This window comes from Kitasatospora purpeofusca, from assembly GCF_034043715.1.
Lineage (GTDB): Bacteria > Actinomycetota > Actinomycetes > Streptomycetales > Streptomycetaceae > Kitasatospora > Kitasatospora purpeofusca_A.
This window is the reverse complement of record NZ_JAXCLC010000001.1, coordinates 227,499-281,012: the sequence shown is the minus strand read 5'-3', so window position 1 is coordinate 281,012 and position 53,514 is coordinate 227,499. Positions and strand designations below refer to the sequence as shown.

40 protein-coding genes (1 of these 40 cut by a window edge) are annotated in these 53,514 nt (G+C 73.6%); 22 read left to right on the top strand and 18 right to left on the bottom strand.

Annotated elements, in window-relative coordinates; all coding sequences use genetic code 11:
- Positions 1-1,104: acyltransferase (locus tag SM793_RS01235; protein WP_320436062.1), on the bottom strand; the 1,104-nt coding region annotated here is incomplete at its 3' end.
- A 166-nt stretch (positions 1,105-1,270) separates the two neighbouring features.
- Here SM793_RS01235 and SM793_RS01230 point away from each other — a divergent pair.
- A complete protein-coding gene (locus tag SM793_RS01230; protein WP_320436061.1) occupies positions 1,271-4,294 on the top strand; it encodes a bifunctional [glutamine synthetase] adenylyltransferase/[glutamine synthetase]-adenylyl-L-tyrosine phosphorylase in 3,024 nt (1,007 codons plus the stop codon).
- Between the two features lie 85 nt (positions 4,295-4,379).
- Here SM793_RS01230 and SM793_RS01225 read toward each other — a convergent pair whose 3' ends face one another.
- A complete protein-coding gene (locus SM793_RS01225; protein ID WP_320436060.1) occupies positions 4,380-5,288 on the bottom strand; it encodes a phosphatase PAP2 family protein in 909 nt (302 codons plus the stop codon).
- Positions 5,289-5,614: 326 nt separating this feature from the next.
- Here SM793_RS01225 and pulA point away from each other — a divergent pair, with 326 nt between their 5' ends.
- The 5 genes from pulA to SM793_RS01200 all read left to right on the top strand — a co-directional run bounded on the left by pulA (position 5,615) and on the right by SM793_RS01200 (position 18,140).
- Entirely contained in the window at positions 5,615-11,158 is a 5,544-nt protein-coding gene (gene pulA, locus SM793_RS01220) for a pullulanase-type alpha-1,6-glucosidase (protein ID WP_413815841.1), read from the top strand.
- A 571-nt stretch (positions 11,159-11,729) separates the two neighbouring features.
- Positions 11,730-14,066 (top strand): M4 family metallopeptidase, encoded by a 2,337-nt coding sequence (locus SM793_RS01215; protein ID WP_320436059.1) that lies wholly within the window; start codon positions 11,730-11,732, stop codon positions 14,064-14,066.
- Between the two features lie 340 nt (positions 14,067-14,406).
- On the top strand, positions 14,407-15,801 hold the full coding sequence (locus SM793_RS01210) for an ammonium transporter (protein ID WP_320436058.1): 1,395 nt from the start codon (positions 14,407-14,409) through the stop codon (positions 15,799-15,801).
- The gene (locus SM793_RS01205; RefSeq protein ID WP_030391571.1) at positions 15,798-16,136 is read left to right on the top strand and encodes a P-II family nitrogen regulator; all 339 of its coding nucleotides are present in this window, start codon (positions 15,798-15,800) and stop codon (positions 16,134-16,136) included. The genes SM793_RS01210 and SM793_RS01205 overlap by 4 nt, the downstream gene beginning before the upstream one ends.
- Positions 16,137-16,364: 228 nt before the next feature.
- Positions 16,365-18,140 (top strand): carbohydrate-binding module family 20 domain-containing protein, encoded by a 1,776-nt coding sequence (locus SM793_RS01200; RefSeq protein ID WP_320436057.1) that lies wholly within the window; start codon positions 16,365-16,367, stop codon positions 18,138-18,140.
- Positions 18,141-18,288: 148 nt separating this feature from the next.
- Here the strand turns inward: SM793_RS01200 and SM793_RS01195 are convergent, their stop codons facing one another.
- Positions 18,289-19,038: an SDR family oxidoreductase gene (locus SM793_RS01195; RefSeq protein ID WP_320436056.1), complete on the bottom strand. Its 750-nt coding sequence runs from the start codon at positions 19,036-19,038 to the stop codon at positions 18,289-18,291.
- A gap of 526 nt (positions 19,039-19,564) precedes the next feature.
- Between SM793_RS01195 and SM793_RS01190 the strand changes: the two genes are divergently transcribed.
- Complete coding sequence (locus tag SM793_RS01190) at positions 19,565-20,725, top strand: alpha/beta hydrolase (protein WP_320436055.1); 1,161 nt, start codon at positions 19,565-19,567, stop codon at positions 20,723-20,725.
- A 346-nt stretch (positions 20,726-21,071) separates the two neighbouring features.
- The gene (locus SM793_RS01185; protein ID WP_320436054.1) at positions 21,072-21,836 is read left to right on the top strand and encodes a hemerythrin domain-containing protein; all 765 of its coding nucleotides are present in this window, start codon (positions 21,072-21,074) and stop codon (positions 21,834-21,836) included.
- A gap of 120 nt (positions 21,837-21,956) precedes the next feature.
- On the opposite strand, the gene SM793_RS01180 is transcribed toward SM793_RS01185, so the two are convergent.
- A complete protein-coding gene (locus tag SM793_RS01180; protein WP_320436053.1) occupies positions 21,957-23,513 on the bottom strand; it encodes an FAD-dependent monooxygenase in 1,557 nt (518 codons plus the stop codon).
- Between the two features lie 159 nt (positions 23,514-23,672).
- Here SM793_RS01180 and SM793_RS01175 point away from each other — a divergent pair, with 159 nt between their 5' ends.
- Complete coding sequence (locus SM793_RS01175; protein WP_320436052.1) at positions 23,673-24,332, top strand: TetR/AcrR family transcriptional regulator C-terminal domain-containing protein; 660 nt, start codon at positions 23,673-23,675, stop codon at positions 24,330-24,332.
- Between the two features lie 141 nt (positions 24,333-24,473).
- A complete protein-coding gene (locus SM793_RS01170) occupies positions 24,474-24,926 on the top strand; it encodes a hypothetical protein (RefSeq protein ID WP_320436051.1) in 453 nt (150 codons plus the stop codon).
- Between the two features lie 58 nt (positions 24,927-24,984).
- On the opposite strand, the gene SM793_RS01165 is transcribed toward SM793_RS01170, so the two are convergent.
- The 3 genes from SM793_RS01165 to SM793_RS01155 form a co-directional block, all read right to left on the bottom strand.
- Complete coding sequence (locus SM793_RS01165; RefSeq protein WP_320436050.1) at positions 24,985-25,587, bottom strand: DUF6891 domain-containing protein; 603 nt, start codon at positions 25,585-25,587, stop codon at positions 24,985-24,987.
- Between the two features lie 98 nt (positions 25,588-25,685).
- The gene (locus SM793_RS01160) at positions 25,686-26,231 is read right to left on the bottom strand and encodes a DUF1707 and FHA domain-containing protein (protein ID WP_320436049.1); all 546 of its coding nucleotides are present in this window, start codon (positions 26,229-26,231) and stop codon (positions 25,686-25,688) included.
- 90 nt (positions 26,232-26,321) lie between these two features.
- On the bottom strand, positions 26,322-26,882 hold the full coding sequence (locus SM793_RS01155; protein ID WP_320436048.1) for a DUF1697 domain-containing protein: 561 nt from the start codon (positions 26,880-26,882) through the stop codon (positions 26,322-26,324).
- Between the two features lie 101 nt (positions 26,883-26,983).
- Between SM793_RS01155 and SM793_RS01150 the strand changes: the two genes are divergently transcribed.
- A complete protein-coding gene (locus SM793_RS01150) occupies positions 26,984-27,454 on the top strand; it encodes a pyridoxamine 5'-phosphate oxidase family protein (protein WP_320436047.1) in 471 nt (156 codons plus the stop codon).
- 93 nt (positions 27,455-27,547) lie between these two features.
- On the opposite strand, the gene SM793_RS01145 is transcribed toward SM793_RS01150, so the two are convergent.
- Complete coding sequence (locus SM793_RS01145) at positions 27,548-27,904, bottom strand: arsenate reductase family protein (protein ID WP_320436046.1); 357 nt, start codon at positions 27,902-27,904, stop codon at positions 27,548-27,550.
- A gap of 228 nt (positions 27,905-28,132) precedes the next feature.
- On the opposite strand from SM793_RS01145, the gene SM793_RS01140 reads away from it, so the two are divergent.
- Positions 28,133-29,320 carry a cytochrome P450 gene (locus SM793_RS01140; RefSeq protein ID WP_320436045.1) on the top strand — a complete coding sequence of 396 codons (1,188 nt, stop codon included), beginning with the start codon at positions 28,133-28,135 and terminating at the stop codon, positions 29,318-29,320.
- Between the two features lie 152 nt (positions 29,321-29,472).
- Here the strand turns inward: SM793_RS01140 and SM793_RS01135 are convergent, their stop codons facing one another.
- On the bottom strand, positions 29,473-32,274 hold the full coding sequence (locus tag SM793_RS01135) for an ATP-binding protein (protein ID WP_320436044.1): 2,802 nt from the start codon (positions 32,272-32,274) through the stop codon (positions 29,473-29,475).
- Between the two features lie 117 nt (positions 32,275-32,391).
- On the opposite strand from SM793_RS01135, the gene SM793_RS01130 reads away from it, so the two are divergent.
- Positions 32,392-32,856: a pyridoxamine 5'-phosphate oxidase family protein gene (locus SM793_RS01130; protein ID WP_320436043.1), complete on the top strand. Its 465-nt coding sequence runs from the start codon at positions 32,392-32,394 to the stop codon at positions 32,854-32,856.
- A gap of 71 nt (positions 32,857-32,927) precedes the next feature.
- Positions 32,928-33,401, top strand: a complete 474-nt coding sequence (locus SM793_RS01125) for a DUF1801 domain-containing protein (RefSeq protein WP_320436042.1) — start codon at positions 32,928-32,930, stop codon at positions 33,399-33,401.
- Positions 33,402-33,714: 313 nt separating this feature from the next.
- Here the strand turns inward: SM793_RS01125 and SM793_RS01120 are convergent, their stop codons facing one another.
- Positions 33,715-34,062 (bottom strand): hypothetical protein, encoded by a 348-nt coding sequence (locus tag SM793_RS01120; RefSeq protein ID WP_320436041.1) that lies wholly within the window; start codon positions 34,060-34,062, stop codon positions 33,715-33,717.
- Between the two features lie 1,266 nt (positions 34,063-35,328).
- On the opposite strand from SM793_RS01120, the gene SM793_RS01115 reads away from it, so the two are divergent.
- Positions 35,329-35,610 (top strand): MerR family transcriptional regulator, encoded by a 282-nt coding sequence (locus tag SM793_RS01115; RefSeq protein WP_320436075.1) that lies wholly within the window; start codon positions 35,329-35,331, stop codon positions 35,608-35,610.
- Positions 35,611-35,714: 104 nt separating this feature from the next.
- On the opposite strand, the gene SM793_RS01110 is transcribed toward SM793_RS01115, so the two are convergent.
- Together SM793_RS01110 and SM793_RS01105 are read right to left on the bottom strand one after the other, a co-directional pair.
- Positions 35,715-36,173 carry a DUF6098 family protein gene (locus SM793_RS01110; RefSeq protein ID WP_320436040.1) on the bottom strand — a complete coding sequence of 153 codons (459 nt, stop codon included), beginning with the start codon at positions 36,171-36,173 and terminating at the stop codon, positions 35,715-35,717.
- 75 nt (positions 36,174-36,248) lie between these two features.
- Complete coding sequence (locus SM793_RS01105; RefSeq protein WP_320436039.1) at positions 36,249-36,662, bottom strand: CBS domain-containing protein; 414 nt, start codon at positions 36,660-36,662, stop codon at positions 36,249-36,251.
- 386 nt (positions 36,663-37,048) lie between these two features.
- Between SM793_RS01105 and SM793_RS01100 the strand changes: the two genes are divergently transcribed.
- The 4 genes from SM793_RS01100 (at position 37,049) to SM793_RS36315 (ending at position 42,081) form a co-directional block, all read left to right on the top strand.
- A complete protein-coding gene (locus SM793_RS01100) occupies positions 37,049-39,271 on the top strand; it encodes a catalase (protein ID WP_320436038.1) in 2,223 nt (740 codons plus the stop codon).
- Positions 39,272-39,673: 402 nt separating this feature from the next.
- A complete protein-coding gene (locus SM793_RS01095; RefSeq protein WP_320436037.1) occupies positions 39,674-40,981 on the top strand; it encodes a zinc-dependent alcohol dehydrogenase in 1,308 nt (435 codons plus the stop codon).
- Between the two features lie 11 nt (positions 40,982-40,992).
- A complete protein-coding gene (locus tag SM793_RS01090; RefSeq protein WP_320436036.1) occupies positions 40,993-41,922 on the top strand; it encodes a PfkB family carbohydrate kinase in 930 nt (309 codons plus the stop codon).
- Positions 41,923-41,958: 36 nt separating this feature from the next.
- A complete protein-coding gene (locus SM793_RS36315; RefSeq protein ID WP_413815848.1) occupies positions 41,959-42,081 on the top strand; it encodes a DUF2795 domain-containing protein in 123 nt (40 codons plus the stop codon).
- 90 nt (positions 42,082-42,171) lie between these two features.
- Here the strand turns inward: SM793_RS36315 and SM793_RS01085 are convergent, their stop codons facing one another.
- Positions 42,172-43,674, bottom strand: coding sequence for a SulP family inorganic anion transporter (locus SM793_RS01085; protein ID WP_320436035.1), 1,503 nt, complete (start codon positions 43,672-43,674; stop codon positions 42,172-42,174).
- Between the two features lie 291 nt (positions 43,675-43,965).
- On the opposite strand from SM793_RS01085, the gene SM793_RS01080 reads away from it, so the two are divergent.
- Positions 43,966-44,469 (top strand): CBS domain-containing protein, encoded by a 504-nt coding sequence (locus SM793_RS01080; protein ID WP_320436034.1) that lies wholly within the window; start codon positions 43,966-43,968, stop codon positions 44,467-44,469.
- A 106-nt stretch (positions 44,470-44,575) separates the two neighbouring features.
- Here SM793_RS01080 and SM793_RS01075 read toward each other — a convergent pair whose 3' ends face one another.
- The 4 genes from SM793_RS01075 to SM793_RS01060 form a co-directional block, all read right to left on the bottom strand.
- Positions 44,576-47,641: a tetratricopeptide repeat protein gene (locus SM793_RS01075; RefSeq protein WP_320436033.1), complete on the bottom strand. Its 3,066-nt coding sequence runs from the start codon at positions 47,639-47,641 to the stop codon at positions 44,576-44,578.
- 200 nt (positions 47,642-47,841) lie between these two features.
- The gene (locus SM793_RS01070; protein ID WP_320436032.1) at positions 47,842-48,378 is read right to left on the bottom strand and encodes a hypothetical protein; all 537 of its coding nucleotides are present in this window, start codon (positions 48,376-48,378) and stop codon (positions 47,842-47,844) included.
- Positions 48,379-48,670: 292 nt separating this feature from the next.
- Positions 48,671-49,687, bottom strand: coding sequence for a hypothetical protein (locus tag SM793_RS01065; protein ID WP_320436031.1), 1,017 nt, complete (start codon positions 49,685-49,687; stop codon positions 48,671-48,673).
- Positions 49,684-50,076, bottom strand: a complete 393-nt coding sequence (locus SM793_RS01060) for a PadR family transcriptional regulator (RefSeq protein ID WP_320436030.1) — start codon at positions 50,074-50,076, stop codon at positions 49,684-49,686. Before SM793_RS01060 ends, SM793_RS01065 begins: the two co-directional genes overlap by 4 nt.
- 270 nt (positions 50,077-50,346) lie before the next feature.
- Between SM793_RS01060 and SM793_RS01055 the strand changes: the two genes are divergently transcribed.
- Complete coding sequence (locus tag SM793_RS01055) at positions 50,347-51,075, top strand: MgtC/SapB family protein (protein WP_413815840.1); 729 nt, start codon at positions 50,347-50,349, stop codon at positions 51,073-51,075.
- A gap of 455 nt (positions 51,076-51,530) precedes the next feature.
- Here SM793_RS01055 and glnA read toward each other — a convergent pair whose 3' ends face one another.
- Complete coding sequence (gene glnA, locus SM793_RS01050) at positions 51,531-52,943, bottom strand: type I glutamate--ammonia ligase (RefSeq protein WP_320436029.1); 1,413 nt, start codon at positions 52,941-52,943, stop codon at positions 51,531-51,533.
- A 290-nt stretch (positions 52,944-53,233) separates the two neighbouring features.
- Between glnA and SM793_RS01045 the strand changes: the two genes are divergently transcribed.
- A protein-coding gene (locus SM793_RS01045) for an RDD family protein (protein ID WP_320436028.1) crosses the window boundary here: on the top strand, positions 53,234-53,514 show its 5' portion. The gene runs 190 nt beyond the window's last position; only the first 281 of its 471 coding nucleotides appear in the window; the start codon lies at positions 53,234-53,236; the stop codon falls past the right edge of the window.

The window sequence follows — 53,514 nt, the reverse complement described above, 5'->3', positions numbered from 1 at the left end:
CCCCCCCCCCCCCCCCCGGGGGGGGGGGGGCCGCGGCGTTCCGGCGTTCCGGGGCGCCCCGCGCAGCAGCCGCTCGCAGGGGCGCTCCACCCACCGGTGGAGGGCGCCCGCCACGGCCAGCGTCACCCCGGCGAGCAGCAGGTCGACGGCGAGCAGCGCGAGCGTCCCCGACGGCCGGCCGGCCGTCCACAGCCAGCAGCGGATGCCGATCTCGTGGACCAGGTACCAGGCGTAGGACCACTCGCCGAGGAGCACCGCCGTCCGCCCGGAGAGCAGCCGGGGCGCCGTGCCCGCCGCGTCCCGCCCGGCGGCGGCCACCAGCAGCGCCGCGAACAGCGGGGCCGGGAACAGCTGCGAGGCGCTGTAAGGGCCCCACCACAGGGCGTCGGGGACGGCCGCGTGCCAGGGCACCAGCAGGACGTGCCAGCCGGCCACCGCCGCCGCGGCCGCGCCGAGCCGCACCCGGGGGAGCAGCCCGTGCCGGGCGGCCAGCCCGGTGACCACCCCCAGCACGAACTGCGGGGTGCGGGTCAGCGGCAGGTAGTCCAGCAGCCAGCCGCGCAGGGCTGGATCGGCGGGCAGCAGCGCGCCCGCCGCCCACAGCACCGGGCCGAGCGCGGCGCAGACCGCCGCCAGCGGCAGCCAGCCCCGCCGGCGCGGGGCCAGCAGCCGCAGCAGGGCCGGGAACAGCAGGTAGAACCAGGCCTCGGCGCCCAGCGACCAGGCGGCCGGGTTGCCGCCGAAGACCGTCCCCGGCGCCCAGGCGTGCAGCAGCGGCAGCGACCAGAGCACGGCCGCCAGCGGCACGGCCAGGCCCAGGGCGGCGTTCGCGCCCAGCGACAGCGCGGTGGTCAGCGCGTGCAGCGGCCAGATCCGGGCGAACCGGCGGCGGGCGAAGGACCGGGCGGTGGCCGGCGAGCCCTCGTACGTCCGGGCGAGGACGAAACCGGAGAGGACGAAGAAGAAGGTGACCCCCGAACGCCCGTACCAGGAGAGCGGGCCGAGCAGCGGCAGCTCGCCGAGCTTGCGCGCCAGGTGGTACAGCACCACCAGCAGCGCGGCCCAGAAGCGCAGCCCGGTGAGCGAGGGCAGACGGCCGGGCATCGGACCCTCCGGAGCGGCGACGGGGGAGGTGGGGAGCGGACGCCGGGTGAACGAGCGCGGCGGGCACGGAGTCACGGACGGGTGACACCGGTGTCCGCCCGGTGGTCACACCCGGGCGCGCCGCGCCGGGGACGCGTAGCCTGCTGGGGCGGACGACGGAGGGGCGATGGCGGTGGAGGAACAGCGGGCCGGCAGCCGGGTGAGCCGGCCGGAGACCAGACTGGCGCGACGCGGGTTCACCGACCCCGCCAAGGCGCTGCGGCTGCTCGCCGAACCGGCCCTGGACGGGCTGGCCGCGGACCCGGTGCTGCTCGACGCGCTCGCCGCCACCGCCGACCCCGACCTCGCGCTGCTCGGCCTGGCCCGGCTGCTGGAGGCCGCCGAGGAGGCCGACCGGCACGCCCTGCGCGACACCCTGACCACCTCCAAGCCGCTGCGCGACCGGCTGCTCGGCGTGCTCGGCGCGTCCACCGCGCTCGCCGACCACCTGGCCAGGCACCCGCACGACTGGCACGTCCTGGTCACCTTCGAGCTGCGCGACATGCACCCCGGCCCGGCGGACTTCCGCCGGGCGCTCGCCGAGGCCGTCGCCGCCGACCCCACCGGCCGCCCGGCCGACGCGCTGCGGGTCGGCTACCGCCGCTGCCTGCTGGCGGTCGCCGCCCGCGACCTGACCGGCACCACCGACCTCGCCCAGACCGCCGCCGAACTCGCCGACCTGGCGGGCGCCACCCTCCAGACCGCCCTCGACCTGGCCTCCGCGCAGGACCCGGAGGCCGCCGCCGACTGCCGGCTCGCCGTCATCGGTATGGGCAAGTGCGGCGGTCGAGAGCTCAACTACGTCTCCGACGTCGACGTCATCTTCGTCGCGGAGCCGCGCGAGGGCGTCGAGGAGCACCGGGCGGTCAAGGCCGCCACCCGGCTCGCCGCCGCGCTCACCCGGCTGTGCGCCGACACCACCGGCGAGGGCACCATCTGGCCGGTGGACGCCAACCTGCGCCCCGAGGGCCGCAACGGCCCGCTGGTCCGCACCCTGGCCAGCCATGTCGCCTACTACCGGCGCTGGGCCAAGACCTGGGAGTTCCAGGCGCTGCTCAAGGCCCGCCCGGTGGCCGGCGACGCCGAGCTCGGCGAGGCGTACGTCGCCGAGCTGGCGCCGATGGTCTGGCAGGCCGCCGCCCGGGAGAACTTCGTCGCCGACGTGCAGCAGATGCGCCGCCGGGTGATCGACTCGATCCCCGCCACCGAACTGGACCGCCAGCTCAAGCTGGGCCCCGGCGGGCTGCGCGACGTCGAGTTCTCCGTCCAGCTGCTCCAGCTGGTGCACGGCCGCACCGACGAGGCGCTGCGCAGCGGCAACACCCTGGAGGCGCTGGCCGCGCTCTCCCGCGGCGGGTACGTGGGCCGGGCCGACGCCGCCTCACTGGACACCGCCTACCGGTTCCTGCGCTCGCTGGAGCACCGCATCCAGCTGCACCGGCTGCGCCGCACCCATCTGATGCCCACCGACGAGGAGGACCAGCGCCGGCTGGCCCGCTCGCTCGCGCCGCTGATCAACGACGACACCAGGGCCGACCCGGTCGCCGCGCTGCGCCGGGAGTGGAAGCGGCACGCCGTCGAGGTGCGCCGGCTGCACGAGAAGCTGTTCTACCGGCCGCTGCTGGACGCCGTCGCCGAGCTGCCGCCGGGCGCGGCGGGCCTGCGCCAGGACGCCGCCCGGGCCCGGCTGGAGGCGCTGGGCTACGCCGACCCGGCCGCCGCGCTCCGGCACCTGAGCGCGCTCGCCGCCGGGGTCAGCCGCAAGGCGGCGATCCAGCGCACCCTGCTGCCGGTGCTGCTCGGCTGGTTCGCCGACTCCGCCGACCCGGACGCCGGACTCCTCAACTTCCGCCAGGTCTCGGACGCGCTCGGCCGCACCCCCTGGTACCTGCGGCTGCTGCGCGACGAGAGCGCCGCCGCCGAGCAGCTGGCGCGGGTCCTGTCCGCCGGGCGGCTCGCCCCCGACCTGCTGCTGCGGGCACCGGAGGCGGTCGCCATGCTCGGCGACCCGCAGGGGCTGGTGCCGCGCGGGCGGCCCGCGCTGGAGCGGGAGGTGCTGGCCGCCGTCCGCCGGGCCGAATCGGTGGCCGGCGCGGTGGCCGCGGCGCGCTCGGTGCGCCGCCGGGAGCTGTTCCGCACCGCCGCCGCCGATGTGCTCGGGCGGCTCGGCGAGGACCCGGCGCAGGCGCTGGACACGGCCGGCGAGGCGCTCACCGCACTCAACGCGGCCACGCTGCAGGGCGCGCTGCGGGCCTGTGTGGCCGGCTGGGAGGCTCGCAACGGCGCGCTGCCGACCCGGATCGCGGTGATCGCGATGGGCCGGTTCGGCGGGCACGAGCTGGGCTACGGCTCGGACGCGGACGTGCTCTTCGTCCACGAGCCGCTGCTCGGCTCGCTGGAGGAGGACGCCGCCCGGGCCGCCCAGGCGGTCTGCCACCAGCTGCGCACCCTGCTGGCCGCGCCGTCCACCGAACCGCCGCTGGAGGTGGACGCCGACCTGCGGCCGGAGGGGCGCAACGGCCCGCTGGTGCGCTCGCTCGCCTCGTACGCGGCCTACTACCGGCGCTGGTCGCACGCCTGGGAGAGCCAGGCGCTGCTGCGGGCCGAGCCGGTGGCCGGGGACCCGGAGCTGGGGGAGCGGTTCCGGCAGCTGGTCGACCCGCTGCGCTTCCCCGGCGAGGGGGTGCCCGAGCGGGACGTGCTGGAGATCCGCCGGATCAAGGCCAGGATCGAGGCCGAGCGGCTGCCGCGCGGAGCCGACCCCACCACCCACACCAAGATCGGCCGGGGCGGGCTGGCGGACGTCGAGTGGACCGTCCAGCTGCTCCAGCTGCGGCACGGGCACGAGCTGCCGGGGCTGCGCACCACCCGGACCAGGGCGGCGCTGGCCGCGGCGGTCGGGGCCGGGCTGGTCGGGGCGGAGGACGCGGAGGTGCTGGACGCCGCCTGGGTGCTGGCCTCCCGGGTGCGGTCGGCGGTGATGCTGGTGCGCGGCCGACCGGGCGACTCCTTCCCGGCGGACACCCGGGAGCTGGCCGGGGTGGCCCGCTACCTGGGGTACGGGGCCGGGCACAGCGGCGAGCTGGTGGACGACTACCGGCGCACCACCCGGCGGGCCCGGTCGGTGGTGGAGCGGCTGTTCTACGGGTAACGGGTGGGGCGGGGGAGACGGCGAGAGGGGCCCCGGTCGCCCGGGGCCCCTCTCCGCGTTCTCGTCCGCGTCCTCGTCCGCGGCCTCAGCGGCGCGCGCTGCTCACCGCGGGCTCGCTCCACTGCTCGGGGACGGTCACCGGCTCGGCCGGCAGCTCCCGGGCGGGTACCTGTGGAAGTCTGTAGATCCAGCACTGGTAGAGCCAGCGGGCGGTGAGGAAGCCCACCAGCAGGCACAGCTCGCCGCCGACGGCGTCCATCCAGAAGTGGTTGGCGGTGGCGACGATCACCAGCAGGGTGGCCGCCGGGTAGAGCAGGCCGAGCACCCGGACCCAGGTCCGGCGGGCCAGGAAGAAGATGGTCAGACCGCACCACATCGACCAGCCGATGTGCATCGAGGGCATCGCGGCGAACTGGTTGGAGACGTGGGTGGCCGGGCCGGAGGCCATCGAGCCCCAGGTGCTGTGCGTCTTCACGGTGTCGATGAAGCCGCCGTCGGTCATCAGCCGGGGCGGGGCCAGCGGGAAGAAGTAGAAGCCGACCAGCGCGATCGCGGTGGTGACGAACAGCACCGTGCGCACCGCGGCGTAGCGGCCGGGGTGCCACCGGTAGAGCCAGACCAGGACGCCGATGGTTACCACGAAGTGCAGCGTCGCGTAGTAGTAGTTCATCCCGGTGATCAGCCAGCCGACGCCGTCGACCGCGTGGTTGACCGAGCGCTCGACGGCGATGCCGAGGGAGTGCTCGAGGTCCCAGATCCAGCCGGCGTGCTTCTGGGCGATCGCCTCCTGCTCGGGGACGGCGTTGCGCACCAGGGAGTAGATCCAGTAGCTGATGCCGATCAGTGCCAGCTCGAACCAGAGTCTCGGCCGCGCGGGCGACCGGCGCTGCTCGCGGACGCGGGCGCGCACAGCCGCGCTACGGGTGCGGGCCGCACGGGTGGCTCCCTCGGGCATGCGGCCGCCGTTCTGCTGGATCTCGGTCGGTTCCCCCATGGACGAGAAGTCTGCCAGACGTCCCGTAGCCGTCTGCTCATCCTCCGGAAGTGGATTCTTCACCAGCTGTCCCCCTTCAGAGGTAGGGGGTGGCTCCCACCGGGCGAGGGGGTGCGGGCGGATCTGGGGTTAACCGGTGGGACGGGCATACGTCCCATTGTCACGCCGGAAGGGCGGGGCGGCGCACTCGGGGCCGGGGGCGCGGAAGCGGCGGGTATTTTCCCCGACCGAAACGCTTTCAGCATCTTGCTGAAACATATTGCAGGCCGCTAGCGTCTCGGCCACCCGACCGCCCATGACCCCGTACCCCCGCAAGGGAGCCTTCAGTGGCCGAAGTCCCGCCCCGCCGTCGGCGGAGCACCCCTCGCAGACCCGGCCGGACGGCGGTGCTCCTCGCCGCCGCGCTCACCGCCGCCACCCTCGGCACCGCCGGACCGGCCGCGCTCGCCGCCGCCCCGCCCGGCCCGCCCTCGGACGCCGCGCTGGCCGCCACCGCCGGACGGCACGACCTCACCCGCGAGCAGTTCTACTTCGTCCTGCCGGACCGCTTCGCCAACGGCGACCGGGGCAACGACGCCGGGGGCCTCACCGGCACCCGCCTCGACCACGGCCTCGACCCGGCCGACAAGGGCTTCTACCACGGCGGCGACCTCGCCGGGCTGATCCAGCGGCTCGACTACATCCAGGACCTCGGCACCACCGCGATCTGGATGGCGCCGATCTTTACCAACAAGCCGGTCCAGGGCACGGGAGACGCCGCCAGTGCCGGCTACCACGGCTACTGGATCACCGACTTCACCCGGGTCGACCCGCACTTCGGCACCAACGAGCAGTTGAAGGAGCTGATAGCCAAGGCCCACGCCCGGGGCATCAAGGTCTTCTTCGACGTCATCACCAACCACACCGCCGACATCCTCGACAACCGGCAGGGGCAGTCCGGCTACCGCTCCACCGGCGCCTACCCGGTGCTGGACGCCGACGGCAACCCCGTCGACGAGACGGCGCTCGCCGACCGGGGCGCGGCCTGGCCGAAGCTGACCAAGGACTCGTTCCCCTACAGCCCGGTGTTCCGCAAGCCCTCCGACGCCACCGCCAAGACCCCGGCCTGGCTCAACGACCCCGCGCTCTACCACAACCGGGGCGACTCCACCTTCGCCGGCGAGTCCGCCACCGAGGGCGACTTCTCCGGCCTCGACGACCTCGACACCCAGAACCCCAAGGTGGTCAAGGGCTTCGAGAAGGTCTACCAGCAGTGGGTCGAGGAGGCCGGCGTCGACGGTTTCCGGATCGACACCGTCAAGCACGTCAACATGGCCTTCTGGCAGCAGTGGGCACCCGCGCTCAAGGAGTTCGCCGCCAAGCGCGGCAACAAGAAGTTCTTCATGTTCGGCGAGGTCTACTCCGGCGACCCGGCCGTCACCGCGCCCTACGTCACCAGGGGCAGGCTCCAGGCCACCCTCGACTTCCCGTTCCAGAACGCCGCCCGCGCCTACGTCTCCCAGGGCGGCCCGGCCCGGGGCCTGGCCGAGCTCTACGGCCAGGACCACCGCTACACCACCGCCGACACCGACGCCTACGAGCTGCCGACCTTCCTCGGCAACCACGACATGGGCCGCTTCGGCTCCTTCCTGCTCGCCGACAACCCCGGTGCCGACGAGGCCGCCCTGCTGCGCAGGGACCGGCTCGGCAACGAGCTGATGTTCCTCACCCGCGGCCAGCCCGTCGTCTACTACGGCGACGAGCAGGGCTTCACCGGCGCCGGCGGCGACAAGGACGCCCGCCAGGACGTCTTCGCCTCGCAGACCCCCTCCTACAACGCCGACCGCGTCCTCGGCGGCACCCCCGGCCCCGCCGACCGCTACGACCGGGACGCCGAGCCCTACCGGGACATCGCCGCCCTGGCCAAGCTCCGCCGCGACCACCCGGCACTCGCCGACGGCGCCCAGATCGAGCGGTACGCGGCCGACGGCCCCGGCGTCTACGCCTTCTCCCGGATCGACGCCGCCCAGCAGGTGGAGTACCTGGTCGCGGTCAACAACGCCACCGAGGCCAAGACCGTCACCCTGGACACCTTCTCGGCCGGACAGGGCTTCGACCTGGTCTACCCGGCCCCGGGCGCGCGGCTCACCAGCGGCGCCGACCGCCGGGTCACCGTCACCGTGCCCGCGCTGTCCTCGGTCGTGCTCAAGGCCGCCGGCCGGCTCGCCGCCCCCGCCGCCGGGCCCTCGATCACTCTCGGCGCGCCCGCCGACGGCTCCACCGGCACCGTCACCGTCCGCGCCGAGGTGCCGGGCGGCGGCTTCGGCCGGGTCACCTTCGCCGCGCAGATCGGCGACCGGCCCTGGCAGGTGCTCGGCAGCTCCGACACCGGAGCGTCCGACACCGGAGCGTCCGGCTCCGCCGGCCGGCGGCCCTACGCCGTCACCCAGGACCTCGCCGGGGTCGCCCCCGGCACGCCCGTCCGCTACAAGGCCGTGGTCCAGGACTCCGCCGGCCGGCTGCGCTCCGCGACCGGCGGCTTCACCACCGGCACCCCGGCCCCCGCGCCGGTGCCCAGCGCCGCCGCCCGCCCGTACGCCGTCGTCCACTACCAGCGCAGGAACGGCGACTACGACGGCTGGAACCTCTACGCCTGGGGCGACCTCGCCGACGGCGAGGCCACCCAGTGGCCCGCCGGGCACGGCTTCACCGGCCGGGACGCCTACGGCGCCTTCGCCTATGTGAAGCTCCGGCCGGGCGCCTCGGACCTCGGCTTCGTCGTCGAGAAGGACGGCGTCAAGGACGTCGACGCCGACCGGCACCTCGACCTCGGCGCCACCGGCGAGGTCTGGCTGAAGGAGGGCGACCCGGCCGTCCGCACCGCCGACCCGGGCCCGGCGAACACCCCGCCCGCGGGCACTGCCGTGCTCCACTACAACCGGGCCGACGGGAACTACGACGGCTGGGGCCTGCACGACTGGACCGGCGCCGCCAACCCCACCGACTGGGGCAGCCCGCTGCAGCCCGCCCGCCGGGACGCCTTCGGCGCCGTCTTCGAGGTGCCGCTCGCCCCCGGCGCGACCAGCCTGAGCTACATCCTGCACCGGGGCAACGACAAGGACCTGCCCACCGACCAGTCGCTCGACCTGGCCGGCACCGGCCGCGAGGTCTGGATCCTCGGCGGCCGCGAGGGCTACCTGCTGCCGCAGTCCGCCGGCGCCGCCTCCCAGCTGGACCCCGCCTCCGCCAAGGCCCAGTGGATCGACGCGCGCACCGTCGTCGTCCCGCCCGGCTACGGCGCCGGGGACGCCGCCCTCGCCGCCGGCACCAGCGCCCAGCTGGTGTACGACCCGGCGGGCGGCATCAGGGCCGAGAACGGCATGCTCACCAAGCCCGGCCAGTGGATCCGGCTGGACCCGGTGCGCGGCGGACTCACCGACACCCAGAAGGCGAAGTACCCGCACCTGGCCGGCTACCGCGCCTTCACCGTGGACGCGCGCGACGCCGCCCGGGTGCCCGAGGCCCTGCGCGGCCAGCTGCTGTTCACCGAGCACCTGCCGAGCGGCGCCGTGCCGGCCGCCACCGGCGTGCAGATCCCCGGCGTGCTCGACGACCTGTACGCCCGCCGCACCGGCCGGGTCGACTTCGGACCCGCGTACTACCGGGGCAAGGTCGCGCTCTCGCTCTGGGCGCCGACCGCGCAGGAGGTCTCCGTCCAGGTCTTCGACTCCGCCACCGGCGGCACCCCGAGGACCCTGCCGCTCAAGCGCGACGAGGAGACCGGCGTCTGGGAGCTGGTCCGGGACCGGGCCGAACTCGACGGCAAGTACTACCTGTACCAGGTCAAGGTCTGGGCCCCGACGGTCCAGCGGCTGGTGGTCAACACCGTCACCGACCCGTACTCCGTGGCCCTCTCCACCGACTCCCGGCGCAGCCTGGTCGCCGACCTCGCCGCGAAGGCGCTCAAGCCGCCCGGCTGGGAGGAGCACGCCGTCCCGCCGGCCGTCCCGCTCGGGCAGGAGCAGATCCAGGAACTGCACGTCCGCGACTTCTCCGTCGCCGACGACACCGTCCCGGCCGCCGAGCGCGGCACCTATCTGGCCTTCACCGAGTCCGAAGCGGCCGGTGCCAGGCACCTGCGCGAGCTCGCCGCGGCCGGGGTCACCACGATCCACCTGCTGCCGACCTTCGACATCGCCACCATCAGGGAGAACCGGGCCGCGCAGCAGTTGCCCGCCTGCGACCTCGCCGCCCTGGCCGCCGACAGCGACAGGCAGCAGGAGTGCGTGGCGGCCGTCGCCGCCCAGGACGCCTACAACTGGGGCTACGACCCGCTCCACTACAACGTGCCGGAGGGCTCGTACGCCACCGACCCCGAAGGGACCGCGCGCACCGTGCAGTTCCGGCGGATGGTGCAGGCGATCCACGCGGCCGGCCTGCGGGTGGTGCTCGACGTCGTCTACAACCACACCGCCGCGAGCGGCCAGGCCGAGCACTCGGTGCTGGACCGGGTCGTCCCCGGCTACTACCAGCGGCTGGACGCCAACGGCAAGGTGACCGCCGACAGTTGCTGCGCCGACACGGCGCCCGAGCACGCCATGATGAACCGCCTGGTGGTCGACTCCGTCACCACCTGGGCGCGCGAGTACAAGGTGGACGGCTTCCGCTTCGACCTCATGGGCCTGGACCCGAAGTCCACCATGCTGGACGTGCGGGCCGCGCTGCGCCGGATGACGCCGGACTCGGACGGCGTGGACGGCGGGAACGTCCTGCTCTACGGCGAGGGCTGGAACTTCGGCGTGGTGGCGGACAACGCCCGGTTCGAGCAGGCCACCCAGCGGAACATGGCCGGCACCGGCATCGCCACCTTCGACGACCGGTTCCGGGACTCCGCGCGCGGCGGCGACTTCCGGCTGTCCTCGGCGCCCCAGCAGGGCTTCGTCTCGGGCCTGTTCACCGACCCGAACGGCTCGGCCGCCAACGGCACCCCGGAGCAGCAGAAGGCCCGGCTGCTCCAGCAGACGGACCGGCTCAAGGTGGGGCTGACCGGCAACCTGGCCGACTACTCCTTCACCGACAGCTCCGGTCGGACCGTCACCGGCAAGGACGTCGACTACAACGGCGCCCCGACCGGCTACGCGGCCCGGCCCGGCGAGGCCCTCGCCTACGTGGACGCGCACGACAACGCCGACCTGTTCGACGCGCTGGCGTACAAGCTGCCGGCCGGCACCGCGCCGGCCGACCGGGCCCGGACACAGGCGCTGGCGCTCGCGCTGACCGCGCTGTCGCAGGGCCCCGGCTTCGTCCAGGCGGGCAGCGACCTGCTGCGCTCCAAGTCGCTGGACGCCAACTCCTACGACTCCGGCGACTGGTTCAACGCGATCCACTGGGACCCGCGGGACGGCAACGGCTGGGGCCGGGGGCTGCCGCCGGCCGCGGACAACCGGGAGCTGTGGCCCACCGCCAAGGCCCTGCTGGCGGACCCGCGGCTGACCGTGGGCCCCGCCGACATCGCGGCGGCGGGCGCGCAGTACCAGGACTTCCTGCGGATCAAGCGCTCCTCGCCGCTGTTCGCGCTGCCGACCCTGGCGGCCGTGCAGCAGCGGCTCGGCTATCCGCTGTCGGGCACGCCCGGCGAGGTCCCGGGGGTGCTCACCCTGCACCTGGACGGCACCGGGCTGCCGGGCGCGGAGAAGGGGATCACGGTGGTGTTCAACGCGACGCCGACCGAGCGGAGCCAGACCGTCGGTGCGCTCGCCGGGACGGCCCAGGCGCTCCACCCGGTCCAGGCCGGCGGTGCCGACCCGGTGGTGAAGCGGTCCGGCTTCGCCGCGGCGACCGGAACCTTCACCGTGCCGGGCCGCACGGTGGCGGTGTTCGTGCAGGGCTGACGGAGCGTCGTCGACCGGGCCCCGTTCCGTCACCGACGGGCGGGGCCCGGGACTGATCCACAGGGTTTCCGGTTCCATTCAATGTATGGAGTTGGCCGGAAACCGCCCCTGGCACGGCCGGAAAGGGGAGGTGCCGCCCCCGCTGGGCCCCGGAGCGGGTCCTGCGGGCCGGGTCCGCGCCCTGAGCGCTGGTCAGTGCCTGCGGGGGGTGGCCAAACCTTTTGGCCGACATGAAAACGATCGTCGGATGTTCGCACGGGCGTAACACTGCTGACCTTCCGGCAGATGTACGGCCCGGTAGCTAATCGGCCAATCCCTGGCATGCATCTGTCATTAACGGCTCGTTTGCTGCCACGATTCCTCCGGCTGCAGACGAGGGGGCCCCACCCCCCGGTGCAGCTGTCCGAGGCCAGGAACGGCGCGATCCCCCTGCCGGAAACGCTCGACCACCTTGCTCCGCAACCGCACCCGCGCCGCGCACCGGCGGCGGGGGCCCCCACTGAGTCGCAACCCTGCGGCCAGGTTCTGTCCACCGTCCGCGAACCCCGCGGCGGTCGGAAAAGGAGTCCGCATGTCCCGTTACGCCCACGCCCGGAAGGCAGCGGTTGTCATGGCCGCCACCACCGCGCTGCTGGTGACCGGTTTCCCGGCCCTCGCCCAGGCGGTCACCCCCGACGCGCCGGCCGCCGTTGCCGCGCAGCAGGCGGGCCGCGCCGAGCTGATCGCCTCCGCGAACCAGCAGACCGCCGGCCTCGTCCAGGCCCTGGGCCTGACCGCGGACGAGAAGCTGGTCACCAAGGACGTCGTCCAGGACACCAACGGCGCCCGCCACCTGCGCTACGAGCGCACCTACGCCGGCCTGCCGGTGCTCGGCGGCGACCTGATCGTCCACCAGGACGCCACCGGCGCCACCACGGGCGTGACCAAGGCCAGCGAGGCCGTCCTGAGCGGCGTGAACACCACGCCGAAGCTCGCCGCGCCGAAGGCCCAGGAGGCGGCGCTGGCCGCCCAGGCCGGCTCCGCGGTCGACACCGCCCCGCGCCTGGTCGTCTGGGCCGCCGACGGGACCCCGAAGCTCGCCTGGGAGACCGTCGTCTCCGGCAAGGAGTCGGACGGCACCCCGAGCCGCCTGCACGTCGTCACCGACGCCGCCACCGGCGCCGTGCTGAGCCAGAACGAGGGCATCAAGACCGGCACCGGCACCGGCGTCTTCGTCGGCAGCGTGCCGCTGACCACCACCCTGAGCGGCTCCACCTACCAGCTCAAGGATGGCACCCGCGGCGGGCAGTACACCACCGACATGGGCAACCGGACCACCGGCAACGGCACCCTGTTCAGCAAGTCCAGCGACACCTGGGGCAACGGCTCGGCCAGCAACCGCGAGTCCGCCGCCGTCGACGCCCAGTACGGTGCCGCCGCCACCTGGGACTTCTACAAGAACACCTTCGGCCGCAGCGGCATCCGCAACGACGGTGCCGGCGCGTTCAGCCGGGTCCACTACGACACCGGCTACGTCAACGCCTTCTGGGACGACGGCTGCTTCTGCATGACCTACGGCGACGGGTCCGGCGACACCCACCCGCTGACCGAGCTGGACGTGGCCGGCCACGAGATGAGCCACGGCGTCACCTCCGCCACCGCCAACCTCAACTACTCCGGCGAGTCCGGCGGCCTCAACGAGGCCACCTCGGACATCTTCGGCAACGCGGTCGAGTTCTACGCCAACCTGCCGAAGGACAACCCGGACTACCTGGTCGGCGAGCTCATCGACATCAACGGCAACGGCACGCCGCTGCGCTACATGGACAAGCCCTCCAAGGACGGCGGCTCGGCCGACTCCTGGTACTCGGGCGTCGGCAACCTGGACGTGCACTACTCGTCCGGTGTCGCCAACCACTTCTTCTACCTGCTGGCCGAGGGCAGCGGCGCCAAGGTGATCAACGGCGTCAGCTACAACAGCCCGACCACCAACAACATCACCGTCACCGGCATCGGCCGGGACAAGGCGCTGCAGGTCTGGTACAAGGCGCTGACCTCGTACATGACCTCCACCACCAACTTCGCCCAGGCCCGCACCGCGACCGAGAACGCGGCCAAGGACCTCTACGGCGCGGGCAGCCCCGAGGTGATCGCGGTCGGCACCGCCTGGGCGGGCGTCAACGTCGGCACCGTGCCGCCGAACCCGGGCGGCGTCACCGTCACCAGCCCGGGCAACCAGAGCACCAAGGTCGGCACCGCCGTCAACCTGGCCATCAAGGCCAGCGGTGGCACCGCCCCGCTCACCTACTCGGCCACCGGCCTGCCGGCCGGCCTGGCGATCAACGCCTCCACCGGCGCGGTCACCGGCACCCCGACCGCCGTCGGCAACTCCAACGTCACCGTGACGGCGAAGGACTCGGCCGGCAAGACCGGCTCGGCCAGCTTCACCTGGGCGGTCACCGACGGCACCAGCACCTGCACCCCGGCGCAGCTGCTCGGCAACGCGGGCTTCGAGACGGGCACGGCCGCGCCGTGGACCGCCTCCAGCGGCGTCGTCGACAACTCGTCCTCGCAGGCCGCGCACGGCGGCAGCTGGAAGTCGTGGCTGAACGGCTACGGCTCCACCCACACCGACACGCTGTCCCAGACGGTCTCCATCCCGACCGGCTGCAAGGCGACCCTGAGCTTCTACCTGCACATCGACACCGGCGAGTCCGGCACCACCCAGTACGACAAGCTGACGGTCCAGGCCAACGGCACCACGCTGAAGACCTACTCCAACGTGGACGCGGCGGCGGGCTACCAGCTGCGGACCTTCGACCTGTCGGCCTACGCGGGCCAGACGGTGACCCTCAAGTTCACCGGCACCGAGGACTCCTCGCTGCAGACCAGCTTCGTGATCGACGACACCTCGATCGCGACGAGCTGACCCGGCGCCGGTGAAGCCGGCGGAAACCAGGTAAGACAGGGCAGGGCCCGGCGGGTGCGACCGCCGGGCCCTGTGTCGTGGGCGGGCGCGTACGGGCCGGGGCCCGAGCGTGGACGGGCGCGTACGGGCCGGGGCCGTGCGGCTCGGGCTGATGAGGCTCGGGGCCGTGCGGCCCGGTGTCCTTCGGCTCGGTGTCGTGAGGTTCCGGAAACCGTGCGGTCACCCGGGGGCAACCGGCGGGCAACACGAAACACGGCCGAAACGTGTCTGTCCGCGACCGGTAATCCGTTCTCGCCACACTTCCGGCACCTGCCCTCTTCGCAGTTCCGGAGGACCTCCCATGCTCCTGGCCGCCTCCCTGGCCGTGTCCGCGGCCGCTCCCGGCGCCGCCTCCCTGGCCGCCGACGCGCCGTCGGGGATCGACACCGGCGACACCGCCTGGCTGCTCGCCGCCACCGCGCTGGTGCTGCTGATGACCCCGGGGCTGGCGCTGTTCTACGGCGGCATGGTCCGCGCCAAGAGCGTGCTCAACATGATCATGATGAGCTTCGTCTCGATCGCGGTGGTCACGGTGGTCTGGCTGCTGGCCGGCTACTCGCTCGCCTTCGGCCCGGACGCCGGCGGCTGGGGGCTGATCGGCGGCCTCGACCACCTGGGGATGGCCGGGATCACGCCCGCCTCGGTCACCGGCACCGTCCCCACCGCGCTGTTCGCGACCTTCCAGCTGACCTTCGCGATCATCACCGCGGCGCTGATCAGCGGCGCCATCGCGGACCGGGCCAGGTTCGGTGCCTGGGTGGCCTTCACCGCCGTCTGGACGCTGCTGGTCTATGTGCCGGTCGCGCACTGGGTGTTCGCGCCCGGCGGCTGGATCCTGGCCCGGCTCGGCGCGCTGGACTTCGCCGGCGGCACCGTGGTCGAGGTCGACTGCGGGGCGAGCGGACTGGCCCTGGCGCTGCTGCTCGGCCCCCGGATCGGCTTCCGCAAGGAGGCGATGCGCCCGCACAGCCTGCCGCTGGTGCTGCTCGGCGCGGGCCTGCTCTGGTTCGGCTGGTTCGGCTTCAACGCCGGTTCGGCGCTGGGCGCCAACGGTCTGGCCGCCGCCGCCCTGCTCAACACCCAGGCGGCCGGCTGCACCGGACTGCTCGGCTGGCTGGTGGTCGAGAAGCGCCGGGACGGCCACGCCACCACGCTCGGCGCGGCCTCCGGCGCGGTGGCGGGCCTGGTCGCGATCACGCCGGCCTGCGGCAGCGTCGACCTGCTCGGCGCACTGGTGATCGGGCTGGCGGCCGGCGTGGTCTGCTCCTACGCGGTGAGCTGGAAGTTCCGCTTCGGCTTCGACGACTCGCTGGACGTGGTGGGCGTGCACTTCGTGGCCGGGGCGATCGGCACCGTACTGATCGGCCTCTTCGCCACCGCCGCGATGACCGGCGGCGCGACGGGGCTGCTGCACGGCGGCGGGTTCGGGCAGTTGGGCCGTCAGCTGGTGGCCGTCGCCGCCGTCGCGGTCTACGCGTTCGCGGTCACCTACGGCATCGGGTGGGCGATCGAGCGGCTGATGGGCTTCCGGGCCGGCGAGGAGGACGAACTCACCGGCCTGGACCTCGCCGTGCACGCCGAGACCGCGTACGATCACGGCGTCCTGGGCCACGGCGTGCTGGGGCAGGGGACCGTCCCGGCCCGCCCCGCCGCCAGCGTGCTCGCGCACCCGTCCGACAAGGCGCCCTCCGCATGAAGCTGATCACCGCGATCGTGAAGCCGTTCAAGCTGGACGAGGTCAAGCGCGCGCTGCAGGCCGCCGGGGTGCACGGGCTGACCGTCAGCGAGGCCAGCGGGTACGGCCGCCAGCACGGGCACACCGAGGTGTACCGGGGGGCCGAGTACCGGATCGACCTGGTGCCCAAGGTACGGATCGAGGTCGTCGTCGAGGACGAGGACGCGGACCTGGTGATCGAGGCGGTGGTCCGGGCGGCCCGGACCGGGAAGATCGGCGACGGCAAGGTCTGGGCGGTCCCGGTGGAGACCGTCGTCCGGGTGCGTACCGGCGAGCGCGGGCCGGACGCGGTCTGACGGCACGGCAGCCGTCCGACCGGCAGCCGCAGTCGCTCCTCGGGGGCGGCGCCCTGGCTTTGGGTTCGTCTACGACCTTTATGGACCTGCGGAAACCTTTCTCCCATCCCCTTGACGGGTTTCTGTGGCGACCCTAAATTCGGCGCAGCACATTTCCTGAAAGTTTCAGCAAGCTTTCATTCGTGGTACCCCGGCTGCCCCACCCCAGCCACCCCCACAGGAGACAACGTGGTCACCACCGTTCCCGCCCGTCGGCCTGCCCGCAGAACCGGGCCCGTCCGCAGCGCCAGGCCCGTCCGCGCGGCAGGCGCGCTCGGCGCCTCGGCGGCCCTCGCCCTCTCGCTGACCGCCGCCCTCGGTGCCGCGCCCGCCGCACAGGCCGCCCCGCCCGGCGGCGGCAAGGACGTCACGGCGACCCTCTTCGAGTGGCGCTTCGACTCGGTCGCCAAGGCCTGCACCGACACCCTCGGCCCGAAGGGCTACGGCTTCGTCGAGGTCTCGCCGCCCCAGGAGCACATCCAGGGCAGCCAGTGGTGGACCTCCTACCAGCCGGTGAGCTACCGGATAGCCGGGCGCCTCGGCGACCGGACGGCCTTCAAGAACATGGTCGACACGTGCCACGCGGCCGGCGTCAAGGTGATCGCCGACTCGGTGGTCAACCACATGTCGGCGGGTTCCGGCACCGGCACCGGCGGCACCGCCTACAGCAAGTACACCTACCCCGGGTACTACCAGGACCAGGACTTCCACTCCTGCCGCCGGGCGATCGGCAACTACAACGACCGCTCCGAGGTGCAGAACTGCGAGCTGGTCAACCTCTCCGACCTGGACACCGGCAGCGCCTACGTCCAGCGGACGATCGCGGCCTACCTGGACGACCTGGCCTCGCTGGGCGTCGACGGCTACCGGATCGACGCCGCCAAGCACATCGCCGCCGCCGACCTCGCCGCCATCAAGGCGAGGACGGCCCACCCGCAGGCCTACTGGGCGCAGGAGGTCATCTACGGCTCCGGCGAGCCGGTCCAGCCCTCCGAGTACACCGGCACCGGCGACGTCGACGAGTTCCGCTCCGGCACCTGGCTGAAGAGCGCCTTCCAGGGCGGCCGGCTCGCCGACCTGGCCGGCTGGGGCGGCGGCCTGCTGCCCACCGACAAGGCCCGCACCTTCGTCGACAACTGGGACACCGAGCGCAACGGCTCGACGCTGACCTACCGGGACGGCTCCGCCTACACCCTGGCCAACATCTTCATGCTGGCCCACCCCTACGGCTCGCCCAACGTCTACTCCGGCTACGCCTTCACCGGCCACGACGACGGCCCGCCGAACGGCGGCACCGTCAACGCCTGCTACCAGGACGGCTGGAACTGCACCCACGCCTGGCGGCAGGTGGCCAACATGGTCGGGTTCCGCAACGCGGTGGCCGGCACCGGACTCACCGACTGGTGGTCCAACGGCGGCAACGCGATCGCCTTCGGCCGGGGCGGCAAGGGCTTCGTGGCGATCAACCGGGAGAACGCCGCGATCGCCCGGACCTTCCAGACCTCGCTGCCGGCCGGTTCGTACTGCGACGTCCAGCACGGCGACCCGGCGGCGGGCGGGTGCACCGGCCCGTCCTACACCGTCGGCACGGACGGCCGGTTCACCGCCACCGTCGGCGCCGGCGACGCGGTCGCGCTGTACGTCGGAGCGCCCGGCGGCGGCACCGCGGTGACCGGCGGGGCGTCCTTCACGGTCGACGCGGCCACCAGCTGGGGGCAGAACGTCTACCTGGTCGGAGACAACGCGGCCCTCGGCGCCTGGAACCCGGCCGCCGCGCTGCCGCTCTCCTCGGCCGCGTACCCGCTGTGGAAGCTCGACGTGGCGCTGCCCGCCGGGACGTCCTTCGCGTACAAGTACGTCCGCAAGGACGCCTCGGGCGCGGTCACCTGGGAGTCCGGGGCCAACCGGACGGCGACGGTGCCCGCCTCCGGCAAGGTGGTGCTGAACGACACCTGGCGCCCGTAGGGGCAGGGTGGTGGGGGGTGCCCGTCGGCCCGGTGCGACGGGCACCCTCCTGCGAGTGGGCCGGCGGCCTCGAACCCGTTCCGGCGCCGGCTCCTCGGCTCGGCCCGCGGCCGATCAGCCCCGGCTCCTCGGTTCGGACCGCGGCCGATCAGCCCCGGCCGACGTAGGGCATGGTGGTCGCCATCACGGTGGCGAACTGCACATTGGCCTCCAGCGGCAGTTCCGCCATGTGCCGCACCGTACGGGCCACATCGGCGACGTCCATGGTCGGCTCCACCGCGATCCGCCCGTCCGCCTGCCGGACGCCCAGGCTCATCGCGGCCGTCATGTCGGTGGCGGCGTTGCCGATGTCGATCTGCCCGCAGGCGATCCGGTACGGGCGGCCGTCCAGCGACAGCGACTTGGTCAGCCCGGTCACGGCGTGCTTGGTCGCGGTGTAGGCGACCGACCGCGGACGCGGCACATGCGCGGAGATCGAGCCGTTGTTGATGATCCGGCCGCCCTGCGGACGCTGCGCCCGCATCTGCCGGAACGCCGCGCGGGCGCACAGGAACGCGCCGGTCAGGTTGAGGTCCACCACGGCCCGCCACTCGGCGATGTCCAGCTCGTCCACCGCGGCCGGGGCGCCGAAGGTCCCGGCGTTGTTGAACAGCAGGTCCACCCGCCCGAAGCGCTCGACGGCCGCCGCGAACAGCGCGTCCACGGCCTCCGGATCGGTGACGTCGGTCGGTGCCACGGCGGCCTCGGCCCCGGCACCGCTCAGCCGGGCGGTCTCGCGCAGCGGCTCCGCGCGCCGTCCGGCGAGCACCAGCCGCCACCCCCCGGCGGCCAGTTCCCGCGCGACGGCCCGGCCGACGCCGCTCCCGGCCCCGGTGACAACGGCGATCTGTTCCAGCATGGCGGACTCCTCGGCTCACGGCGGCTGGCCCGATCGTTCCCGATCCCGGCTCCGGCGTCACTGGTACGAGCGTCCAAGGCCCGGGCGGCGCGCCGGCCGCTCGCTCGTTCGGGCGGTTCCGACGGTGTGCGGTTCCGACGGTGGGTGGGGGCGACCGGGCGTCAGGTGCGGGCGACCGGGCGGCCGGCGGCCGGGCGGCGGGCCCTGGCGCTGGTCCGGTGGGAGGGCTCCAATCCTGGTCCGGCGGATCCCCGCCGACCGGCGGGGGCACCACCCCGCCGGTCGGCAGGGCACAGCAGAGGCTTTACTCGATCGGGGACAAACATTGGATCGGCGCCGGTCGACGCGCAACCGGTCCGGGGCGGCCCACGTCATAAGATCGCAGGACGGCACGCCGCCGCGCAGGGCGGCGATCAGCCTCCCGGGGGTCCCGCAGACAGTCGCGCCCCGGGCCTGTCCGGCCCCACCCGGGGGCCATCGCCCGGCTCCGCGGAGCGGGCGCGACACCGGTCGGAGAGTTCTCACCGTGCAGCCGCAGTCCTCCCGTTTCCGCGCCGTGCTGACCGGTGCCACCGCCTTCACCCTGGCCGCCGCGCTCGCTGCCTGCGGTAGTACGGACGGCGGGGACAAGGGCGATTCGGCGAAGGCCGGCGCCGGCCGGGGCGCGGCGGCGGCCACCGGCTCCTCCTCCGCGTCCACCCCTTCCGCGTCCACCGCCTCCTCGGCGCCCGGTTCCTCGGCGCCTGGTGCCTCCGCTCCCGGTGCCTCCGGTTCCTCCGCCCCGGGCTCCCCGGCGGCCGGTTCGACCACGGCCACGGCGGCGCCCGTCCCGGCCGCCGGGTCCGGCAAGGTACTGATGCCCACCGGCCCGCAGGCCGCGTTCGGCAAGGCCAGGGACACCGCCGCCGGCCAGATCATGATGACCACCCTGACCGGTCCCAAGTCCGGGGTCTCCGGCAAGGTCTGGGTCTGGCTCCCCCCGGAGTACAACGACCCGAAGTACGCGAAGACCGGCTTCCCGGTGCTCACCCTGTACGCGGGCGGCCAGAGCGCCGGCTACAACACCTGGACCGACAACCAGTTGCCGATCCAGGAGGTCGACGCCGACCTCGCCAAGCAGGGCAAGGCCCACCCCTTCATCATGATCATGCCGGTGCAGAACCTCGACTCCAACGAGGCCAAGGCCCTGGAGTGCGCCGACATCCCGGGCCAGCCCAAGATCGGCACCTGGATGGCCGAGGACATCCCCGACTTCGTGCGCGCCAACTTCCGCACCGTGAAGGGCCGCGACGGCTGGGGCCTGATGGGCGCCTCCACCGGCGCGTTCTGCAGCGTGAAGCTGGCCCTGCAGCACCCGGACAAGTTCAAGGCCGCTGTCCCGATCGACGGCTACTTCAACCCCGACTCGCCGCTCTGGAAGGGCTACGAGACCGACCGCCAGGCCAACAGCCCCGACCTGCTGGTCGCCCAGGGCAAGGCCGACGTCCGGGTGCTGGCCACCGCCGGCGGCGCCAACGCGTACGAGATCAAACTGGTCAAGGCATGGGTCGCGAAGGCCGCTGCGCCGCTCACCGTCGAGTACTACGAGCAGCCCGGCGGGAAGCACCTGACCACCGACTTCAAGAAGATGATCCCGGACACCCTGCAGTGGCTCACCAAGAACCTCGCGGGGCCGCAGAGCGACTGAGGCACCCGGGTCACCGAGGCACCGGGTCATCGAGGCATCGGGTCGTCGGGGCGTCGGGTCATGAGCGGAGCGGAGCGGACCGGCCGATCGCATCGGCCGGTCCGCTCCACCGTTTCCGGCTTCCCGCGACCTCCGGCGGCTTTCCCGCAGCGCTCGTGACGGTCGCGGCGGAATGTTTCGCCGCGTTCGCCGCCGCGCCCACCGAAGCGGGTCGAACAGCCGCTGAGCTGCACGTCAATCGGACATTGATTCACCTCTGATGTCCTCTCACCACCCTGGTGGGAGTACCGGCCCACCGCTTCCGCCAGGGTCGCGCCAGCCCTGCCCGAGACGTGAAGAGAGTGCCATGCCCAGCCACCTGCTGCCCGTAGCGTCCCCGGTGTCCCCGGCCGTGCCCACCCAGGGCGGCCCCGTGCACGACCGCACCGCCGACGAGGAGCCGCAGGCCTTCCGCTTCGCCGGCCTGCGGCTGGTGCACTCCGCCCTCCGTCGCGACCTCGCCAGACTCCCCAACGCCCTCCGGCTGCTGCAGCCCGGCGAGGACGAGAAGGGCGCCGCGCTGCTGCGGCACTGGACCTTCGTCACCGCCGTGCTGTCCTGCCACCACGAGCAGCAGGACACCCGGATCTGGCCGATCGTCCGCCGGTTCGCGCCCGAGCTGCGGCTGCTGCTGAACTGGTTGGAGTCGGACCACCACAACCTCGACCACTCGTTCACCCGGGTCACCACCCTGGTCCGGATCGCCAGCCGGGACACCGGCTCGGTGTGGCCGGTGGCCTACGCGATCGAGGACCTCGCCGCCCGGCTGGAGACCCATCTGCGGGTCGAGGAACGCCAGCTGCTGCCGCGGATGGAGATGGTCTTCACGGAGGGCTCGCGGGTGGGCAGTCTGCCCGAGCTGCTCGACGTGATGCACTCGGCCGACGGCCCGGGCACGCCGGACGCGCTCGCCTGGCTGCTGGACGGTGTCGAGCCGGCGCTGGTCGAGCGGCTGCTCGCCGACTGCGACGACCTGGTGGCCCGGCACTGGCCGCACTGGCAGGCCACCTACCAGCGGTGCACGGCACCGCTGTGGGGCCCGCCCGAGGCCTGGGACGCGGCCGGGGAGTGAGCCCCGGGGTTTTTGCGGCGCTTCGGTCTACGCGCGTGGCAGGTGCCGGGGGCGTATGCCACCGGGCACCGTCGTACGGCCGTCGGCCGGTCGTCGTACGGCCGTACTGCGTGGTGGGGTTCAGTGCAGGCCGAAGCGGCCCAGGTAGCCCGGCAGGTCGGCGGGGTCGTGGGTGGCCAGGCCCAAGTAGCCGTCCGGCCGGACGACGAACAGGCCCGGTCCGTACACCCGCTCCGTGACGCCGCCGTCGATCCGGTGCCCGTGCACCCCGGTGGGCAGCTCGGGCAGGGCGCGGCCGACCGCGAGCACGGTGACGTGCGGGCCGCGGAACAGCTCGAAGAGCCGCCGCGCCGACCGCCCGGTCTCGCCGTTCGCCGTGCCGCCCGCCGTACCGTCCAGCGGCGCGTCCGGGGCCCGCTCCCCGGCCCGCAGCGCGTCCTCGGCCAGACCGGGGCGCGCCTCGACGGTCAACGGGCCGTCCTCGTAGCCGAGTCCGAGCTGTTCGGTGCGCGGGCCTCGCCGCAGTCCGCCGGCCCGGACCTCGCCCGCTCGGTGCAGCCGGGTGGAGACCTCCAGCACGTCGGCGGCGATCGGCAGCCGTTCCTCCTCGTAGCTGTCCAGCAGGGCCTCGTCGGCGCCGTGCCGGAGCACCTGGCCGAGCTTCCAGCCCAGGTTGTAGGCGTCCTGGATGCTGGTGTTGAGGCCCTGGCCGCCGGCCGGGGAGTGGAGGTGCGCGGCGTCGCCGGCCAGGAAGACCCGGCCCTCCCGGAACCGCTCGGCGAGCGCCGTGCGCGGCCGGAAGCCGGAGGCCCAGTGCACCCGGCCGAGCGCCGACTCCGGCAGGTGGGTGCGGGCCGCGACGGTCCGTCGCACGCCCTCCGGCGAGGTGTCGGGCTCCGCCGGGCCGGGGCCGCCCTCCGTCCCGCCTTCCGTGCCTCCCTCGGTGCCTCCCTCTGTGCCGAACTGGGCGAACAGCTGGAACGCGGTGGTGCTCGGTAGCGGGCAGAGCAGGAGCGGGCCGCCGGGCGCCTTCGGCCAGACGTGCCAGTTCCCGCGGTCCAGGCCGTCGATCTCCAGATCGGCGACCAGAGCCGGGCGCGGGTCGATCTGCTCGCCCGCCATCGGGATGCCCACCGCCCGGCGGACGGTGGAGCGGCCGCCGTCGGCGGCGACCAGGTAGCGGGCGGAGACGGCCCGCTCGGCTCCGTCGGGGCCGGTCAGCCGGGCCTCGACCCGGTCCGGGTACTGGTCGAGGCCGCTCAGCGCGGTGCCGAGGACGACCTCGCCGCCGAGTTCGCGCAGCCGCTCGTGCAGCAGTTCCTGGGTGCGCCACTGCGGGAGCATCCAGACCGAGGGAAACGGCACGGTCGGGTCCGGGGCGGCCGGTCCGGGGCCCCCGACGAGGTCCCACTCGCCCTGCCGCTCGCCGTCCTCCCAGCTCAGCATCCGGGGGTAGGGCCGACCGGCGGCATGGACGGCGGCGAGCAGGCCGAGGTCCTCGAAGACCTCCTGGGTCCGGGGCTGGAGGCCCTTGCCGCGCGAGCCGGGGAACAGTGCCCCGGCCTGCTCGACCAGCAGCGCGGAGACTCCGCGCCGGGCCAGGTCGCAGGCGAGGGTCAGACCGGTCGGGCCGGCGCCGACGATGAGGACCTCGGTCCGGGTCAGGGCACGCGTCATCGCACATTCTCCTTAACGTTGTTAAGTGGCTGACGTCCGGAAGCATGGGCTTAACGGTGTTAAATTGTCAATGCCGCACGGCCGCACCGCACGGCCGCATCGGGTGGCCCGGTCGCCCGCGAAGGCGGCGGCCGGCCGCCACGGAAGGAAGGGCGCGACATGCCGCCGAAGCTGGACCGCGCCCAGGTGGTCGACGCCGCCCTGCGCCTGCTCGACGAGACCGGGCTGGAGGGGCTCACCCTGCGCCGGATCGCCACCGAGCTGGACGTCAAGGCACCCGCGCTGTACTGGCACTTCGCCAACAAGCAGGCACTGCTGGACGAGATGGCCACCGAGATGCTCCGCCGGATGTACGCCGGGCCGGTCGCCGCCCCGTGGGGCTGGCAGGAGGCGATCACCACCACCTGCCGCACCCTGCGCACCGCGCTGCTCGGCTACCGGGACGGCGCCAAGGTCTTCAGCGGCACCCGGCTCACCGACTACGGGCACGCCGAGGGGCAGGAGGCCCTGCTCGCCGCGTTCCGCCGGGCCGGGTTCGAACTCGCCGACGCCGTCCTGGCCTTCACCACCGCGTACGCGTTCACCACCGGCTTCGTGATCGAGGAGCAGGCCGTCCATCCGCTGCCGGGGGAGCGGGTCCCCGACTACGACCCGGACCGGCGGGCCGCCGCCATCGATCCCGGGCACCCGCTCGCCGCGGCCGCGAGCCGGGAGCTCTTCGGGGATTTCGAGCGGCGCTTCGAGCGCGGTCTGGCGATCGTCGTGGCCGGCATCGAGGTCTCGCTCCGCCCGGAGCCCTCGCCCCGGGATCCACGCTGACCAGCAACTCCCTTTCTCACCTAGGGGATTCACCCCGCATGACGTCCGGGTGGCGGCGGCCCGGAGGGTGGGGGAAGGGCCAGGGGCCGGGTACCGCCGACGGCCGATGGCCGGCCGGCGGCGCCGCCTACCGTCGGAAGCATGACGAGAGCACCCGCGAACCCGCCCCCGGAGCACCGCCCCGCACTCCGCTCCACCGACCCGCTCGCCCGCCGACGCGCCGACCTGCCCGCCGGCCGCCGCCGGAGGCCGGCCGTCCGCTCGGCCGCCCTCACGGCCGGCGCCGTGCTGCTGCTCGGCGCCGGCCTCACCGCCTGCAAGGGCGGCGTCTCGCTCTGCCTCGACGACAACAGCTGCGATGTCGCCGTCCACACCGAGAAGGCGGACGGCACCCACACCGTGGAGGTCTTCGGCGGCGACAAGGCCCTCACCCTCACCGTGGGCCGGATCACCGACACCACGGCCGAGGTCAAGCTCGGCGAGGACACCAGGACCCTCACCGAGGACGTCGAGACCACCGTCGGCTCCGCGAAGATCACCCTGCGCCACGCCAGTGCGCACGAGCACACCGCCGAACTGCACGTCGTCCGCTGACCGCGCGCGGTCCTGGTCGACCCCGGCCGGCCCCGCTCGACCCCGCCGCGGAGTGCCGCTACTCCGGCAGGCGGTTGAGCCAGGTGATCGGCGCGACCGCGATCGCCGTCTCCGGCTCGCCGTCCCACTCCGCGGGCAGCCCGGCCGCCGTCAGCGCCGCCACCACCGCGCGCCCGACCTCGGCCGTCCGCCGCACGGCGGCCTCCGTCGACTCGCCGTCCACCTGGAACCCGCCGTACCGGAGCATCAACCCGCCACCGTCGGCGGCCCGTTCGGTGTCCTGCTGGTGGAAGAACACGAAGCCCCGCGAATCCTCCTCGGCCTCGCCACCGATCTCGGTGTATCCGCAACTCGCGCAACAGGTGAAGTCCATCGCGGCGACGATGCCCAGCTCCTCCAGGGCGTCGAAGGCAGCCTCCAGCCGGTCGACGTCGGTCGTCTCCGGCCAGGAGGCCTGCTCCGCCAACCGCGCCCGCCACAGCGGAGCGACGATCCGCTCCGCCTCCTCCATCGTCAGTCCCTGGTCGTCGAGGACCTCGACCAGGGACTCGGCTATCTCGTCCGGCTCCTGGAAGCCGCACCGGATCAGTTCGCGGGCCCGCTCCTCGGCGTCCCGCAGTACCTCGTCGGCAAGGGTGCTCTGTACGGTGTCCTGGTCCATACCCGCATCCAAGCACCACCCTCCGACAACGGCCGGGGCGTGCGGCCCGGTGCTACCGACCCCTGCCGACGCCGTCCCGGGCCGGGGGCGGCAGGAGGTCAGCCGGTGGCGAGGCGGAACTCCAGGTTGCCGAAGCGCACCTGGTCGCCGGGGCGGACCCGGATGCCGCCGACGATCCGGTACCCGTTCACATGGGTGCCGTTGGTCGAGCCCAGGTCGTACAGCACCCAGCCGTCGCCCTCCCGGCGCAGCTCGGCGTGGTGCCGTGAGACCGACGCGTCGTTCAGCCGCAGCCCCGATCCGGGGAACCGGCCGATCGTCAACTGGCCGCCCCCGGCGTGGGGGAGGCTCAGCCCGGGCAGTCGCTCGGCGCGCCAGGCCCCGCCCAGGCGCACGCCGAAGGCGGAGACCCGGCCCACCGCGCGCAGCACGAACCGTCCGACCGGGTTCCCGCCCGGCAGGTCGGCCATCACGGCCTTCAGTTCGGCGCGGCTGCTCGCATGGAGGACGAGGTCCAGCCGGCCCAGAAAGGTGTCGTGCGACAGCCGGCCGTTCCCGGCGCCCTCCCGCAACGCGTCGAGGACCTGCTCCCGCTCGGCCTCGGACGGCCGGACCACCTGTGTCCGGTTCTCACGCGACATCATGGACCGATTCTCGGTCGCCCCCGCCGACCTGTCCAGGTCCGCCGGGCCGCCGGTCCGCCCGACTCCGGGTCCGCAGGCGGCCGGTGCGGCTCAGGTCTTCCGCGCGGCCGCCACGATCTTGACCGTGGTGTGCAGGAACCGCGAGGTCACCGACCCCCGGTAGGACTTTCCGAAGAGATTGCCGGTGGTGACCCATTTCCCGTCCTTCAGGTGCACCACGACGAACGCGGTGCCGGGATCGGCGCCGAGCACCTCGTAGTCGCCCTTGGGCGAGGTGTAGGGGAGCGGGAAGTCGGCGGGCAGCGGCTCGGAGAGGAAGTTCAGCGTGAGTCGGACCTCCGGCGTCACCTCGACCTCCGCGAACGGTTCGGCGTCCAGCACCGCCTGGACCTCGTCCACCGTGCGCAGCAGCACCGGCACCGGGTAGCCCAGCCGCTCGGCCAGGTGCCGCTCGATCCGCCCGGTCAGCGCGGCCCGGGCCGCCGCGTCGGTGGCCTCGGCGGTGAAGAACACATTGCCGGTCTGGATGTAGGAGCCGACGCGCTCCAGGCCCAGCTCGGCGAAGAGCGCGCGCAGCCGCTCCATCCGCACCGTCCGGCCGCCCACGTTCACGGCGCGCAGGAAGGCGATGTAGGTGGTCGTAGTGGTCACCCGGCCAGTGTGGCACCGGGCACCGACACCGCGCGGCGGCGTGCGGCGGCGTCCGCGTGCTCGGCCCGGCGATCGTCAGTGGCCGGTGCCACACTGACGGCATGGCTACCTGGCAGGATTTCGAGCAGGAGGCGCCGGACCTGGCCCCGGCCGTGCGGGCCCGTTTCGAGGCGAACAAGCACCATGTCCTGGCGACGCTGCGCAGTGACGGTTCGCCCCGGGTGAGCGGTACCGAGGTGGGCTTCTTCGGGGCGGACGTCCTGCTCGGCTCGATGCGCGACGCGATGAAGGTGCGGGACCTCCGCCGCGACGCCCGCTTCGCGCTGCACAGCAACCCGAGCGACGAGACGCTGGCCGGCGGCGACTCCAAGCTCTTCGGCCGGGCCGTGGAGCTCACGGACGAGGCGGACCGCGCCGCCTACGAGGCCGAGCTCCCGGAGCCGCCGCCCGGCCCGTACGACGCCTTCCGGCTGGAGCTGGAGCAGGTCGTGCACACCACCGTCGAGGGGGACGCGGTGCGGATCAGCTCCTGGCGGCCGGGCGAGCCGGTGCGGCGCTTCGAGCGTCGCTGACACCCGGCGGCCGGTACCGCTCGGCCGGTACTGCTCAGCCGGTCCCGCTCGGCCGGTCCCGGCCGCTGTCCGGTCGGCTGCCGTCGGCCCTCCCTATGGCAGGACGGACCTGACGGCCTCCGGCGTGCGCGCCACCACCGCGTGCCCGTCGTCCGCGGTGATGATCGGGCGCTGGATCAGGATCGGGTGCTCGGCCATCGCCGCGAGCCAGCTTGCCCGGTCGTCGGCCTCCCGGCCCCACTTCTTCATGCCCAGGTCCTTGGCCACCGGCTCGTCGGTCCGGGCGATGTCCCACGGCTCCAGGCCCAGCCGCACCAGCACCTGCTCCAGCTCGGCGACGCTCGGCGGGTCCTCCAGGTAGCGCCGCACGGTGAACTCGGCGCCGGCGCCGGTCAGTGCGTTCAGTGCGCTGCGGCACTTCCCGCAGCGCGGGTTGATCCAGATCTCCATCCCACTACCCTACCGACCGGGGCCGGTCCGGCCCCACCCCCGCGCCGCCCCGCCCGGCCCGCCGCCCACCGCTCCGCCCGGCCCACGTCCGCGCCCGCCCGTCGTGCCCACCCGCGCCCGCCGCCCTTACCGGGAACTCCCGTCCGTCCACCGACAGTTGTCCGTATCGGAGTTGGATCTACGGGAGGGGAACCCCGCATGGACGGTGCGTCGATCATCGAGCGTCTCATGACCACGGAGGGTCGCTTCGACCCCTACTCGCTCTACGCGCGGGCGCACGAGCTCGGGGCCGCCACCCCGGCGGGCCCCGCGGCGGTCCTCGTGGTCGGGCACGCCGCCGCCAACCAGGTGCTGCGCAACCCCGCCTTCGCCGTGGAGGACACCAGGACCCTCACCGCCGACAACGCGGACCTGCTCGTCCACCCCTCCGTCGTGCTGCTCGGCCACTCGGTCCTCCAACGCAACGCCCCCGACCACGGCCGGGTCCGCTCGCTCCTCGCCTCGGCCTTCAACGCCCGCCGGGTCGCGGCCCTGCGCCCGGCCATCGGGACGACGGTCGCCCGGCTGCTCGACGAACTGGACGACCGGGGCGCCGACGGCTCGCCCGTCGACTTCATGGACGCCTTCGCCTTCCGCCTCCCGGTCGAGGTGATCTGCGAACTGCTCGGCGTCCCCGCCGCCGACCGCCACCGCTTCCGGGGCCTCGCCTCGGACCTCACCATCGCCCTGGAGCTCGTCCAGGACCTCGGCGAACTGGCCGCCGCCGACGCCGCCGCGGCGGAACTGGACTCCTACTTCACGGAGCTGGTCGCCGAGCGGCTGGCCAGGCCGACCGGCGACCTGGTCAGCGACCTGGCCCGGATCGCCGCCGACTCCCCGGACCGGATCTCCGGCGAGGAGCTGCTGGGCAACCTCGTCCTCCTCCTGGTCGCCGGCTTCGAGACCACCACCAACCTCCTCGGCAACGGCCTCACCCTGCTCTTCCGCCACCCCGGCGCCGCCGAGGGCCTGCGCACCGGCGGGCTCGACCCCTCGCTGTTCACGGACGAGGTGCTGCGCTACGACTCCCCGGTCCAGCTCACCTCCCGGATCTCCACCGCCGCCGACCTCACGGTGGCCGACCTGCCCACGCCCGCCGGCACCGTGGTGCTGGTGATGCTGGGCGCCGCCAATCGCGACCCCGCCCGCTACACCCGTCCGGACCGGTTCGACCCGACCCGCACCGACAGCCAGCCGCTCAGCTTCGGCGGCGGATCGCACTTCTGCCTGGGCAGCCAACTCGCCCGCCTGGAGGCGGACATCGCCGTCCCCGCGCTGCTGGACCGCTTCCCCCGGCTGGCCCCCGCCGGTATTCCGGCCCGCCGTGACCGCCTCGTCCTCCGCGGCTACGAATCCCTTCCCGTAGCCACCCGCTGAGCCGACACCCCTCAGCCGCCCCGCCCCCCCGTTCACGCCCCGCTTCCTCAGCCGCCCCCGGCCGCGTTCACGCCCCGCTTCCTCAGCCGCCCCCGGCCGCGTTCACGCCCCGCTTCCTCAGCCGCCCCCGGCCGCGTTCACGCCCCGCTTCCTCAGCCGCCCCCGGCCGCGTCGGCGAGCCGGAGGCTGCGGGCGGACTGGTAGCGGCAGCCGGCCGCCGCGAAGGCGGCGGCCGTGGCCCGCACCCGGGCCGGGTCGCCGTCCAGGAGCGCCTGCGCCCGGTCGAGTTGGGCCGTGGCGACGGGATTGCCCGCGACCGTGGCACGGGCCGCGGCGAGCCGCTCGCGCGCCTCCGGGTGACCGCTCAGCACCGCGGCCTCGACCCGCGCCGCCGCGTACCAGTGCAGCCAGACCCAGGACACCCACTTCCACACCTCCTCCGGCGCGGGCGAGAGCCGCTCCAGCGCGGCCCCCGCCTCCCCCCGGTGGAGCAGCACCGTGGCGTCGAACACCGCGCCGTAGCCGTGGCGGTGCTCCTCCTCGGTGCCCGCCCGGCCGACGACGGCCAGCCAGGAGGCCCGGGCCCCGTCGTCACCGCGCAGCCCGTGGACCATGGCGACCGCCGCGGCCGCCGGGCCGAGCGAGAACGAACGCGGCCGCCCGCCCTGCTCCCAGGCCTCGAGGAACCGCGCCCCGCCCGCGAGCACGCCCTCCTCCCGCCCGGCGAACGCGTCCGCGACCAGCAGCCAGGACACGGCGTGGTGCCCCAGCTCGGCGGTCAGCGGATGCTCGGCGAGCTGCCGCCCCCACTGCCGCGCCCGGTCCAGCTCGCCGACGCCGATCGCGGTCGCGGCGGCCATCGCGAGCGCGTCCGCCTGTTCGTGCGCGGTGGCCGGGGTTCGCGGCGCCAGGGCCAGCAGCTCGACCCGGCGGCGGGCGGCCCCGGCGGCCGCGAACGGCTCTCCGGCCCAGCTGTGCGCACCCGAGAGGGCGTCCAGGGCGGCGGACTCGGCCACCGGGTCACCCGTGCGCCGGGCCAGGCCGACGGCCCGCTCGGCGTATCCGACCGTCTCCCGCGCCGTGTTGTCCGGGCTGCCCTGGACGGAGCCGTAGGCGTCCGCGAGCACGGCCGCCTCGGCGAGGGCGAGGGCGGCCGAGGCCGCCGGGGAGCCGTCGGACAGTTCACCTGCCCGCGCCAGCAGCGCGGTCACCTCCTCGGCGGCGGGAAGGCGCGCGAACGTGCTGGAGAAGCGGTGGGCGACGGTGGCGGCGGCCGCCAGGTCGCGGGCGGCCCCGGCCGGGTCCCCGGCGTCGAGCGAGGCCGCCGCGGCAGCCCGGTGGAGGCGGTACATGTCGTCGCCGAGGCGCCGGCACCCCGCCACCCGGGCGGCCTCCCGCAGCGCGGCGGCGCCGTCGGCGGGGGAGTGGTCGGCGAGGGCGGCGGCCTGTTCGAGGCACTGCTGGGCCTCGCCGAGCAGATGGCGGTCGAAGGCCGGACCGGCCAGGCCGAGGGCGAGGCGGCGGGCGTCGGGCCGCCGTTCGGGGCGGTCGGTGGCCCAGGCCAGCGCGGTCCGCAGCTCCTCGGCCAGCGCGTCGAACCGGGCCTGCCAACTGCCCGCCCGCACCTGCCGTTCCTCGTCCGCCGTCCGCGCGAGCGCGTCCACGCCGCTCAGGCACCAGTCGAGGTGGCGCCCCCGTGTCTGCGCCGACTCCCCGGCCCCGTCGAGCCGTTCGGCGCCGTACTGCCGGATCGTCTCCTGCGCCCGGTAGCGGGTGCCGTGCGCCGACGGGACGGCGCTGAGCAGGCTCTGCTCGGCGAGCCGGCCGAGCACGTCGGGAACGGCGTCCGCGTCCAGCGGGGCGAAGCCCGCCACCGCGACCGCCGCCCCGGCCGTGAACGGCAGCACGAACACCGACACCCGCCGCAGCAGCGCCCGGTCGGCGGGCTCCAGCAGTTCGTGGCTCCAGTCCAGGACCGCCCGCACCGAGCGGTGCCGGTCGTCCGCGCGCGGGCCGCCCGCCAGGATCCGCAACTGGTCCGACAGGCCCGCCCGGAGCCCGTCCAGCCCGAGCGCGGGCCACCGGGCGGCCGCCAGCTCGATCGCCAGCGCCATCCCGTCGAGCCGCTCGCAGACGGCCGCGATGCCGTCCCGGAGCGCCGGGTCCGGGGCCGCCCCGGCCGCCGCGGTGGCCCGTTCGACGAACAGCGCGACCGCCTCCGACGCGCCGCCCCCGTCACCGTCCCCGCCTTCGCCCCCGCCCCCGTCCCGGGACAACGGCGGTACGGGGAAGACCCGCTCGAAGGGCACCAGCAGCCGGGCCCGGCTCGTCGCCAGCACCCGTACCTCCGGACAGGCCGACAACAGCCGCTCCAGAAAGGGTGCGACACCCTCCCTGACCTGCTCGCAGTTGTCCAGCACCAGGAGCGCCCGGCGAGCAGCCAGGGCGGCGCACACCGCTTCGTCGAGACCCCGCCCGGGCTGCTCGCCGACCCCCAGGACGGCCGCGACGGCCGCCGCCACCCGGTCCGGACCGGTGACCGGGGCCAGGTCGACGAACCACACGCCGTCGGCGAACCCGCCGGCCGCCCCGGCGGCCACCGCCAGCGCCAGCCTGGTCTTGCCCACTCCGCCGGGCCCGACCGCCGTCACCTGCCGGTGGTCCGCCAACAGGGTCGCCAGCGCGGCACGTTCACGCTTCCGCCCCACGAACGACGTCAGCGGCGCCGGCAGCGCGGGGGCAGGTCGGGGCCGCTCGGCACGGGCGAGTTCGACCGCCTGCCGGCAGAGCGCCCGCCGGTCCGGCAGGGCCAACTTGCGCAGCAACGACGAGGTGTGGGACTCGACCGTGCGCACGGAGATGAACAGCCGAGAGGCGATCTCGGCATTGCTGAGGTGTTCGCCGAGCAGCGCGAGCACATCGGCTTCGCGGGGCGAGATCGCAGGAGTCGGCACCGCGTCATTATGCGGGGCGACTCCGTGGTCCGTTCCGTGGTCACCACGGATGCGGCTCCCACCCCGTCCGAGCGAGGCTGTGACCAACGCCGCCGACGAGCACAGGAGTGAGAGACCATGGCCGGACCGCGCCCCTTCGCCGAGCGCCGCCACGACATCGAACGGCGCCTCGCCGAGGACGTCGACGTCTGGGTGGCCACGGCCTCGCCGGACGGCGTGCCCCACCTCGTCCCGCTCTCCTTCGACCGGGACGGCGGAGCGCTGCTGCTCGCCACCCCGGTCGGCAGCCCGACCGGCCGCAACCTCGCCGCCGCCGGCACCGTCCGGCTGGCGCTCGGCCACACCCGGGACGTCTGCATGATCGAGGGCGAGGTCGAGGCCCTCGGCATCGACGCCCTCCCGGACGAGCGGGGGGACCGCTTCGCCGCCCGCACCGGCTTCGACCCGCGAGCCTCGGCCGTCCGGTACGGCTGGTTCCTGGTCACGCCCCGCCGTATCCAGGCCTGGCGCGAGGAGAACGAGCTGGCCGGCCGCGAGCTGATGCGCGACGGCCGCTGGCTCGACGAACCGGTCAGTTCTTGAGAAGCCGCCCCCGGCGCTGTCGCGCCACGATGGAACCGTCCCGCACCACCAGCCCCACAGAGGAGCCCGCCATGACCACCGCCGCGAAGACCACGACCGCGAAGACCGCCGCGCAGAGCTTCGACGGCTTCACCGAGGACGAGCGCGCGGCCATGAAGGAGCACGCCAAGGAGCTCAAGGCCGCCGGCCGCCGCAACCCGCGCACCGCCAAGGCGGACGCCGAGCAGGAGGTGCTCGCCAAGATCGCCGAGATGGAGCCGGCCGACCGCGCCCTCGCCGAACGCGTCCACGCCCTCGTCCGGGCCGCCGCCCCCGCCCTCACCCCCAAGCTCTGGTACGGCATGCCCGCCTACGCCAAGGACGGCAAGGTCCTCTGCTTCTTCCAGTGCGCCCAGAAGTTCAAGTCCCGCTACGCGACGCTCGGCTTCAGCGACGTGGCCACCCTCGACGACGACACCATGTGGCCCACCACCTTCGCCCTCACCGCCCTCACCCCCGCCACCGAGGCCCGCATCACCACCCTCCTCACCGCCGCCACCGCCTGACCCCCCCACGCCGACACCCCACGGCCCCTGACCGGGCTGCGGGGTCGGCGAAGAGCAGGGGCCGGAGTATGTTCAGCAGGCTGTCGGCGGGATCGAGACAGCCGCCCTGCCCGGCCCGGGCCGCACGTCATGCGGCATGCCGGCGCCGTCCACCCCTCGATCCGAGCCCGGTGCGAGGGCTCATTGCGCGGCGCCCCTCGCGTGGTGAGCGCCGTTCTCGATGTCGTCGGCGTGGACGATGGCGTCCGGGACGGGCTTCTCAACGGAACCGGACTCGCCCAGGACCTCCCGCCGTCACCTCGAGCTGCCGAGGTCAGTGGTCACGGCCATCGGCCCCCGGGGTGCCCGGCATGTTGAAGGTCAGGTTGGCGGAGATCACCAGATCGGGAGCGCACTCCGCCAGTTGCGGCCACGGCATGGTGCGGCAGCCCAGCGAGCGGAGCAGGTCGAGGACGCCGTCGTTGAAGGCCGATGTCGGGTCGTAAGCGAAGACCACGGTGATCCGGGCGTCGTCGTGGAGTATCTCGGGGACCACGTCCAGGACACGCACGAGCGAGGTGACTGTCCGCGCGGCGACGGCCACGGTCCGTTCGCCTTCGAAGGTCCGCCAGCGGTCGGCATCCGCCCCCACGGGGACGTGAATGCGCTCATCGGGATCCATCGTCCACCTCCGCTTGACCGCAGGATCCCCGAGGGCCGCTCAGGCGGCTCGCGGCTCGCGGCTCGCGGCTCGCGGCTCGCGGCTCGCGGCTCGCGGCTCGCGGCTCGCGGCTCGCGGCTCGCGGCATTGTCCTTACCGCCGAGTGGCGCGTAGAGCAACCGTTTCACCTTCCTGCTTCCAGAGGCGAGACACGCCGGGCCGTGATCGGGCTCCAATCGGGTGCCCAGCCTAGCCTGCCCGGGAAAACGCACTGGTCAGGAGCGTGAAGCAGCTACTCGACACGGAACCGGACGTCCAGAGCCCGGGCCCTTCCCGCTGTCACTCTTCTGCGCGTCGCCGCTGGTCATGCGCGGTGTGCGCCGGGCCGCGCGGGGGCCGAAGACTATGTCTTCCCCGGACACCGAAAAATCTGTGCTGGCCGGAGTAGACATTGCTGCGAGGCGTGGCTAGTGTTTCTCTCGTAAGCAAGCAGTCGGCAGGTCCCGCCAGACATGAACTGGCGGGAGCAGTACGAGAAGTTCGCAGGTCGGCACGGTTGTGGGGTTCTGAAGCCAGGGTTGTGCAGGACGGCGACAGGACTGGCGGCCGGGCCGGGCGGCCCGCAGTGATCAGGGGCCGCCGATCATCCGCAGTCACCAGTGGTTGAAGTACGCAGGTTCTCAGCAAAGGCGCCGGACTGCGGGCGCGCGTGCTGGGAGGTCCGGGCAGTGGGGTTCCAAGCCGAGCGGTCGAGCGGGACGGGCGACGGGGCTGGCTGTCGGACCAGGAGGTGGGCCGGTACGGCCACCGAGGCAGGACGAGCGGTACCCGTGTTGAACCAGGCAGTACGCAGTACCGGCATCACCAGCAGTACCAGCAGTGGCAGTACAGAAGTTGCAGCAGTCCGCAGGAATGACGCAGAGGAAACGGAGGGCGCAAGCGCCATCAGGATCGCCCGGCCCGTGAGGCAGCAGTTTTCGTCCGGGCGGACACCGCAGACCCCTGAGAGTACGAAGGACGGTGGTTTCCGGTCACGCATACGCGATCCCCGCACACCCCCTCGACGGGGCGGGTGCGGAACTAAAAGGACCGGCCTTGGGCCGGTAGATGGTGTTGTCCCCCCTTCGGGGCCCCGGAGCCGTAACGGCGCCGGGGCCCCTTGACGCGTTCTCCGAGCAGGTAAGAGAACAGGTAAGAGAAAGAGGTGCAGTGACAACGGCAACCGATCGGCCCCACACCCCCGACACCGTCAGCTCCTTCGACGACGACGACTACCCGGCCTACACGATGGGCCGCGCGGCCGAGATGACCGGCACCACGGCCGGCTTCCTGCGCGCCCTCGGCGAGCAGGGCGTCATCACCCCTCTGCGGTCCGAAGGCGGCCACCGCCGCTTCTCCCGCTACCAACTACGGATCGCGATGCGCGCCCGGGACCTGGTCGACCAGGGCACCCCCATCGAAGCGGCGTGCCGGATCATCATTCTCGAAGACCAACTCGAAGAAGCCCTGCGCATCAACGAGCAGCTCCGCCGCCCCGCCGGCCGTCCGCCGAAGGACGCCGGCACCTGACGTGACGGCCCCCGGTCGGCAACCCCCGGTCGGCGGTGAGCCCCACCGTCGACCGGCCGGTTGCGCGCCGCTGTCGTGCCGCCCACCGGGGACGGCGTCCGGGCTCACTGGTCGGCAGTGCGGCGCAGGGGTCCCCAGCGGCCGGGTTGGTGGGTGATCTCGTGCTGCGCCTCGGTGATGACGTCCTCGCTCACCCGGGCCAGCGGACGGGCCCCGGTGAGGAGGGGCTCGTTGTCCGGTCCCCGGGCGGTCTCGGTACCGGTGAGGATCCAGGGCTGGACGTCGGGGGCCTTCTCGCGCCGCAGGTGGCAGTAGTCGTACAGGCGGCGGGCCGCCCACAGCCGCAGGGGGCGGTCCTGCCACCAGTCCTCGACGGACAGGGGGGTGACGGACAGCCCCGGCAGGGTCTGGTGCGTCAGGTCGTCCTGGCTGCCGGTTCCGTCGGCGAGGTCGGCCTCGGGGTCGCGGGACCAGCGCAGGTACAGCCGCTCGCCCCCGTGGGTCCGCAGGAAGTCGGCGAGGGCGTCCAGGCTGGTGATGTCGGGATGGGGGAAGTGCGTCATGGGGCGGGAGTGCTTCCGTGCGGGGTCCGCCCCCGGCCGGGCACCACGGCGCCCGGCCGGGGCGGCGGCGGCCGGTCAGGCGGAGATGGCCTCCAGCACGTCGCCGACCTTGGCGTCGGGCAGTGCGCGGGCGACGTCGGCGAGAGCGACGATGCCGACCAGGCGGTGACCGTCGATGACGGGCAGGCGCCGCACCTGGTGCGAAGCCATGGTCCGCAGGATCTCGTTCGCCTCGTCGTCGGCGCCGATGGTGACGACCTCGCCCTGCGCGAACTCGCCGGCCTTCGACTGCCCGGGGTCCTTGCCGGCGCCGAGGACCTTCACCACGATGTCGCGGTCGGTCAGGACTCCCTTGAGCCGGTCGTCGGTGCCGCAGATCGGCAGCGCGCCCACCCCGAGCCGGGTCATCTTCCGCGCGGCGTCCAGGACGGACTCCTGTTCGCCGACGCACTCGGCGCCCTCGGTCATGATCTCGCGTGCGGTCGTCATCTCGCTCCTCCTGTCGGTTCGGGTGGTCCCCCGCACGAGGCGGCTGCCCAGGTACCGACCCGCCATGCCTCCTGCGTCCGGGCAGCCCGTGGCGCAACCCGGACAGCCGTCCCCGCATAGCGACCCGCCCGGGGCGCCCCAAAGCTGGAGGGACGCCCGGCCGCCTCCGCGCTCGGGAGCGGGACGGCCGACTCGGGAATGCGGTGCCCGTTCGTGGGCAGACGGTGCTCGGCCGGCCGTTCGACCGCCGGCCGGGCGTCGCGCCGCAGACGGTCGGCGGCCGCGAGGTGTGCCCGGACCCCGTCTGCTCAGCCGCGGGCGGGCGTCCGTTTGTGTCCGAAGGAACGACGGGCGGGTCCAGTCCCGTCCAGAAGGTGGTGAGTATCGTGAGCAAGTCGGTTTCCGAGGGGAAGGGCCAGGACCGGCGGCAGGTCCCTGGAGCGCCCGGGGTGGAGCCTCCGACGGTGGCGGAGCCGACCGAGCCCCGGGCCCCGTTGCCACCCAAGCCCGACCAGGAGCAGCCGGCCTCCGTCTCCGCCACGGGGCGGACCGGCGCACCGGCGGACGCGCGCACCCAGAGCGGCGGCTATCTGACGACGGCCCAGGGCCGGCGGCAGCCGGACAGCGACCACTCGCTGAAGGCGGGCCCGCGCGGGCCGGTGCTGCTGCAGGACCACCACCTGCGGGAGAAGATCACCCACTTCGACCACGAGCGGATCCCCGAGCGGGTCGTGCACGCCCGCGGCGCCGCCGCCCACGGGGTCTTCCGGGCCTACGGTACGGCGGGCGCGGTCTGCAAGGCGGCGTTCCTCGCCGAAGGGGTGGAGACCCCGGTGTTCGTCCGCTTCTCCACCGTGCTCGGCTCGCGCGGCTCCGCCGACACCGTGCGCGACACCCGCGGCTTCGCGACGAAGTTCTACACCGGCGAGGGCGTCTTCGACCTGGTCGGCAACAACATCCCGGTGTTCTTCATCCAGGACGCCATCAAGTTCCCCGACGTCATCCACGCCGGCAAGCCCCACCCGGACCGGGAGATCCCGCAGGCCCAGTCCGCCCACGACACCTTCTGGGACTTCGTCTCCCTGCACACCGAGGCCACCCACCACACCATCTGGAACATGTCCGACCGCGGCATCCCCCGCTCCTACCGGACGATGGAGGGCTTCGGCGTCCACACCTTCCGCCTGGTCAACGCCGAGGGCGCCGCCAGCCTGGTGAAGTTCCACTGGAAGCCCAAGGCCGGCGTGCACTCCCTGGTGTGGGAGGAGGCCCAGCTGATCAACGGCATGGACCCCGACTTCCACCGCCGCGACCTCGCCGACGCGATCGAGGCCGGCGCCTTCCCGCAGTGGGAACTCGGCGTCCAGGTGTTCCCCGACACCGAGGAGCAGACGTTCGAGGGCATCGACCTGCTCGATCCCACCAAGCTCGTCCCCGAGGAGCTCGCGCCCGTCCAGCCGCTCGGGCTGATGACCCTGACCGCCAACCCCACCAACTTCTTCGCCGAGACCGAGCAGGTCGCCTTCCACCCGGGCCACCTGGTGCCGGGCATCGACGTCACCGACGACCCGCTGCTCGCCGGACGCCTGTTCTCCTACCTCGACACCCAGATCACCCGCCTGGGCGGACCCAACTTCGCGCAGATCCCGGTCAACCGCACCCACGCGCCCGTCAACGACATGCTCCGCGACGGCTTCCACCAGGACGCCGTGCACACCGGTGTCGCACCGTACAAGCCGAACTCGCTGGACGGCGGGTGCCCGTTCTTCGCCGAGGCGGCCGAGCACGGCTACGTCGAGTACCCCGCGCCGGTCGCCGCGGCCCCGAAGGTCCGCGAGGCACCGGCGTCCTTCGACGACCACTTCGGCCAGCCCCGCCTGTTCTGGCTCAGCCTCACCCCGGTGGAGCAGCAGCACGTCATCGCCGCTTACACCTTCGAGCTGTCCAAGGTCTACGAGCAGGCGATCAAGGAACGCACCCTCCAGGTCCTCGCCAACGTCGACCCCACCCTCTGCTCCGAGGTCGCCCGGGGGCTCGGCCTGCCCGCGCCCGAGGCGGTCACCGCCCTGGCGGAGCCTGCGCCGAGTGCGGCCCTGTCGCAGCTGGGTGCGGTCTGGCCGGTCCAGGGGCGGGTGACCGGCATCATCGCCGCCCCGGACAGCGATCTCGACGCTGTCCGGCAGGCGCGTGACGGCATCCGTGCGGCAGGCATGACGGCCCTGCTCGTCGCCCCCACCGGAGCACCCCTGGCCGACGACCTCCCCGTGCAGCGCACCTTCGCCGCCGCCCGGTCGGTGGAGTTCGACGCCCTCGTCGTCATCGGCGCCCCCGCGCCGGGGGCCGACGACCTGGGCGCGCGGGACGCGAAGTCCCACCCCTTCGTGGGGGCGGTCGACTCCCGAGTCTCGCTGCTGGTCAACGAGGCCTACCGGCACGCCAAGCCCATCGCCGGACTGGCGGACGCCCAGCCTGTCTGGACCTCCGCCGCCATCGACAGCCAGGCGCCGGGCCTCGTCCTCGCGGACAGCCCCGCGGACCTGGTCGACCGGTTGGCGGACCTCCTCGCCGCCCACCGCGTCTGGGACCGCTTCCCCGTGCCTGCGAACTAGCCCCGGCCGGCGCGTGCCCGGACCACGGGGGCGGCCCCGCGGTCCGGGCACGCGCCTTGTTCGCACGGCACGACCCGACCCGACCCGACATGACCCGGCTCGGCCGGGGCGCCCGGTGGTTCGGCGTTTCGCCGGTAGACGCGGCGGGCAGGCGCAGCGCGGACCGTGGCTCGCCGGGCGGTCGCCGAGACGTTCCGCGGGCCGACCGCTTCCCGGCCGAGGCCGCCGGACGGCGCTCGGCCCGCCCTTCACCGTCGCGACGGCACCGGGTTCGCGCCTTCCACCGAGCCGGTCGTCGTCCGGACGCCGGTCCCGGTGGGCGGTCGACCCCCGACGCGCCCACGGGCCACCGACCGCGGAAGAGCGGAAGAGAAGACGCGGAAGAGGAGAGGAGACGAGGACATGAAGGCCGTTGTGTGGCGTGGGGTGGGGGACATCGGACTGGAGGACGTGCCCGAGCCGGGGATCCGGGACCCGCACGACGCGATCGTGCGGATCACCACGTCCGCGATCTGCGGAACAGACCTGCACTTCGTCCGCGGCACCATGCCCGGCCTGCGGGCGGGCCGGGTGCTGGGCCACGAGGCGGTGGGCGTCGTCGAGGAGGTCGGCGCGGGGGTGCGCAACCTGCGTCCGGGCGACCGGGTCGTCGTCCCTTCCACCGTGGCGTGCGGCACCTGCAGCTACTGCCGGGCCGGCTACTACGCGCAGTGCGACCGGGCCAACCCCGGCGGCCCGCTGGCCGGGACGGTGTTCTTCGGCGGTCCCGAGGCCGCCGGGGGGCTGGACGGCCTGCAAGCGGAGTACGCGCGGGTGCCCTACGCGCACGTCGGCCTCGTGCCGCTGCCCGACACGGTCGACGACGGACAGGCGATCCTGCTGTCCGACATCTACCCCACCGCGTGGTTCGGGGCGGAACTCGCCGAGGTCGGTACCGGTGACACGGTGGCGGTCTTCGGCGCGGGCCCGGTCGGCCAGGCCGCGGTCGCCTGCGCCCGACTCCAGGGGGCGGGCCGGATCCTGGTGGTGGACGGTGTCGCCGACCGCTTGGAGCTGGCCCGCCGGCAGCACGCGGAGACGGTCGACTTCAACGCGGAGGACCCGGTGGAGGCGATCCGGGAACTGACCGGCGGCATCGGCGTCGACCGGGTGATCGACGCCGTCGGCGTGGACGCGCAACGGCCCGCGCACGGCCCGGCCGCCCCGGACGCCGAAGAGCGCGAGCGGTTCGACCGGGAGCGGGACGAAGCGGCGCCGGAGAGCGATCCGCACGGGCGGACCTGGGTGCCCGGCGACGCTCCCACCCAGGCCGCACGCTGGGCCGTGCAGGCCGTCGCCAAGGCGGGGACGATCGGCACGGTCGGGGTCTATCCGCCGCAGGTGGAGCACTACCCGTTCGGCGAGGCCTTCATGAAGAACCTCACGCTGAAGACCGGCAACTGCCACCACCGCCGCTACCTCCCGAACCTGGTGTCCCTGGTCGCCACCGGCGCCCTGGACCCGACGCCGCTGACCACCCGCTGGCCGGACGTGCAGGACGTGGTCGACGCGTACGAGTCCTTCGACCGCCGTGAGAGCGGCTGGACCAAGGTCTCCCTGGGCCTCGGTGGCCCCGGCTCGGTGGCCCCCGGCCTGGGCGAGAACGCGGGCACCGGCACCGCCACCACCGCCGGCACCGCCGCCACCGCCGCCAGCGGCCAGGCGGGTTGAGGACGGCCGAGGTGGACGGGCATGCCGACGCGTCCTGCGTCGTGGTGGTCGGGCAGATCGGCCGGGACCTGGTGCTCCGGACGGACGGTCTGCCGCAGGCCGGCGGGTCGGCCGAGGTCCGGCGACGGTGGGAGGGCCTCGGCGGCAAGGGCGCCAACCAGGCCGTCGGACTCGCGCAGTCGGGCGTGCCGGTGCATCTGGTCGGCGTGGTGGGCGAGGACGACGCGGGCGCCGAGGTGCTGCGGCAGGCGGCCCGGGACGGGATCGACACCACCGCGGTCACGCGGCGCGGACGGACCGCCCTGCTGCTCGACCTCGTGGACGCGCCGGGCAGCCGCCGCCTGCTGGAGGACGTCCCGGACGAGAGCCTGGTGACCGTGGCCGACCTCGAACGTGCCCGCCCGGCCCTCGAGCACGCCGGCACCGTCTCCCTCCAGCTCCAGCAGCCCCCGGCCACCCTGCTGGCCGCCGCCCGCCTCGCCCGGCGGCACGGCGCGCGCGTGGTCGCCGACGGCGCCCCCGATCCGGCCGCCCGCGCCGAACTGCTGGGCCTGGTCGACGTGTTGCGCGCCGACGCGGCCGAAGCGGAGATCCTCGCGGACGGACCCGTCACCTCGGTACGCGACGCCCGCGCGCTGGCACGCCGACTGCTCACCGCCGGCCCCGCCCTGGTGGCCCTCGCGGTACCCGACGAGGGCGACCTCCTCGTGTGGCCGGAAGGCGACCTGCTGCTCCCGCTGGCGGACGTGCCGGTGGTCGACCCCACCGGGGCCGGCGACGCATTCGTCGCGGGCCTGGTCACCGGCCTGCGCGGCGGCGTCGACGCGGTGGCGGCCGGCCGACTGGCCGCGGCCGCGGCCGCGGCGACCGTCCAGCGCCTCGGCGGCCGCCCGGACCTGTCCGCGCCCGCAGACCTGTCCGGCCTGCCCAGCAGCTCCTGAGCCGCCCGCCCGCCCGGCCCCGGACCCAAGGACGCGCTGGTCCGGACGGCCCGTGACAACGGTGCGGAAGACGACGTGATCGAGCGCCTGTCCTCGCTGAAGGAGAAGACCTTCGACGGACCCAACGACGTCAGCAAAGCCGCCTTCCACGAGACCTGAGGACCCGGCCCCCGCCCCGCCCGAGACCGTCCGGAACCGCCCGAGGCCGTCCGGACCCGCCCGAGGCCGAGGTGAGGCCCGCTCGCCGAGTCAGTGGCTGGTGAGTTCGCCACTGAGCCTGCCGTGGAGGTCGGCGCTGGGGTCGTTCAGGCCGATGATCTCCACCGTCTTGCCGCGCTGCTTGTACTTGGTCTCGATCGCGTCGAGGGCGGCGACGGAGGAGGCGTCCCAGATGTGGGCGTCGGTGAGGTCGATGACGACCTTGTCGGGGTCGGTGTCGTAGGCGAACCGGCCGGCGAGGTCGTTGGAGGAGGCGAAGAACAGCTCGCCGGTCACCGAGTAGACCACGCCGGTGTCGTCGGGGCCGGTGCGGGCGGTGACGGTCGCGAGGTGGGCGACGCGCTTGGCGAAGACGACCGTCGCGGTGATCGACCCGACGACGACCCCGACGGCGAGGTTGGAGGTGGCCACGACGCAGGCGACGGTGACCACCATGACGGCGATCTCCCCGGCGGGCATCCGCTTGAGGGTCCTGGGGGCGATGGAGTGCCAGTCGAACGTCGCGAACGACACCATCACCATGACGGCGACCAGCGCGGCCATGGGGATGTCGGAGACGACGGGGCCGAAGGCGATGCACAGCACCATCAGGAACGCGCCGGCGAGGAAGGTCGACAGGCGGGTGCGGGCGCCGGAGACCTTCACGTTGATCATGGTCTGGCCGATCATCGCGCAGCCGCCCATGCCGCCGAAGAAGCCCGTGACGATGTTGGCGATGCCCTGGCCGACGGACTCGCGGGTCTTGGAGGAGTGGGTGTCGGTGATGTCGTCGACCAGCTTGGCGGTCATCAGCGACTCCATCAGGCCGACGAGCGCCATCGCCAGCGCGTAGGGGGCGATGACGGTGAGGGTGTGCAGGGTGAACGGCACGTCCGGCAGTCCGGGGACCGGCAGGGAGGAGGGCAGGTCGCCCTTGTCGCCGACGGTCGGGACCGCGATGCCGGCCGCGAGGGTGATGACGGTGAGGATGACGATCGACACCAGGGGCGCCGGGACGACGGCGGTGACCTTCGGGAGGAGCACCATCAGCGCGAGCCCGCCGACGACCAGCGGGTAGACCGGCCACGGGACGTCGCGCAGCTCCGGGACCTGGGCCATGAAGACCAGGATCGCCAGGGCGTTGACGAAGCCGACCATCACCGAGCGGGGCACGAAGCGCATCAGCTTGGCGACGCCGAGCGCGCCCAGTGCGATCTGCACGGCGCCGGCCAGGACGACCGCGGCGACCAGGTAGCCCAGGCCGTGCTCCCGGTTCAACGGTCCGATGACCAGGGCGACGGCGCCGGTCGCGGCGGAGATCATCGCCCGGCGCCCGCCGACGATCGAGATCGTCACCGCCATGGTGACCGAGGCGAACAGGCCGATCTTCGGGTCGACCCCGGCGATGATCGAGAACGAGATCGCCTCGGGGATCAGCGCCAGCGCGACCACGAGGCCGGCCAGCACCTCGGTGCGCCAGACCTTCGGATCGTTCAGCCAGTCGGGTCGGAGGCCGCGCAGGCGCGCGGCGGGAGAGACAGCGGCAGTGGACAAGGGAGGCGGGTACCTGTCGTGCTCGGGCGCGGCCGGCAGGGCGCGCGGAACAGAGGGCACGGAATGCCGAGGGCGGCATTCCGTGGATCGCCCGATGTCGCGGGCGGAAGTGTGAGGGGGCGGGCGGGGCCGGCTGGCCGGTCAGCCCGCGGGCGCCGTCGGCCCGGCTCTCGCACGGCCCGCCGAAACGACACGCACGGGCAGGTGGGCACCCCTGATGTCACTCGCGCACTCCCGGAAACCCTACCCTCACCTCGACCCGCTGCCCGCCGTGACGAAGGAGTCCTGACGATGCGCGCACGCGACCTCGCCGAACAGTTCCCCACCGTGAGCCTCGACGACCAGGCCCTCGACGCCGCCCGCCTGCTCGCCGAACACCGCTTGCCCGGCCTGCTGGTCGTCGACGCGTCGGGCCGCCCCCGCGCGATCCTGCCCGCCTCCCAGCTGGTGCGCCTGCTGGTCCCCGGCTACGTCATCGAGGACCCCGCCCTCGCCGCGGTCATCGACGAGGCCCACGCCGACCGGCTCTGCGACGAACTCGCCGGCGTCAGCGTGGGGGAGTGCCTGCCCAGGGACGCCCCGGCGCCGGCCGTCGCCGACGCCGACGACACCGCGGTCGAGGTCGCGGCCCTGATGGCCCGAGCCCGCAGCCCGCTCGTCGCCGTCGTGGAACGCGCCGCCGCTCCCGCCGCCCGTAGCCGTGGCGGGAGCGGCGGGAGCGGCGGAGGCGGCGGGGAACTGCTCGGTGTGATCACCGCCTCGCACCTGCTGCACCGACTCCTGGGGAACGCGTGAACAACCGGCGGGCGTCAGGGCGGCGCCCGCCCTGGTGCTCGCCAGGGGGCCCTGCGAGGCGTACGCCGAACAGGCGGTGGCGGTACTGGCGCCACGGGAGCCGCAATCAGAGGTGCCCACGGCGCCGCGCGTCGCGTGCGGTGGAGGCGGCGGCGTGGTGCGCGGCGGCGGACCGCGTGAGGGGATCGTCCTCGCCGAGGACCGAGGTGCTCAGGACGAGGACCTTCCAGTAGAGCCGGACGGCCTTGCCCAGGTGCCCCATCGTGTGGTGGGCGAGGGCCAGGTTGTGGGCGGTCGTGAGGAACTCGACGTGTCCGAGGCCGAGAAGACGCTTCTGCGCGCGGAAGGAGGCCTTCAGCTGAGGGAGGGCGCGCTCCGGGTCTCCTGCCTCCAGGTGCGCGAGCGCGAGGTGGGAAGCGGACTTGAGGGTCTGGGCGTCGTGCTCGCCGAGCGTCCGGCTGTGGGAGGCGTGGATCCGTTCGCACAGTGAGGCGACCTCGGCCGTGTTCCCCGCTTCCCGATGAGCCGAGGCCAGTGCGTGGAAGGTGTCGACGGTGCGGGGATGGTCCTGACCCAGCGTGCGGATGTTCGCGGCAACGGCCTGCTCCAGGAGGGGTATCGCCCGGCCGGGGTTCCCCGCCTCCAGGTGCGCGGCCGCCAGGTTGTGACGGGTGGCGGAGAGGTGCGGATGGTCCTCGCCCAGCGCGCGCACGCTCTCTGCGAGGGTGTGTTCGAGCAGGGCGATCGCCTCGTTCCCTTCCCCTCGCTCCGCTTTGAGGAGGGCGAGGTTGTTCCGGGCGTTGAGGGTCTCGGGGTGGTTCGGGCCGAGCACGCGCAGCCTGTCGTCGAGGACCTGGGCGCTGAGCGGGATCGCCCGGTCGAGGTCTCCCGCCGCCCGGTGGGCCCCGGCCAGACTCTCGCGGGCGGCGAACGTGTCGGGGTGGTCCTCCCCCAGGACCCTCAACCGGTCCTCCAGGACGCGGGCGCTGAGCGGGATCGACCGCTCCGTGTCCCCGGCCTCGGTGCGGGCGTCGGCGAGGAGGCCCTGGACGGCGAGCGTCTGCGGATCGTCCTCGCCGAGGGCTCGTACCCGGTCTTCGACCACCTGCTCGTACTCCTCGATCGCCCGGCCCGTGTTTCCGGACGCCCGGTGGGCGGAGGCGAGGTTGGAACGGGTGGCGAGGGTGTGCGGATGGTCCTCGCCCAGGGCCCGCTCCTGGCGCCGGAGGAGCCGTTCGTACAGCGGCACGGCTCGGGCCGGCGCTCCCGCCGCCTGGGTGGCCTGGGTGAGGATGAGGCGGGCGGCGTGGGTGTCGGGGTGGTCCTCCCCCAGCACCTGGGCGCTGATGGCGGCGTTCCGCGTCTGCAGGTCCAGCGCCCGGTCGAAGTGCCCGGCCGCCAGGTAGGCGGCTGCCAGATTGGAACGGCTCATGATGGTGGCGTAGTGCGCTTCACCTCCCACGCGGAGACTGTCGGCGAGGGCCTGCTCGAACATGGCCGTCGCCCGGTCCACCTCCCCGGCCTCCAGGTGGGCGGCGGCGAGGTTGACCTGGGCTCCGATGCTGAGCGGATGGTCCTCGCCCCAGTGCCGTGCGGTCGCCGCGACGGCCCGCTCGGCGAGGGCGATCGCGCCGGCCGGGTCACCGATCGCGAGCCGCGCGGCGGCGAGGTTGTTGAGGACGTCGGAGGTGTCCGGATGGTCCGGGCCCTGGTGGTGCTCCCGGTACGCGAGGGCTCGTTCGAGGTACGGGACCGCCCGGCCCGCCAGCCCCTGGCTGTGGAGGTAGCCCCCCGCCTGGTTGAGCAGCGCCGTCATCTCCGGTGAGTCACTGGCGCCCGGCGTGTTGTGGGCGAGGGCGTCGATGTGGGGGACCAGACCGCGCCACCGCGGCCACAGGGCCGGGTCCCGCCAGGACATCGGGACGACCTCCTTGTGCAGGGCGAAGGTCGCGTAGATGCGAGCCATCTCGACGAGCACCGGGTCGCGGTGGGGGTCGACGGGATCGGGTGCGCGGGTCAGACTCTGCACCAGACGGTGCATACCGAGGGTGCGGGTGGCCGGGTCGACATCGATCATGCTGTACGCGTTCAGGAGGCCGACGGCGTCGGCGACCTGGCGAGGCGTGGGCATCGGTTCGAAGGGCTTGTCCGGAATGCGGTCGAGGAGGCCGACGGGGATGCGATCGGGGCCGTACCAGGCCAGGGCGCGCAGGACGCCGGCGGCGTAGGGCTGGAGTTCGCTGATCCGGTCCAGGGTCACGCGCCAGACGCGGGCGACGGTCCGCTCGGCGGAGGTCCGGCCCTCGCCTCCCCGCTGATAGGTCCCGGCCGGGTCCTCACGCAGCAGGCCGAGGTAGTCGCGCGGGGTGAGCAGCGTGTTCTGCGCCAGGTAAGCAGCTGCCTGGACCACCGCGAGCGGCAGATGGCCGAGCTCGGCGCACAACTCGGCGGCCCCGTCCAGGTCCCGGGGGCCGGCTGCCGTGGTGACGCGGGTGAGCAGGGTCAGGGACTCGGCCGGGTCCAGGACGTCGAGCCGGATGACGGTGGTGGCTGTGGTCCACGCCGTGGCGAGCCGGCTGGTGATCAGGAAGCGGCCGTCGGGGGCGCGGGCCAGCAGTCCGGCGATGTCAGCCGGGTCGGTGACGTTGTCCAGGACCAGCAGCCAGCCGGTGTGCCCAGCCAGCCATTGGAGGGCGTACTCGGCCAGGGCGGCCGTGGTGAGTACCTTGGCCAGGGCGGGTTGCAGTGCTACGGCCAGGGCGGCGAGCCCCTGTTCGACGCCGACGGGGCTGTCGGCGGAGATCCACCGGACCGGCCTCAGCCTTTGGGAGTGGGCCCGGGTGGCCGCCCACTGGGCGGCCAGAGCGCTCTTCCCGACTCCGCCGAGTCCGTGCACCGCCTGCAGGTGCACCTGTCCGGAGTCTCGCAAGGCGGCGTCCAGGGCCTGGAGTTCGGACTCCCTGCCCACGAAGTGACCGGGCAGGTAGGGCAGATCGTCCATTCCCCGCGGGGCCTTCACCTTGGCCGCGGCCCGCAACACCTCAGGAGGCAGCAGCACGCTGGAATGGTCGTTGTAGATACCCGAGACCGCGATGCCGCCGTGGTCGGCGACGGCGTTCCCGGACCCCGTCACCTGCTGGAAGGGGGGCGACGGCGGGATGTCCCCCGTCACGCGCACCCCTTCGACGGCGATGCCCCGGGCCGGACTGCGCCTGCCCCCGTCACGTCGCCTGCCCCAGCGCCATTTGGCCATGACCGCTCCCGATCCCTCGTCTCGTCGCCCGTTGCCCGTCGCCCGTGGCCGGTTGCTCGTCGCTCGTCGCTCGTGGCTCGTCGCCCGTGGCCCGTCGCTCGCCGGACGGTGTCCGGTGGCTAGGCGCCTCGTGGACCGTGCTGGGCATCGGTGACGCCGCTGACGCCGCTGACGCCGCTGACGGCGCGGGAGCCCGGGCCGGTGGCCTGCGCATCCCCGGTGTTCACCGCGCGCGCCGGTCGCCCGCCGACCTCGTCGGTGCGCTCGACACCGGTCACCGCGTGGCCCCCGTCCGTGGCCGTGGCCTTTCCGGTGGACACGGCCAGGTCGCCCGCGAATCCGGCGGCGAAGGTGAGCAGCGCCCGCAGCTCGTCGGCCAGCCGCTCCTGATCCAGGGGGCGCGCGTTCTCCAGCAGGGTCTCGAAGCGCCCTTGCCACAATCCTGCCTGCCGGTCCCGCTCCGCGGCCGCGCCGGGTTCCAGCGCCAGGGAGGTCCGGTCCAGGCGCTCCAGCTCGGCCTGCTCCCGCTGCTCGTCGCCGCGCCCGAAGAGCTCCGCCACCCGCCGCCGTACGCCGTGCCACGCGTCGGTCCCGGCGGCCTGCGCGACCGCGCCGCCCCCCGCGGCGGCCAACGTCGTCAACGTCTCGACCAGCACCGTTCTCCCCCTTGTGCGGCGGACCGCCCCGAGAGGCCGGCCGCGCGAAAAGATAGCGGAACCACCTTAGAGATCCCCATGGATCTCCCGAGGGGGAATGCCGGAATCCGGCGAAGGAACGGAGGGCCTGGCAGGTGGATCGAGACCGAGGGTGAGCGTGGTGGTGAGGTGCCGGGGGGAAGGGCGGGCAGCACGGGCCAACGGGCCCGGTGCCACTGCCACGGCTTGAGCCTCACCCCCCGGGTCCGGGCCGAGTGTCGTCGCGCTGCGGTACGGCAGCCGGTGGACCTGCTCAGGTGGCCGGTAGATGCCGCGGGCGGCTCAGGAACCGGACCGCCCCTGCCGCCAGCAGCGTCGCCAGGGCTGCGGACGCCATGAACAGTGCGGCCATGGTGATGCCGCTGTAGATGCCCAGGCGGGGTATCAGGACGAGAGTGCCCATCTGCAGCGAGATCGGCAGTACGGCGAGCCCGATCGCGGCGGGGAGCGTGCGGTCCCAGCGGAGGCCGAGCAGCAGCAGGAGGCCGACGGCCACGGCGGCCGTGCCGTACACCGGTCCGTGGTAGGCGAGGGCGAAGTCGAGATGCAGGTGGGGCTCGATCGCGGACACCGCCAGTACCGTCAGCGGTGCCGCCAGCCGGCGGGGTTCGCGCCAGCCGATCCGGGCGAGCAGGTCGCCGGGGGCGGCGAGCAGCAGCACCGTCCAGAGCACGGCCGGTCCGGCGCTCTGCACCAGGACGTCCGGTGCGCCGAAGACTCCCGCGTGGCTGAACGCGAGCCTGGTGAAGACGAATGCCTGGATCACCATGCCGAGCGCGGCCGGCACGGCCAGCAGCCGGGCGAGCCTCCAGTTCCCGCGCACGGAGGTCACCGCGACCGCACCCCAGAGGCCGAGCACCGTCAGGTACAGGGCCAGGTAGAACGCCTTCAGGACGACGGAGCCGAGCGGGGAGACCGAGGCCGCCGTGTCCCAGTTCTGGTGGCCTGTGCCCGGACGGTAGACGTACTCGGTGACGCTCAGGTAGTGGCCGAGCGCGGCCGCCACGGCCAGCGGCGCGGCCGCGGCGAGGAGCCGTCCGGCGGCGTGGGCGGAGGTGGTGCCGGTCCGGAGCCGGAGTCCGTACGCGGCGAGTCCGGCGGTCTCGCGAGCCGTTGCGAGCGGGCTCGCGTGGGCGGTGAGGTCGGCGTGGACAGCGGTGATCTCAGGGCCTCGGTCGGCGCGGTAGGCGGCCGGGTACAGGCGCAGGGCCAGCGCCAGGGCACGCGAGCCGCGCGGAGGCGCCGATGCGGCGGCGGTGTGGTCGGTCATGCAAGGGCCCCCCTGGCCTCGAGTCGGAAGACTGGTTCGGTGACGGACCGGGCGCCGGCCTCGGCGGCTCCGGTGCGCCGCAGCCGCCGGTCCGCCTCGGCGACGACCGTGAGCAGGCGGTCCGTCTCGGCGGCGAGCGTGGCGGTTCCGGTGTCGGTGAGTGCGTAGGTCCGGCGTGCCCGCCCGTTGACGACCTCATCGCTCTCGACCCCGATGAACCCCTGCTGGAGCAGGCGGTCCAGCGTGCTGTAGAGAGTGCTGGCCCGCATGGTGATCCGGCCCTGCGAGATCGCGGCGATCTCCTGGATCAGGGCGTAGCCGTGCCGAGGAGCGTCGGCCAGCGCGGTGAGCAGGAGCAGCGTGGGCTCCCGCATGGAGCGTTCTGTCATCTCCCTATATATACCGGTGACCGTCATATGACGTCTAGTGGCTCATGTGCTTTGGTCCACGGCTCGGCAGCGGGAGACGACCCGGGGCCGTACGGACCTCCAAGTTCGTCACGCCGTCCAGGATCGCCCGGCGAGAACGGGTCACGGCTGCGCTCGGGCCTCGGTGAACGGGTCCCGTCGGACGTCCGGGCGGATCGATCGGCCGTGTCCGGGTAGAGGCGTCCGTGCGACGCCGCACGGACCGTCCGCCGAGCAGGGAGGTGAGGCACCGTGCAGAGCCTGGAGGCACCCCTCTGGTCCATGACCGACGGCCAGGGCGGTCGGCAGATGATCGAACTCGCGGCGGCGCTCGTCCTGTCGTCGCTGATCGGCCTGGAACGGGAGGCGGGGCAGAAGAGCGCCGGGTTGCGGACCCACGCCCTGGTCGGTCTGGGCAGCGCCCTGTTCGTCAACGTCTCCGCTCACGCCTTCGGCGCCGGTGACCCCTCCCGCGTGGCCGCCCAGGTGGTGTCCGGCATCGGCTTCATCGGAGGCGGGATCATCTTCGTGCGGCGCGACGCCGTCCACGGCCTGACCACCGCCGCCACCATCTGGCTCACCTGTGCCGTCGGCATGGCCTGCGCGGGCGGCCTGCTCATCGTCGCCACCGCCTGTACGGCGGGCTACTTCCTGATCATCCGCGGCTACCCCTTCCTGCTGCGCAGGCTGGCCCCCGCCCTCGCCGCCGGCACCGTCACTGTCGAACTGACCTACCGCATCGGCTACGCGTTGCTGCCGCGCGTTCTGGAGGAGTGTGCCGAGGCCGGCTTCCGGATCCTGGACACGGCCATCGACCGGCCGCACGGCGCCGAGGACGGGACGCTGACCCACGTGCGGCTGACGCTGGAGGGCCGGGGCGATGCCCAGGCCCTGGCGGCCCGCCTCGCGGAGTTCGACGGCGCCCGGGCCGTCTCCACGGGCATGTCGGACTCGGGCCCGCCCGTGCCCCGCATGCGCTGACCAACCGCCCCCACCCGGCCCGCCGTACAGTTCGCTCCGCCGCCGCAGGGCAGCGGCCGGGAAGCAGCGCGCGCAGAAAAGCACCGCGCCGGGCACGGCGGCGGCACCACCCCGGCCCGCCGCCGCCGGGCACCGAGTCAGGGCCGCCGGCCAGATCACCTGATCAACAGACCCTGCCGACCCGCGAGCCGAAGGGGGCGGCCGGCGCGGCCGGCTCCTTCGCGGGACGCATTCGGACAGGCTGCGAGCCGGGGCCGTCACACTCGGTCAGAGGTGTGACGACCCCGGCTCCGGCTGGTCCCGGCCGGCCCACCGCCGGCTGTCGGCGTCGCCATTTCGCACTCATTTCGCACGAGGGCGAGGACGAGCGAGTGGCGACGAGAGCTCACGAGAGGCGTTTTCCAAGGTCGGACGCCCTGGCGCGGCCGCTTGGCCTGTTTGCCCTCAGGGCCGGCTCAGAGATCGTAGTAGAGCTCGAACTCGTGCGGGTGGGGGCGGAGGGCGATGGGGGCGATCTCGTTGGTGCGCTTGAAGTCGATCCAGGTCTCGATGAGGTCCGGGGTGAAGACGTTGCCCGCGAGGAGGTACTCGTGGTCGGCTTCGAGGGCCTCCAGGACGGCCGGGAGGGAGGACGGGACCTGGGGGACGTTGGCGTGCTCCTCGGGAGCCAGCTCGTAGAGGTCCTTGTCGACCGGCTCCAGGGGCTCGATCTTGTTCTTGATGCCGTCCAGGCCGGCCATCAGCATGGCGGCGAAGGCGAGGTAGGGGTTGGAGGAGGGGTCGGGGGCGCGGAACTCGATGCGCTTGGCCTTGGCGTTGGAGCCCGTGATCGGGATCCGGATCGCGGCGGAGCGGTTGCGCTGGGAGTAGACCAGGTTGACCGGGGCCTCGAAGCCGGGGACCAGGCGGTGGTAGGAGTTCACCGACGGGTTGGTGAAGGCGAGCAGCGACGGCGCGTGCTTGAGCAGGCCGCCGATGTAGTAGCGGGCGGTGTCGGAGAGCCCGGCGTAGCCCTGCTCGTCGTAGAAGAGCGGCACGCCCTCGGTCCACAGCGACTGGTGGACGTGCATGCCCGAGCCGTTGTCGCCGAAGATCGGCTTCGGCATGAAGGTGGCCGTCTTGCCGGCCCGCCAGGCGACGTTCTTGATGATGTACTTGAACAGCATCAGGTCGTCGGCGGCGTGCAGCAGGGTGTTGAACCGGTAGTTGATCTCCGCCTGGCCGGCCGTGCCGACCTCGTGGTGCTGGCGCTCGACCTCCAGGCCCGCCTTGGCGAGTTCCAGGGACATCTCGGCGCGCAGGTCGGCGAAGTGGTCGACCGGCGGGACGGGGAAGTAGCCGCCCTTGTACTTGACCTTGTAGCCGCGGACGTCGCCCTCGGTGGAACCGGAGTTCCAGGCGCCGGCCTCGGAGTCGATGTGGTAGTACGAGGCGTTGGCGCTGGTGTCGAACCGGACCGAGTCGAAGACGTAGAACTCCGCCTCGGGGCCGAAGTACGCGGTGTCCGCGATACCGGAGGAGGCGAGGTAGGCCTCGGCCTTCTTGGCGACGTTGCGCGGGTCGCGGCTGTAGGCCTCGCCGGTCACCGGGTCCTGGATGAAGAAGTTGATGTTGAGGTGCTTCTCCCGGCGGAACGGGTCGAGCCGCGCGGTGGCGAGGTCGGGGACCAGGGCCATGTCGGACTCGTGGATGGCCTGGAAGCCGCGGATCGACGAGCCGTCGAACATCAGGATCTCGGACGGGTCGAACGTCGCCGCGGGTACGGAGAAGTGCTGCAGGACGCCTGGCAGGTCGCAGAAGCGGACATCGACGAACTTCACGTCGTTGTCCTGGATGAACTGCTTCACTTCGGCGGCGTTGTTGAACATCCATCCTCCTCGGCGTAGCGAATGGGCCTCACCCTAGGAATGGGCCGTTTCCGGCCGGTGACCCAGTCGTTTCCTGAATGTTAACCGCCGTCGTCGCGCGGGCGGCAAAGTCGTACGGTACTGGGCAAAACGCCTTGCCCGGCCAGGTGGAGGCAGTCAAGTGGTCTGGACCACTGGGGAGGGTCGGGGGAAAGCCGGCGGCGGCCGATTCACTCTCCGGTGGCGGGCGTCGCGGCGCGGGTCGGGGAGGCGGTGGCCGTTCCCGGCGTTCGCCCGGTTAGTGTGGATCGGTGGACACCAGAGAAGCGTTGGGATCGTGGATCGACGGCCCGAAGTCGGCCGCCGAGAAGATGGGAGCCGACTTCGGCTTCCGCGGTGAGCGCCTCGGGCTGCCCCGGGAGGGTTCCGGCTCGATCGCGGGCCCGGGCCGGCGGCTGGGCGCGCTGGTCGTCGACAGTTGGCTGGTCGCCCTGATCTCCTTCGGGCTGATCACCAGGGGCTCCTCCGCGGGCTCGGCGAACATGTGGACCACGCCGCTGCTCTTCACCGTCATCGTGCTGATGCTCGCGAC

What these genes read in the sequence shown, in the direction of transcription:
- SM793_RS01120 (WP_320436041.1), bottom strand. Translation starts at nt 34,062, where the DNA reads ATGGATCCCGATGAGCGCATTCACGTCCCCGTGGGGGCGGATGCCGAC.
- SM793_RS01170 (WP_320436051.1), top strand. Translation starts at nt 24,474, where the DNA reads ATGACGAGAGCACCCGCGAACCCGCCCCCGGAGCACCGCCCCGCACTC.
- SM793_RS01160 (WP_320436049.1), bottom strand. Translation starts at nt 26,231, where the DNA reads ATGATGTCGCGTGAGAACCGGACACAGGTGGTCCGGCCGTCCGAGGCC.
- SM793_RS01150 (WP_320436047.1), top strand. Translation starts at nt 26,984, where the DNA reads ATGGCTACCTGGCAGGATTTCGAGCAGGAGGCGCCGGACCTGGCCCCG.
- SM793_RS01215 (WP_320436059.1), top strand. Translation starts at nt 11,730, where the DNA reads ATGTCCCGTTACGCCCACGCCCGGAAGGCAGCGGTTGTCATGGCCGCC.
- SM793_RS01195 (WP_320436056.1), bottom strand. Translation starts at nt 19,038, where the DNA reads ATGCTGGAACAGATCGCCGTTGTCACCGGGGCCGGGAGCGGCGTCGGC.
- SM793_RS01115 (WP_320436075.1), top strand. Translation starts at nt 35,329, where the DNA reads ATGGGCCGCGCGGCCGAGATGACCGGCACCACGGCCGGCTTCCTGCGC.
- SM793_RS01110 (WP_320436040.1), bottom strand. Translation starts at nt 36,173, where the DNA reads ATGACGCACTTCCCCCATCCCGACATCACCAGCCTGGACGCCCTCGCC.
- SM793_RS01225 (WP_320436060.1), bottom strand. Translation starts at nt 5,288, where the DNA reads ATGGGGGAACCGACCGAGATCCAGCAGAACGGCGGCCGCATGCCCGAG.
- SM793_RS01140 (WP_320436045.1), top strand. Translation starts at nt 28,133, where the DNA reads ATGACCACGGAGGGTCGCTTCGACCCCTACTCGCTCTACGCGCGGGCG.
- SM793_RS01205 (WP_030391571.1), top strand. Translation starts at nt 15,798, where the DNA reads ATGAAGCTGATCACCGCGATCGTGAAGCCGTTCAAGCTGGACGAGGTC.
- SM793_RS01130 (WP_320436043.1), top strand. Translation starts at nt 32,392, where the DNA reads ATGGCCGGACCGCGCCCCTTCGCCGAGCGCCGCCACGACATCGAACGG.
- SM793_RS01180 (WP_320436053.1), bottom strand. Translation starts at nt 23,513, where the DNA reads ATGACGCGTGCCCTGACCCGGACCGAGGTCCTCATCGTCGGCGCCGGC.
- SM793_RS01175 (WP_320436052.1), top strand. Translation starts at nt 23,673, where the DNA reads ATGCCGCCGAAGCTGGACCGCGCCCAGGTGGTCGACGCCGCCCTGCGC.
- SM793_RS01125 (WP_320436042.1), top strand. Translation starts at nt 32,928, where the DNA reads ATGACCACCGCCGCGAAGACCACGACCGCGAAGACCGCCGCGCAGAGC.
- SM793_RS01230 (WP_320436061.1), top strand. Translation starts at nt 1,271, where the DNA reads ATGGCGGTGGAGGAACAGCGGGCCGGCAGCCGGGTGAGCCGGCCGGAG.
- SM793_RS01185 (WP_320436054.1), top strand. Translation starts at nt 21,072, where the DNA reads ATGCCCAGCCACCTGCTGCCCGTAGCGTCCCCGGTGTCCCCGGCCGTG.
- glnA (WP_320436029.1), bottom strand. Translation starts at nt 52,943, where the DNA reads ATGTTCAACAACGCCGCCGAAGTGAAGCAGTTCATCCAGGACAACGAC.
- SM793_RS01095 (WP_320436037.1), top strand. Translation starts at nt 39,674, where the DNA reads ATGAAGGCCGTTGTGTGGCGTGGGGTGGGGGACATCGGACTGGAGGAC.
- SM793_RS01210 (WP_320436058.1), top strand. Translation starts at nt 14,407, where the DNA reads ATGCTCCTGGCCGCCTCCCTGGCCGTGTCCGCGGCCGCTCCCGGCGCC.
- SM793_RS01145 (WP_320436046.1), bottom strand. Translation starts at nt 27,904, where the DNA reads ATGGAGATCTGGATCAACCCGCGCTGCGGGAAGTGCCGCAGCGCACTG.
- SM793_RS01065 (WP_320436031.1), bottom strand. Translation starts at nt 49,687, where the DNA reads ATGACCGACCACACCGCCGCCGCATCGGCGCCTCCGCGCGGCTCGCGT.
- SM793_RS01080 (WP_320436034.1), top strand. Translation starts at nt 43,966, where the DNA reads ATGCGCGCACGCGACCTCGCCGAACAGTTCCCCACCGTGAGCCTCGAC.
- SM793_RS01105 (WP_320436039.1), bottom strand. Translation starts at nt 36,662, where the DNA reads ATGACGACCGCACGCGAGATCATGACCGAGGGCGCCGAGTGCGTCGGC.
- SM793_RS01060 (WP_320436030.1), bottom strand. Translation starts at nt 50,076, where the DNA reads ATGACAGAACGCTCCATGCGGGAGCCCACGCTGCTCCTGCTCACCGCG.
- SM793_RS01165 (WP_320436050.1), bottom strand. Translation starts at nt 25,587, where the DNA reads ATGGACCAGGACACCGTACAGAGCACCCTTGCCGACGAGGTACTGCGG.